This window comes from Streptomyces sp. NPDC086777 (assembly GCF_040702065.1).
Lineage (GTDB): Bacteria > Actinomycetota > Actinomycetes > Streptomycetales > Streptomycetaceae > Streptomyces.
In genome coordinates this window covers 226,384-283,603 of sequence record NZ_JBFBJI010000001.1, presented here as the reverse complement: position 1 = coordinate 283,603, position 57,220 = coordinate 226,384, and the positions used below count along the sequence as shown (strand labels likewise).

Genomic DNA, 57,220 nt, shown 5'->3' with positions numbered 1-57,220 from the left:
GCTCGCCTCCGGCCGCTCGACCGGCAGCCCGCACCCCACCGCCGCGGCGATCAGCGTGTCGACCAGTTCCACCCGCCGCGCCCCCAGCCCCACCAGCGTCTCGATGGTCGCCCGCTGGGCCAGCGGGTCGGCGTCGTGCGGGGTGCAGGCCGCCGCCCGCAGCCGGGGCTTGCGGCGCAGCGAACGGCGGATCTTGTCGCCGAGCAGCTGGCGCAGCATGCGCTGGGCCATCTCGATGTCGACGACGGTCCCGCCGGAGACGGGCCGCACCACGCGGATGTAGTCGGGGGTACGGCCGGTCATCTTCTCCGCGAACTCGCCGACGGCGATCAGGGCACCGGTACGCGTGTTCATCGCGGCGACGGAAGGCTGGTCGACGACCAGGCCCATGCCCCGCACGTACACCCGGGTGCGTGCGGCCCCCAGATCGACGGCGAAATGGCAGCGGCGCAACTGCTCCAGACTGACGGTCACGGCAGATCCTCCCGGTGCGCGGGCCGTGCGGGGTGGCACCGCCGGTCGGCGGCCTGCTTCGCATCCTCCGGGGGATCGCAGCGGCGCGCCTGCGGGGAGGGTCCGGGCGGGGCACCGCTGAATGGGGGTTTCCCGGTTACAGGGCGCGGGCGGCCTCCAGGAGGGGGCGCAGGCCGGGTTCGCCGCCGACGTGGAAGAAGGGGATGTCGGCCTGCCGGGCCGCCGTCCGCTCCGCCTCGGTGGCGCCGACCATCAGGCACTTCGAGGGGCGCACGCCGAGATGGTGCAGGGCCTGCGACACGACGTGCGGGTCGGTCGTCAGCGGCGCGTACACCCCCTCGCGCCCGTGGACGCCGCCGTGCAGGCAGTCCAGCAGTCCGCGCCGGCGCAGATACGCGGTCGCCGTGTACGGATCGCCGCCCGTGACGACCGCCAGCTGCAGGCCCATGTCGGCGAGGGTACGGACCGCGAGGTCGGCGTCGGCGAGGGGCACGGACCGCTCGGCCACCTGCGCCTCCATGGCCGTCAGTCGCGCGCGCAGCTCCGGGGAGACGTGCTGCGGGTCCAGCATGGAGGGCCGGCCGAGCGGATCCGGACCGAGCAGCCGGGCCAGCAGCGGGATCTGCCGGTTCACGTCGTCCGGGTGGAGCCGGACCAGCGTGCCGTCGAAGCCGAACATGACCGCGTCCGCCCGGCGCAGCCGGGCGTTGAGGTCGACCCGCTCCGGACGGACCGGTGGCACCGGGTAGGGGACGTGGGTCGCCGTCAGCGTGAGATCCCAGTGGATGGAGAGGCCGCGCGGTGCGCTCCGCCCCGGTCCGGTCCCGAGTTCGGCCTGTGCCTGGCCGACATAGGTGCGCGGGTAGTGGTCGGACAGGTACCGAAGCCGCCCCCGCAGGCAGTTCACCACGACGTCGGACGAGGTGGTGAGGACCCCGAGGGCGGCCACCTGGAGCAGGTCGGTGATGCGCCATCGTGCCTCGCCCACGGCACGGAAGGGCCCCTGGGAGACGTCCAGCTCCAGCCGGTGCTCCGTGAGAGCGACCTCGTAGTAGCCGGTCGCCTCGGGGATCCGGGTGAAGCTGAACCTGCCGTCGCCCCCGACCTCGTACACGACGGTCCTCGTCTCTCCCGCCGGCTCGGGCCAGAGGTCTCCGTCCGGCAGCCGGTAGGGCCCGTGCACGGGTGGTACTCCGGGCGAGCCGTCGTACGGCGGACGCGCCGCAGGGCACAGCAGGAACCAGCCTTCGGCGGTCCCGCTGCGCAGGGGCAGCAGACTCCGGCCGGCGTCGGTGTCGTCCTCCAGCTCGTCCCGCAGCAGCTGCGGTACGGCGATGATGCCCCGCCGGTCGTCGGCCGCGTCCAGCGTGCGCCGGACCGTCGACAGGGCCGGGGCCTCGGTGCGGCCGTCCTGGTGCACACAGGAGAAGACCACCAGGCATCTGGGTCCGCCGAGCCTCCGCACCTCGTCCTCGAACCGCCGCATCGTGGCGAGGACCAGCGGCAGCCCGGAGACGTCCGGCTCCGTCAGCACCGAGAAGCCGTTGCCGCGGGCGGCCAGCACGTACTCGCCCGGCGCCGGCCCGCCGTCCGCCACCAGCCGGGTGACCGCACGGCCGAGCGCCGCCACGTCGTCCGGATGCCGGGGGCCGTCGGCGAACTCGTAGGTGACGAGGGTGCGGTAGGTCGGCGGGGGCGGCCACCCGGCGTGACCCTCGGTGTCGGTGTCGGTGTCGGTGTCGGTGTCGGAGGAGGGTTCCTTCCCCACCGAGGAGTCGGCGTCGGCGGGGCCGTGCCCGGTCTCCTCGGGCGGCTCCTCCGCGCCCGGCGGGTCCTCCACCGCGAACAGGCTCTCGGGTACGACGTTCTGCGGCAGCGGCGACTCCCGGCGTGCGCTCGCCTCCTCCTCGATCGCGAAGATCGACGGCAGCGACTCCTCGGTGGGGAAGGAACCCTCCTCCGGTTCGTCGGGCGCCCGGATCTCCGGGGCCGGCGGCTCGTACTCGCCCCCGTCCCCCGGCTGCTCGAACTCGGCCCGCAACTCGTGCCCTATCGCACGGAGTTCGGGATCGGTGCCGCCGGCCAGCTCGTACTCCTCGTAGACCTCCAGCGCTTCGTCGGTACGGCCGAGGCGGTTCAGCGCGATGAGCAGCAGCCTCAGGAGGTCCTCCTGGGAGGGGTGGGCCCGCAGGAGATCGGCGAGCTGCACGGCGGCGCGCTCGTAGTCGCCGAGGTCCAGGTCGAGTTCGGCGCGTTTGCGGTGCAGGGCGAGGCGGAGCCGGAGGAGGCGGGTGCGGGCGGTGCGGGCCGCGGGGCCGGGGATGCCGGGGAGGGCCTCGCGCCCCTGCCACAGCTGCAGTGCCTGGTCGATCATGCCCCGGGCGTCGGTGAGCCGGCCCTCGGCCGCCAGTTGTGTGGCCCGGCGTTCCAGCCCCTCGCACTCGAGCAGGTCGACGTAGTCGTCGCCGACGTGCAGGGCACAGCCGTCGGGATGTCTCGCCAGAACCCCCGGCCCGAGAAGCCCGCGCAGCCGGGAAACGATCAGGGCGAGCTCGGCCGTCACGTCCCGCGGCTCCTCGCCCGCACTCCAAAGACCCCTCCCGAGCTCGTCCCGGGACACCACGCGACCGTGCTTGAGCAGCAGCATGGCGAGTACCGCGCCCGCGAGGGGGTCGACCTCCCGGCGGTCGTGGGGAAGTCCCAGGAGCGGCTGCGACAGCAGGTGGTAGAAGCGGGTCCGGTGCAGGTCGCCCGCCGCGTGCCGCAGGTGCGGCTCCGTGAGCAGGGCCAGCCCTTGCCGCTGGACGCGCAGCGACTTCGACGCCAGCATGTTCAGGGCGTTCGCGTAGACCCCCTGCACGGAGCGCGGCAGGTGTTCGAGCTCCGACGGCGCCAGGGCCGGCGCCGGTGCCGGCGCCCGGCGGCCCGGTGCGGTCAGCCGCAGCAGCAGGGTCCGCAACGCCCGCAGGTCCTGTCCCTGCCCGGCCGATCCCGAGGCCCTGCCCGGTTCGAAGCGGGTGAGCCTGACGGTTCCGTCGGGCAGCAGCATCACGCCCGGCAGGCCGATCGAGCCGTGGGCGAGGCCCGCCGCGTGCAGTGCCGTGACGGCGTCGGCCAGTTGAGCTCCGATCGACGTGATGAGCGGCGCGGACAGGCTCTCGCCGTCGGTCGGCGCGAGTCTGCTCAGGGCGATTCCGTCCAGCCATTCCGTGACGACGTAGGGCGCCCCGTCACCGAGCCCCAGGTCGAGCCCGAAGTCGAGGACGGCCACCACGTTCGGGTGGGTGAGCGACCGCAGGCGTCCGGCGTCACCGAGAAACCTCTCGCGCCGGCCCCGCTCCCGGAACGGCTCGTGCAGCCTGACCGTCACCGTCCGGTCGGTCTCGACGTCCTCGGCCAGCCACGTCGAGCCGCCCGGCGCGAGCTGCCGCACCAACCGGTACCGCGCGCCCGGCCCACGTGCCACCGGGACCGCCCCGGCCCCGCCCCCGGCCAGCCGCCGCACGCTCTCCGCCCGGACCGTCGCGAACGCCTCGCCCTCGCCCGCCGCGGACGTCCCCGCCGTCGTCGCGGCCACCGCCCGGAACTCCCCGGCCGCCGTGCCCGCCCGCTCCTCGATCAGCCCGCCCACCCGGGCCAGCAGTTCGCTCGTGCCGCCGCGCGCCGCCCGCGGCAGGCTGCGCAGCAGCAGTTCCCGTGCTCCCGGCCGGAACGCGTACGATCCCGGTGGCCCCGGCACCGCCGTCAGCACCCCGCTCAGAATCACCTCCGCCAGATGCTGCGGCCGCGGATCCGGCTCCACCGCCCGCTGCACCAGCCGCATGACCGGCAGGTCGGGCCGGCCGAGCGCGAGATGCCCCGCCAGCCGGAACGCCTCGGGGGACGCGGTGGCCCGGAACCGCAGGACCAGGTCCTCGGCGGAGAGACGGGACACGTCGGTACGGGAGTCGCCGCGGACGCCGACGGCCAACGGCGCGGCCGCGCCCGGGAACCGGACCCCGCCCGCCGACGCCACCAGCCCCGCCCAGTTCGCCAGCCACCGCGGCCCGGCCTCCAGGACCGGCAGCACCGGGCCTTCCGGGAGCTCCCCCTCGTACGGGGTGAAGGTGAGCGCGGCCGTCGGTGCCGCCGGGGACGGCGCCGACAGCAGGCCGGGGGAGGCCGGCAACGCGGTGTCGCGCCAGAGGTGTTCGGGGAGCGGCTGCAGCACCGCCAGCGGCATCTGCCGCGCCCACCGCCGCAGGGTGGCGTACCACCGCGCCCCTGCCGCGCCCGGCCGCCACTGCGGGCCCATGCAGTCGCTGATCAGGAGCGTGACCGTGCGCCCCTCCGCGGGCGGCGCCGCGCCGCGCACCGTACCGTCCGCGCCCGCCCGGTACCGGGCCACCGTCCGGAACACCCCCGACTGGGCCAGCGCCGTGTGCAGTTCGCGGAGCAACGGGTGCCAGACAGGCATCGTCGGACCGTCGTCGTACACCAGGTTCAGCCGCAGCCAGCGCTCCCGTGCGGGGCGCAGGACCGGGAGCCACCACTCGGGGGCCGCGCCGAGGCGGGCGATGCGGTCGGCGGTGGCGGGCTCGTCGAGCCGGTGGCCGGACGGGGCGTCCGTACGGCGTTTGAGGGGGCGCAGGGAACGTTGCAGGGCCAGGGGGTGGCGCAGCATGGACGGCGCGGGCGCCAGGAGGGCGGCGTACGGGCCGGAGGCCGGGGTCGGGGAGGGCAGGCGGAGCGGGATGCGGACGGGGTCCTCCGGAGTCCCCGGGACCGGGGGCCCGGCCGGGTCGGGGCGCGGCGCCGGCGGCGGGTCGGCGGCCGGGCCCGCGGACGGCGGTTCCGCCGGTACGGGAGCCTCGTCGGGCGGACGCGCAGGCTCCCCCTCCTCCCGGCTCATCCGCCCCGCCAGCCACAGCAGCTCGGCCAGTTCGCGTGGCGTCGGACGCACGCCGTCCCCCGCCTGCGCCAGCAGGCCGGCGAGGCGGGCGAGCGGAGCCGGGTGGTCAGAAGGCATCGGCCCGGGCGGCCTCACCGAGGTACGGCATCAGCTGTTCCGCCAGTTCGTCCAGCGACTCGGTGCTCAGGTCGGAGGACCGGGCCAGGTAGATCGCGTTGAGGAGCTGGTCGGTGGCGAGGTCGCCGCCGCCGACCCGGGACAGGAACCGGGTGATCAGCGACTCGGCGTAGGCGTCCGGTTCGCCGAGGTGGGCACGGACGATGCCGGCGAGCTGCCGGTCGTCGGGCTGGCGCAGCCGCAGCGTGACGCAGCGGCGCAGGAAGGCCGGCGGGAACTCGCGTTCGCCGTTGCTGGTGAGGACGACGAACGGGAAGGCCCGGCAGCGCACCCGGCCGCGCTCCACCCGCACCCGTTCGTCGGTCCCGTCGACCATCACCTCGGCGGCCGGGGAGTGCCGTGCGGCGCGGACCAGCTCCGGGATCTCGTACTGGCCCTCCTCCAGGACGTTGAGGAGGTCGTTGGGCAGGTCGAGGTCGCTCTTGTCGATCTCGTCGATGAGCAGGGCGCGGGGGCGGCCGTAGGGGAGGAGCGCGGTGCCGAGCGGGCCGAGCCGCAGATGGTCCTCGACGCCGGACTCGGGGACCGGGGCGCCGGGTTCGAGGACCGTGGCCGACTGGCGGGCCGCGTAGAGGCGGGAGAGCGGGTCGTACTGGTACAGCCCGTCGTGCAGGGTGCTGCGGCTGGTGATGTTCCAGCGCAGCACCGGGCCGAGCCGCAGCTCGCGGGCGACCGCGTAGGCGAGGGAGGACTTGCCGGTGCCGGGCGGGCCGGTGACCAGCAACGGGCGGCGCAGGTAGAGGGCCGCGTTGACGAGCTGGACCGTGCGCGAGGTCGCCTGGTAGGTCGCGGCGCGATGGGTGCGGTCCGGGGAGGTGGCCGAGGTGTCGTCGGCGTCGGCGGGTGTCGCCAGTTCCGGGCCGCCGTCGAAGGCCCGCCAGGGCGGCGGCGCGGGCAGCGCGGTGATGCCGTCGTGCGGCTCCTTCGTACCGGTGTAGACGGGCCACAGGGGCATGGGGGTCCTTCTTCGTCGGGGACGGGGACGGGGACGGGGACGGGGGCGGTGGCGGTGGCGGGGCCGCGGGGTCAGGCGACGGGGGTGTGCAGACTGGCGGGCGGTTCGGGGTAGCAGCGGGGGTCGTCCCAGAGGAGCTGCAGATCTCTCGCCCAGTGGCCGTCGGGGTCGGTGGCCGCCGCCTCCTCCCGCAGGTGCCAGATCCGGCGCGGGAGTTCGGCCGGGGGGACCCCGGCGACCTGCGGACCGAGGGCGTCGAGGAAGGCGCTGCCCGCGCACGGGCCCGCGTGGTCGGTGCTCGCGCAGCCGCTCTGCGGCCACAGCAGCACCGGGACCGGGAAGTTCACGCCGGCCTCGAAGTGGGCCGGGGCCGCGGTGGGCGGGGCGCCGAAACCCGCCAGGCCGGCCTCCGCGTCCCGCAGCCGTTTGCGCAGGCTGAGGGGGCGCTCGGCGCTGCCGCAGTCGACCCGGTGCAGTACCGCCTTCCCCGGACTCCGCTCCAGGGCCCGCCAGCGGCCGGCCAGCTGGTGGCGCAGCCGCGCACTGCGGTGCCGGGAGCGGTCGGTCACCACCAGCGGGTGCGCGCAGCCGAGCGGGGTGGAGTCCTCGGGGCCGCACTCCCACTGCGCGACCGGCTCGTTCAGCCACTCGCGGGGCAGGACGAAGGTGAGCAGCGCCTCGGCGTCCTGGGCGAGATGGCCGAAGGCGTCGTCGACGCGCTGCTGGACGTAGGCCCGCACGTCACCGCGCGGCAGCCGCGCCACGCCCACCGGCCGGCGCTGCCCCTCCCGGTACGCCGACACCCGTACCGTGACCTGGTCCTGGCCCTCGCCGCTGCGCTCCAGTTCGACGACGATGGGCGCCCAGACGGCCGGCCGCGCGGCTGCCGGCGGCCGTGGTTCGAGGAGCGCCCGCAGCCGGTCGGTGAACCTCGGCACCGCCTCCGGGTCGTCCACCTGCCACTGCACGTACGCGGCCGCCTCCCGCAGCGAGGGGAACCCGCCCGGGGGCGGATCCGGCGCGAAGGGGCCCGCCGCGTCCCGGTAGAGCTGGTCGGGACGGCAGTCCACGCCGGCCTCCTCGGCCCGCCGCACCAGCGTGTGCAGCAGCCCGGTCGCGGCCGGGGTGTCGGCCTCGGCGGCCGGGACAAGGGCACCCAGGTCGTACCAGTAGCGGGCCATGACCGCCGTCGGCAGCATCCGCCCGATCCGGACGCCCGCCTCGTCGGAGGCCTGCACGACCATCCCGACCACCCGGTCGTCCGGCAGTGCCAGGGCCGCCCCGCTGAACCCGCCCGCCAGCGGCTGCCCGTGTGCCGAGGCGGCCTCCAGCTGCAGCCACTCGTCGGCGATCAGCGTCCGGGAGACGGCACGGTAGCGGGCCTGCACGCCCTCGCCGTAGCCCTCGGGGAAGCCGTACGCGACCAGGTTCGCCCCGCCCTGCTCCGCGCCCGGCGGCGCGAACCGGGCCGGTCGTAACGGCACCTCGCGGTCCAGTTCGAGGACGGCGAGGTCGCCCGGGTCGGTCCAGCCGCCCGCCCAGCCGCCGTGCACCGCCACGGTCGCCGTCAGCCCGCCCAGGTCCCGGCGGTTCGGGAAGCTCACGGTCAGCGGCGCCCAGTCCCGGTCCTGGACGACGTGCGCGCAGGTCAGCACCGTGCGCGGGGCGACGAGGAAGCCCGCTCCGGACACCGCGCCCCCGCACTCGATCCGGGCGTGCCAGGCAGCGCCGCTCATGTCGCGTCGGCAGCCCCGGCGGCCCAGCTCAGCCGTACCACCAGCTGGCCCTCGGCCGCGCCCTTGGCGATCACGGCGCCCGCCTCGGCCGTCAGCTTCACGCCGAACTCCAGCTGCACCGTGTCGGGTTGCAGGGTGCCGTCCCGGAAGACCCGCAGCGCGGACTGGGCCGCCGCCCTTACCCCGTCCAGGGCGCCCTCGAACGAACGGGTGGCCTGCGCGGCCGGTCCCGAACCGCCGTCGCGGGACACCGGACGGCTGCCGGGCGCCGCGTCGGCCGACTCCACGACGACGACGGCGCCGTCCTCGGTCCTGAACTCCATCATCCTCGCCATGGCGCCCCCGGCTCTCCCGTGTCTTCGACCCCGTAACCGGTCCATTGTCACCGAAGGTGAGGGTCCGTGTCTGCCCGCCGCCACGGAAACCGCCCGGACGTGCCGGTTCCGCTCCGGCGCCCAACACCTGTGCCACGCGACCACCGTGACACCCTTTCGGAGCGACCGGCGAGGCCGGGCGGGCGGGCCGGGCCGGGGCAGGTGGCCGTACGGTCGAGCGGACGGGGGCGGGAGGTCAGCCCGGTGGCAGGGGTGCGGCGGAGCCGGTCGTGGAGTTGCCCACGATGCCCCGGACCACCCCCAGCTCCACCAGGTCCTGGGGCCGGATCCGCAGCTGGCCGGCGGTGGTCTCGACCTCCTCCGGGGGGCGTTTGAGGATCGCCGCCGCCAGTTCCGGTGCGATGACGGAGAAGTAGCTGTCCGGGGTGGCCCAGGTGTTGCCGGGCGCGGCCAGGGCCAGCGCGCCGCCCGAGCCGCCCTCCCCGACGACGAGGGTCGTGATCGGCGTCCGGGCCGCCGCGACCTCGCCGAAGAGCTCCGCGATGGCGGCGCCCGCGCCCTGTCGTTCCGCCTCGGCGTCGTTCGCGGCGCCCGGGGTGTCGACGAGCGTCAGCACCGGGATCCCCAGCCGGTCCGCGAGCCGTATCAGCCGGGCGGCGGTGCGGTACCCGGCGGGCCCGGTCGCCGTCCCGGTCTGCGCGGCGAAGGCGACCGTACGGCCGTCCGCCCGCTCGCCGAACCCGCACAGCATGCCGCCCGGGTCCGCCCCGCCGCACCGGTCGCCGACCAGGGCGACGCGGCGGGTGAAGTAGGCGTCCAGGTAGGCCTCGGCGCGCGGGCGGTGCGGGGCGCGGGCGCGCCGGACGGCCTCCCAGCCGGTGGCGGGCAGCGTGCTGCCGCCGAGGGCGAGCGGCGGGTCGGCGGGTATCGGGGCGGGCGCGGTCAGCAGCCGCAGCCACAGCCCGAGCGATGCCCTCAGCTCCGCCGGCGGCACCACGGCGTCGGCCGCCCCGGCCGCGAGCTGTGCCTCGGCCGTGTACGCGGCCGGGTCGGCGTCCGGCGGCCGGACCCGGGAGCCGGCGAAGCCGACCTGGGCGCCGGGCAGCGCCAGGATCACGTCGGCGCCGGCGCCCAGGGTGGCCCAGCCGCCGCCGGTCGTCGGGTCGCGCAGGACCGCGATCTGCGCCAGCCCGGCCTCCCGGGTGAGCGCCGACTGGCGGGCCACGCGCTGGAGCTGGGACAGGGCGAGCATGCCCTCCTGCATCCGGCTGCCGCCGGTGGCGACCAGCGGTACGACCGGGAGCCGGTGGGCGCGGGCATGGACGTAGGCCGCCTCCAGCCGGTCGCCGGTCCGCTCGCCGAGCGAGCCGCCGAGGAAGCCGAACTCGAACGCGATCAGCACCGCCGCCGTGCCCTCGACCCGGGCGGTGCCGACGACGACGGACTCCTCCTCGCCGGTGCGCTCGGCGGCTCGGGCCCGCGAGGCGTCGTACCCCTGCCAGCCGAGCGGGCCGTCGGCCGGCGACTGCCGGGCCGGGTGCGGGAGTTCGGCGAAGCTGCCGGGGTCGGTGACGAGGGCGAGGATCCGGCGGGCGGAGAGCCGCGCGGGCGCCGGCCCGGGGACCGGCTCAGACACCGAGGGCCCGCTTCATGATCTTCCCCATGTCGTTGCGGGGGAGGGCGTCGAGGTAGTGGACGACGCGGGGCCGCTTGTGCGGGGCGAGCCGGCCGGCGACATGGTCCGCGAGCTCCTCGGCGGCGGGCGGCGACTGCGGCTCCGCCGGGACGATCCAGGCGACGATCCGCTCGCCGAGGTCCGCGTCCGGCTCCCCGGTGACCGCGGCCTCCCGTACCCCCGGATGCTCCAGCAGCGCGTTCTCGATCTCCCCGGCGCCGATCTTGTAGCCCCCGCTCTTGATGAGGTCGGTGGCCTTGCGCCCGACGATCCGCACATAGCCGTCCGGCTCCCGCACCGCCATGTCCCCGGTGCGGAACCAGCCGTCGGCGGTGAAGGCGGCGGCGGTCGCGTCGGGCCGGTTGAGGTACTCGGTGAACAGGTTCGGGCCGCGCACCTGGATCTCCCCGACGGTCTCCCCGTCGTACGCCGCGATCGCGGTCCCGTCATCCTCCACCAGCCGCAGCTCCACGCCCGGCAGCGGCACCCCCACGGTCCCCGCGCGGGCCTCGCCGTCGGCCCTGACGCTGGTGTTCATCAGGGTCTCCGTCATGCCGTACCGCTCGACGACCCGCCGTCCGGTGGCCGCCGCGATCCGCTCGTGGTCGTGGACGGGCAGCGCGGCCGAGCCGGAGACCAGCAGCCGGGCCCGGCCGAGCGCCTGCGCCAGGCCGGGGTCGGCGGGCAGTGCCTCGGCGATGCGGTGGTACATGGTCGGCACGCCGAAGAACATGGTCGCGCCGTCGTTCAGTTCGCGGGCCACCCCGTCGGTGTCGAACCGCCCGAGGTGCCGGACCGAGCCGCCGCGCCGCAACGGGCCCAGGATCCCCAGCACGAGCCCGTGCACATGGAACAGCGGCAGCCCGTGCACCAGCACGTCGTCCCCGGTCCACTGCCAGGCGTCGGCGAGCGCGTCCAGCGTGGCGGCGAGCGCCCGGCGCGGGATGACGGCGCCCTTGGGGGGCCCGGTGGTGCCGGAGGTGTAGACGACCAGGGCCGGGTCGGACTCGCCGCTACGGTCCTCGGGCACCGGCCCCACGGCCGCCGCGTCGACGTCGATCCGCGGCAACTCACCCAGGATCGGGGGCAGGTCGGCGCCGGGCGCGGCCAGCACGGCGGCCGGCGCGCTGTCGGCGAGGATGTGCGCGAGTTCCTTCTCGCCCGACTTGGGGTTCAGCGGTACGGCCGCCCGCCCGGCGAGGAGGGTGCCGACGACGGCCACCGCCGTCTCCAGCTCCGGCGTCGCCCACACCGCGACTCGGTCGGCCTTCCCGACCCGGCCGGCGACGGCGCCGGCCGCGGCGGCGAGCTGCCCGTACGTCGACGACCGCGCCCCGAACCGCAGGGCGGCCTTCCCGCCCGGACCGTCCACCAGGGCCGGAAACAGAAACGACACGCGACGACTCCTCACCGTTGGGAACCTCGACAGCCTCTTCCTACACCAGCCGACACCGCCCGGGCGCCCCCGGCACCACGACGTTGATCACACTGCCGGGCTCCCGCCCCGCCACCGCCCGCGGCGCAGCGCGCTCCGGCCGACGCGGCCGCGCCCGACCGACCCTCCGCCCCACGTCCGCCCCGCGGCCGGCGCGCTTGCCCGGCGGTCGGCCGTCCGCCCCACGTCCGACGTGTGTGCCCGGCGGTCGATCTCCTGCCCGGGTCGCCTGCGCCCCGCGGCCGGCGCGCTTGCGCGGCGGTCGGCCGTCCGCCCCATGTCCGAGGTGTGTGCCCGGCGGTCGATCTCCTGCCCGGGTCGCCTGCGCCCCGCGGCCGGCGCGCTTGCCCGGCGGTCGGCCGTCCGCCCCATGTCCGAGGTGTGTGCCCGGCGGTCGACCTCCTGCCCGGGTCGCCTGCGCCCCACGTCCGGCACGCTTGCGCGGCGGTCGGCCGGCCGCCCCGGTCGCCTCCGCACCGCGGCCTGTCGTCGGTCGGGCCGGGCGGGTGTCCGGGGCGGAGGCCTGTCGGACCGGTCGGGGCTCGTTCTGTCCCGGCCCTCTGTCCGGCTGTCCGGGCCCTCTATCCGGCCGGGACGGGTGGGTGGGTGGCAGGCACGACGTCGGCCGCGGCCGCGCTCACGTTGTCGGTGCCGCCTGCCGCGTTGGCCGCGGCGATCAGGGCGCGCACCGCGTCCTCCGGGGCGCCCTCGGCCAGCAACTCCCGGATCCGTGCGTCGGGGAGCTCCCTGGTCAGCCCGTCCGAGCAGACCAGGTACCGGTCGCCGGGCCGGGCCTCGTGCAGCTTCAGGTCCGGGGTGTCGGCGGCGTCCCCGGGCAGCGCCTTCGCCAGCAGCATCCGCTGCGGATGGCTCTCGGCCTCCTCCGGCGTCAGCCGGCCCTCGTCGATCAGCGCCTGCACCACGCTGTGGTCGTGTGTGATCCGGAACAGCTCCCCGTCCCGCAGCAGATACGCCCGCGAGTCCCCGATGTGCACCAGGGCCAGCCGGGCCCCGGTCCACAGCAGCGCGGTGAGGGTCGTACCGACCTCCCCGCTTCCCTCCGCCACCTCCTGTACCGCCTCGGCCGCCGAACGCACCGTGTCCTCCAGGAGGTTCAGCACGTTCCCGGCCGGCAGCTCCGCCTCCTCCAGCGGCCTGAGCGCCGCCACGGCCGCGGCACTGGCCGACGCCCCGGCCGGCCCCCACCCGTCGGCGACGGCCAGCAGCCGGCGCCCCGCGTACGCGGTGTCCTGGTTGGACGGCCGGACCCGCCCCCGGTCCGAGTGGGCGGCATAACGCAGTTCCAGCATGTTCGTCGGGTCCCTTCTCGACTCGCCTGACAGATGGTCGACGAGGAACGCGGCCAGGTCCCGCCGCGCGGCGGTCTCCGCCTCGACGCGGGCCCAGTACGCCCGCACCTCCCGGGCGGCCGGTTCGGGCGGCAGCGCGCACACCTCGCGGATGCGCGCCAGCGGCATGCCCAGCCGCCGCAGCCAGGCCACCAGCCGGGCGCGTTCCAGCTGCGCGCCGGCGTAGTACCGGTAGCCGGTCTCCGGGTCGACCCGGGCGGGCTTGAGCAGGTCCAGCTCGTCGTACAGCCGCAACGCCTTCGGCGACAGCCGGCTGACCTTCGCGAAGGCCCCGATGGTCAGCCACTCCATGCCGTCTCCATACCGTCTCCATGCCGTCCTGCCGCCGTCTTGCCGCCGGTCCGAGCTCACGTTCCTCGTCGTCCGTCATCGATGCTGGGGCTTGACCGAAGGTGAAGGTCAACACCGTTGCCGGGTTAGCCTGCCGGAGGACGCAGCGCCGCCGCCGACAGCCAAGGGAGTCCCCGCCGTGCCCCGCATAGCCCTCGCCACCTACGACCCCGGCACGGAACCGAGCAAGGACCAGGATCTGCCGGTGCTGGTGGCGGCGCTGACCGCCGCGGGGGCCGAGGCCGTCGCCCGGCCGTGGGACGACCCCGAGGTGGCGTGGGGCGGCTTCGATCTGGTCGTCATCCGTTCGACCTGGGACTACGCCTGGCGGACGGACGAGTTCGTGGCGTGGGTGGAGCGGGTGGGGAAGGCGACGCGGATCGCGAACCCGGCGCAGGTCGTGCGGTGGAACACCGACAAGCGGTATCTCGGTGACCTCGCGGCGGCCGGGGTGCCCGTCGTGCCGACCCGGTACCTGGCCCCCGGCGACCCGGCCGCCGGACTGCCCGCCGACCGCGACTTCGTCGTCAAGCCCACCTTCGGCGCCGGCGCCCGGTTCGCCGCCCGCTACACCCCGGACGAGCACGAGACGGCCGTACGGCACCTGGCCCGGATGCACGAGGAGGGGCTGACCGCGATGGTCCAGCCGTACGTCTCCGGCATCGACGTCAGCGGCGAGCGGGCGCTGCAGTTCTTCGGCGGGCGGCTGCTGCACGCCAGCCGCAAGCGGGCCGTGCTCACGCCGGGCACGGCGTACGACGCGGACAAGGTCGCCCACCCGGACCTGGCGGTCTGGAGCCCGACCCCGGCCGAACTCGCGGTGGCGGAGCGCGCGTTGGCCGCCGTACCGGACGCCCCGGAGCTGCTGTACGCCCGGGTGGACCTGGTCGACGGCGCGGACGGGCGGCCGCAGGTGATGGAGCTGGAGCTGGTCGAGCCGAACCTGTTCCTGTTCCTGCACCCGGGGTCGGTGGCCGGGGTGGCGGAGGCGATCCTCACCGCTGCTCGTCGATGACCGCGGTGCGCTGCAGCAGGCCCCAGGTGAACTCGGCGACCACCTGACTGCCGTCGGGCACCCGGAAGGTGAGGCCCCAGCGGGCCGGGGCGGTGCCCTCCAGGGGGCGGGCGGGGGCGAAGGCGCGGGCGGCCTCGTCGACCGTGCAGGACCAGGGGGTGAGGTCGTCGTAGGACTCCAGTCTCGGGGCGGGGGCGTCGGGGGCGCGGACCAGCCAGGCGTTCCAGACGGCGCCGCCGGGGCCGACCATGACCTCGAAGCGCAGGGTGGGCCACAGGGGGAGCGGCCACTGCCAGGCCGCGCACTCCAGGTCGCCGACGGTGCGCCTGGTCTCCCGTTCCGGTGGGCCGAGGACGGAGCGGTAGCGGGACGCGGCCGAGCGGGACCGGGGCGAGCGGGCCATCGCCTGCCAGTGCTTGTTGGCCTCCCGCATGTCCGCGATCGACGCGCCCAGCGTGCGCCGGGCGTCCTCCACCAGGTCCGGGTTGTGGTCGGCCATGCGGCGCAGCAGCACCAGCTGGAAGTCCAGTTGCATGACACCCATGGTGCACGCGCGGCTACCCGGCTTCTTCCAGGCCATTGCCCGTGGAATCCCCGATGGCTAGCCTGTGTTCGTCATGCCGATCGCCTGTTGATATCTCGAACGGCTCCGCAGCTGAGACGCGCGCCGCACCGATATCCGGCGCCTAGACCCAAGGGAGGGGGCCGGACGTGGGACGCCTCGTGCCTGCCGTGACCCGGGCTCTCGACATTCTTGAGCTCTTCCTGGACGGGGACGGGACCCTTTCCGCCCCCGACATAGTCCGCAAACTCCAGCTGCCGCGGACCACCGTGCACGAGCTGGTGACCACGCTCTCCGCCCGGTCGTACATCGTGCCCGTACCCGGGCAGCCCGGACGTTACCGGCTCGGCGTCCGTCCGTACCAGCTCGGCAGCCGCTACGCCGAGCAGCTCGACCTCGCCGCCGAGGGCCAGCAGGTCGCCCGGTCGGTCGCCGAGACCTGCGACGAGACCGTCCACGTGGCGATCCTCGAAGGCACCGACGTCATCTACATCGCCAAGGTCGACTCCACGCACGCGGTCCGCATGGTCTCCGCCGCCGGCCGTCGGCTGCCCGCCCACTGCACCTCGGTCGGCAAGATGCTGCTGGCCTCGCTGCCGGAGCCGGAGCTGACCGCGCGCATCCCGGACGACGCCGACCTCGTCGCGATGACCCCGAACAGCATCACCGAGCCGGGTGCCCTGCGGGAGGCCCTCACCGGGATCCGCGCCCGCGGGATCGCCGTGGAGAGCCGGGAGTCCAACCCGGACGTCTCCTGCGTCGCCGCGCCGGTCCGCGACCGCACCGGGCAGGTCGTCGCGGCCCTGTCCATCTCCGTCCCGATGATCCGCTGGAGCGACGAGCGCCGGGCCGAGCTGGAGCAGCTCGCGGCCAAGGGCGCCGCCGAACTCTCCGAGCGCCTCGGCCACCGGAGCGTGGCATGACGACGGTGACGACGACGGCGTACGAGGTCGCGGTCGCCGTGGCGGCGACCCTCGGCGAGGGCCCCACCTGGGATCCGGCGACCGGCCGCCTGATATGGATCGACGTCCTCGGTTCCCGCATCCACACGTACGACCCCGAGACCGGGCGCCGCACGATCCGTACGACGGACCAGCACGTGGGCGCGGTCAAGCCGCGCGCGGGTGGCGGCCTGGTCCTCAACCTCCGGGACGGCGTCGGCCTCCTCGACCCCGACGGCACGTTCCGCTGGCTGCACCGCGAGCAGGTCCCGGGCCGCCGTGCCAACGACGCGGCCGTCGCCCCCGACGGCTCCCTGTGGGCCGGCACGATGCGCTACGACGAGGCGACCGGGGGCGGCACCCTCTCCCGGGTGGCTCCCGACGGCACGGTGACGACGCTGCTGCCGGACGTCACCGTCAGCAACGGCATCGGCTGGAGCCCGGACGGCCGGCGCGTCTACTACGTCGACACGCCGACCCGCCGCGTGGACGTCTTCGACTGCGTCGACGGACTCCCCGTCGGCCGCCGCCCGCTGGTGACGATCGAGGAGGACGCCGGTTTCCCGGACGGCCTGACGGTCGACGCGGACGGCTGTGTGTGGGTGGCGTTGTGGGGTGGGGGAGCGGTGCGGCGTTACACGCCGACGGGTGAGCTGGACCGGATCGTCGCCCTGCCCGCCACGCTGACGACCGCGTGCGCGTTCGGCGGCGCGGACCTCACCGACCTGTACGTCACGACGGCGAGAGTGGGGCTCGACCGCCCGCACCCGACGGCGGGCTCCCTCCTGGTGGTCCCGGGCGCGGGCAGGGGCCTGGCCCAGCCGGCCTTCCAAGGCTGAACGCCCCGCAAGGGGCGCGGGGAACCGCGCGACCAGCCCCCACCGGCCCGCAGGCGAGAAACGACCCTGCCGCGCCGGGCAGCAGGCCGTCCGCGGCACCGTCGTGGCTGGTCGCGCAGTTCCTCGCGCCCCTCAAGGGGCGCTGCCGAAGGGCCCCCGTCGGGCTGAGGGTGCTGGTCGCGCCCACGTGGCGGCAGCCGCAGATGCCGCACGGTCCCGCGCCCCTGACGGGGCGGGGCGCTACTGCAGGCCCGCTCTCTTCAGCTCCTCCGCGGTGAGCGGCGGTCCGGTCAGGGCCGGCTTCAACGGCCCTGCCAGCGCAGCCAGCAGCACGGACGGGGCCAGCAGCACCTCCGCTCGGCGCTCCAGGGAGGTCACGTCCGTGACGCGGCGGGCGATGCGGCCGTTGCCGGTGGCCGTGTACATGAGGCGGGACACGTAGGCGGACACGATCCGGTCCCGGGCCGTCGGCCCGTTCTCCGTGGCGCCCGGATAGAACACGTCCTGCCCGATGGCGAGATCCCAGGCCGCCCCGACCGGCCGGGCGACGGCCTTCTGGACGCGCCGGGACAGACCGGGGGTGCCGAGGCCGTACCGCCGGGTCAGGTCCCGCAGGAGCAGCGCGCTCTGCGCACCCACGGCCAGGCCGTGCCCGTAGACGGGGTTGTACGCGGCCAGGGCGTCGCCGAGGACCGTGAAGTTGTCGGGCCAGGCGGGCATCCGCTCGTAGAAGTACCGGCGGTTGACGGTGGCGCGGGTGACGGCGACGTCGGACAGCGGTTCGGCCTGCGCGAGCAGGTCCCCGATGAGCGGGTGGCGCAGCCGGTCGCGGGCGAACGGGACGAAGTCCTCGGCGGCGGAGGTCGGTTCGCCCCCGCGGGTGCCGTTGAGGGTGACGATCCAGCGGCCGTTCTCGATGGGCAGCAGGAAGCCGGCCCGGCCGGGGCCGCCGTCCCGCGGGTCCGGCTGTACGTTGACCACCGGGAAATCGGCGCGGGCCTGCTCGGGTGCGAGGTAGAGCCGGCTGGCGTAGGCGAGACCGGTGTCGACCTCGCGGCGCGCCGGGGCCGGCAGCCCGAGGGCCGCGAGCCAGCGGGGGGCGCCGGATCCCCGGCCGGTGGCGTCGACGACCAGGTCCGCCTCGACGGTCCGCTCCCGGCCGGCGCGGTCCCGCGTCCGGACGCCGGTGACCGCCGCCGCGCCGCCGGTGAGCCCGAGCACCTCCGTGCCCCCGGCCGCCTCGACGGTCCCGTCCGCGAGGACCCGCGCGCGGACGGTCGCGTCCAGCAGGTCCCGGCCGGCCAGCAGCACGTGGTGGGACTCGGGCCAGCGGCGGAACCAGCCCTGGGCCGAGAGGGCGACCATGTCCGTGGTGACCGGGGCCCGGCGCGCCCCGGCGTCCAGGAGGGCCGCGGTGATGCCCGGCAGGAGTTCCTCCATCGCCCGTACGCCGCCCGACCAGAGCATGTGGGCGTGCCGGGCCTGCGGAAGTCCCTTGCGCGGAGCGGGTGTCACGGGCAGCTCGTCGCGTTCCACGACGAGGACCCGGTCGGCGAGGCCGGCCAGGGCCCGGGCCGCGAGCATGCCGGTGTGTGATCCCCCCAGGACCACGGCGGTTCTGGCGGGGGAGGGACGTTCACTCATGCGCGGACATGCTCTCTGCCGGGACGGTCGCGCGGGTGCGTACCGCCGTGATCTCGTCGGGGTGGCGCAGGACCTCGGAGAGGGCCTGGATCTCCTGGAGCAGGTACGAGGTGTCGGTCTCGGCCGTGCCGCCGCCGTCGCCGTCCGGGGCGTGCCGTCCGCTCTCCACGGCCTCCAGGACCGTCACGGCGGCGGCGAGCGCCTGGGCCCGGCCGGGCTCGTGACCCAGGGCGAGAGCGGCGTCGTGGGCCCGGCAGCGCAGCTTCTCGTCGAGGAACCGGGAGAGCTGCAGGAGCGCGTCCCGGATGTAGGTCTCGCGGCGGATCAGGCGCATCTCGGCGGTGGCGCGCAGGGCGAGCGGTTCGCGGCCGCCCGTGACCGTCCGCATCAGCCGGACGAGCGGCTTCAGGGCGCGGTGCCGGCGGCGCAGCAGCCAGCGGTCGTGGAAGTACTGGCCGGCGTGCGGGACGATGAAGCCGATCGCGACGAACGTGGCGGCGATGCAGGCGGCCGACGGCGCGATGTTGGTGTTCAGCCAGTCCAGGTCGTGACCGGTCCAGCGGGCCACCACGGCCGTGAACTTGGCCGCGCTGAAGACCAGGTTCGTCGCGTAGCCGATGCCCAGGAACCTGAGCCCCCAGCGCAGCCAGGCGTCGAGGCCGTCGGTGCGGATCCAGTTCCACACCAGCCGGGTGGTGATCGCGCAGGCCACGGTGTGCGCGAGCAGGTAGAGCAGGATCTCCTCGCGCATGAACGGCGTACTGGCGTAGTAGGTGTCCAGGTTCCGGACCTGTTCCACGGGCACGTCGGCGAGCGCGAACAGCACCCAGAGGGCGACGACCACGGCCGCGTAGACGCTGACCACCCAGCGGGTGGCGCGCCGGGTCTGCGCCCGGCGGTCGGTGTGGCCGTTGCGCCAGTGCACGACCAGCAGCAGCCAGGACGCGGACAGCGCGGTGATCAGGGAGTACACCAGGGGCGCCGAGATGTTCGGCACGCCGGTGACCCGGTTGGTCCAGGCGATGGTGGCGGGAGCGGCGAAGGCGAACACCGCGCAGGCGAACAGCAGCAGGCCGCCGACGGCGCGCAGCAGCGGGTCCCGCCAGAGTTTGAGGATGCTGGGCAGCTTGATCACCAGGGCCGCGGTGAGCACGAGGCCCGGGAGCCAGAAGGAGACGTACAGACCGGTGAGGAACGCGGTCGGGCCCTCGGCCAGTGGGGGGTAGGTCACCGGGGTCCGCCTTCCCGTCCGGGGTAGCCGAGGGACCGCTGCACCGGGTCGGGCGGGGCCTCGGTGCCCCGGCCGGGCAGGAAGGGCCGGAGGGCGGCGGCGAGCCGGTGCCCGAAGTCGTCGGCCTCGGCCTCGTCGGCCTCCCGGGAGCCGTTGCGGGCGGCCACGGTGAGGGCGAGGGAGTCCCAGCCGGGCCGTCCGGCGAGGGCGTTCGCGGCGGCCGCGTGGTGATGCGCGTGACGCGCGTGCATGTGCCACAGCTCATGGCCCAGGATGACCAGTTGCTGTACGGCCTCGGCCCGCTCCTCGACGATCACCAGGTCGAAGTCCTGGAACTCCACCCACAGTCCGGTGACCTCGATCTCGTCGGGGAACCGTTCGAAGCGCAGCTCGACCGGCCGGCCTCCGCGTCCGAGGCTCGTCTCGTCGCACAGCGTCCGGCACAGCTCCCGTACGCCGTCCGGCCTGCGGGGCCGGGCACGGACGGCGGCGGTGAGGTCGGCGGCGAGCCGGCGCATCCGCGCGTTCGCCCGGGACCGCCGCAGCCGGCCGGCCGGCCGGGAGCGCCGCAGCCCCGCGGCGATCCGGGCCCACCGGTGCCGCGCGCCGGCCAAGTCCATCGCTCCCCCTTCGCACCGCCCGACGGCGGTCACCGCGCCGTGTCGGCCGGTCCGAGACTACGCGGCCGGGTGTGTCCGCGTCATGCCGTCCAGGGCCGCGGATCGAACGGGGGCCCACACGGCGACGACCGTCCGATGCGCGAAAGCCCCTACTGCACGGAAGTCGGCTGACCTACCCTTGGGCAAGCGCTTTCTGAAGGGATCCCATGAGCACGCGCACCGCCCGTTTCACCCTCGACCCCGCCTTCACCGTCGGCGACGTCAGCCCCCGTGTCTTCGGCTCCTTCGTCGAGCATCTGGGCCGCTGCGTCTACACCGGTATCTTCGAGCCCACCCACCCCACCGCCGACGCCGACGGCCTCCGCACGGACGTCCTCGACCTGATCCGGGAACTCGGCGTCACCACGCTGCGCTACCCCGGCGGCAACTTCGTCTCCGGCTACCGGTGGGAGGACTCCGTCGGCCCGGTCGAGGACCGTCCCCGGCGCCTGGACCTCGCCTGGCGGTCGACGGAGACCAACCGGTTCGGCCTCTCCGAGTACATCGCCTTCCTGAAGAAGGTCGGCCCGCAGGCCGAGCCGATGATGGCGATCAACCTCGGCACCCGGGGCGTGGCGGAGGCCCTGGAGCTCCAGGAGTACGCCAACCAGCCCTCCGGGACCGCCCTGTCGGACCTCCGCGCCGCCCACGGCGACAAGGACCCGTTCGGCATCAGGCTCTGGTGCCTGGGCAACGAGATGGACGGTCCCTGGCAGACCGGGCACAAGACCGCCGCGGAGTACGGCCGTGTCGCCGCCGAGACCGCCCGCGCCATGCGCCAGATGGACCCGGCCGTGGAGCTGGTCGCCTGCGGTTCCTCCAGCCAGTCCATGCCGACCTTCGCCGAGTGGGAGGCGACGGTCCTCGCGGAGACCTACGACCTGGTCGACCACATCTCCCTGCACGCCTACTACGAGCCCCAGGACGGCGATCTCGACTCCTTCCTGGCCTCCGCCGTCGACATGGAGTCCTTCATCGAGAACGTGGTCGCCACCTGCGACCACGTGGGCGCCAGGCTGAAGTCCCAGAAGAGGATCAACCTCTCCTTCGACGAGTGGAACGTCTGGTACACCTCCAGGTGGCACGAGATCGAGAACTCCGACGTGCGGGACTGGCCCGAGGCCCCCCGCCTCCTGGAGGACAACTACAGCGTCCTGGACGCCGTGGTCTTCGGTTCGCTCCTCATCGCCCTGCTCCGGCACGCCGACCGCGTCAAGGTCGCCTGCCTGGCCCAGCTCGTCAACGTCATCGCCCCGATCCTGACGGAGCCCGGCGGCCCGGCCTGGCGCCAGACGACGTTCTTCCCCTTCGCCCAGGCGTCGCGGTACGGCAGGGGCCGGGTCCTGGACGTCCGCGTGGACTCACCGACCTACGCCACGAAGAAGTACGGCGAGACGAACCTGCTGCACGCGACGGCGGTCAGGGCCGAGGACGGCACGGTCACCGTCTTCGCCGTGAACCGCGGCCGCACGGAGCCGCTGCCGCTGGAGGTGGCCCTGGGCGGCCTCGGGCTGACGTCCGTGGCGGAGCACAGCGTCCTGGCCGACGAGGACCCGGACGCCCGCAACACCCTGCAGGAACCGGAGCGGGTGGCACCGCATCCGGCCACGGGCACGACCCTGGACGACGGCACCCTCACGGCCGTCCTCGAGCCCCTGTCATGGAATGTGATCCGGCTGGTCTGAGGGCGAACGCGCCGCCTCGGGGGCGCGGGGAACCGCGCGAGCAGCCCCCACGACCCGCGGTCAACGGCCGGGGGAGTCCACCCCCACGACCTCGACCCCTCCGGCCGCACTCCCCAGCAACTCCAGCCGCACGACCCCCGGCCCGAACTCGCTCGTACCGTCCGCGAGCACGGCCAGCGCCAGCGTGTTGGCACCCCGGGTCCGCAGGATCCCGTTCGGCAGCACGAACGTGTGCTGCGGCCCCACGTCGTTGACGTACTGCCCGACGTTCCAGCCGTTGAGGAAGATCTGCACCCGGTAGGCCCGCGCCGGATCGTCCTCCAGGACCAGCCCCACCGACGCGTCCACCCCGCCCGGCACGGACAGCCGGAACCCGGTGCGGTACCAGGTGACCCCCATCCCCTCGTCGGAGCGGGGAAGCGTGACCGGCTCCCAGCCGCCGTCGGCGAACCCGGGCAGGTGCCAGCCCTCCCGCTCCCCGTACAGCCCGCCGTTGTTCTGCGGTCCCCGCACCGGATCCGGTGCGGCCGCCCCCTGGATCCGCCAACCCACCTTCGGCGCGACCCCCTTGAAGGAGACCGCGGTCAGTCCGCGCGCCACCTTGTGGGTGTCCAGCGAGCCGCCGTCCATGTCGTGCTGCATCCGCCGCACCAGCACGGACAGCACGTGCTCCGGCTTCCTGCGCTGCTTCTTGCGCAGCTTCTTGCGCAGCCCGTCGGCGGAGAACTCGGCGGTGGCCGTCCAGCTCCCCTTGCGTACCGTCTTCGCGTCCGGCACCGGCATCCGGTGCGAGCCCAGCGGCACCCCGTCCAGCCAGGCCATCAGCATGCCCTGGGTGCCGGTGCTGTAGGCGAGGGAGACCGACTCCAGGTCCTCGATGCTTCCCGCCACCCGCGCCCGGTACCAGACGTCCCCGTAGTGGAAGCCGTAGTCGTCGGCGAAGAGCACCGGCTGACCCGCCGGGACGGGCGTCGTGCTGAACGACGTCTTCCTGTCGGCGGCCTGCCAGGCCGAGTCGTCGAAGCCGATCGCGGCCTCGGGGTTCTCGGCCCTGCGGCGCCAGCCGGTCAGGGCCGGCAGGGCGGGCCGCGGCGCCGCCGGCATCTCCGCCAGGGCGACCAGGCTCTCCGAGACGGTCACCCGGGTCGGCACCGGCTGCCCGTTCCAGGTGACCGAGCTGATCCCGCGAGGCCCCCAGACCTCCACGCCGCTCGCCCCGACGATGTCCCCGGTGAGCCGGACGGCGGACCCGTCGAGCTTCGCGTGGCGCAGCAGTGCCGGGCCGTAGACCAGGAGCGTGCCGGAGGGGGTGTCGTACGGGAACAGCCGTACGGAGGTGGCGTCGTCGGCGAAGAGGAGGAGCAGCGGGGTGTCGGACTCGCCGCGCTGGACCAGGACCCGGGTGAGTCCGCCCTGCCCGAGCGGCGCGGTGACGTGCAGGACGCCCTGGTCGTAGACCCAGGCCGCCTCGGCGTCGAGGCGCTGGACGAACGGCTCGGTCGGGCACTCCAGGACGAGGTGCGCCATCTCGCCGTAGCGGCCGGTGAACAGGGCGATGTCCTGGCGGCCCGCGGTGAGCACGAACACCGGCTGGGCGGTGCAGTAACGCAGCTTCCGCTTGCCGAGGGAGAGGCCGGTGGTGACGAGCCGGGCGTCGTGGCCCGCGACGGTCAGCTCGACGTCGTCGCCCGCGGCGGTGCGCAGCGTGGAGGTGACCTCCTCGGCGCCGTCGTTGCGCAGGACGTAGACGTGTGCCTGGGTGTCGGGGTTGGTGAGGTGGTACGTCGTCAGCCCGGCCACGTGGACGTCGGCCGCGCGGTCCAGCTTCGCGAAGTCCGGGACGCGTTGCAGGAGGTGGCCGAGCTGGTGCATCGGCGCGATCTTCGGAGTGACGTTGCGGGCCTCGTCGATGGCGGCGCCGTAGTCGTACGACGTGTAGACGACCGGTGCCGGCAGCCAGCCCCAGGTGGTGCCGCCGTAGGTCATGTAGACGTTGTGGAGGGTGAGGCCGTTGGCGAGGTTGGTGAGGTAGAAGCGGCGTTCGTAGGCCGCGTCGCGGGTGCGGCGGGACTCGGCGTAGCCCTTGCCGCCGAACTCGACCCCGCCCCACGGGTCGAACCAGCCGCCCCCGTACTCCGGCACGAACCCGGGGGTGCGCGGGCTGGCGGTCGCGCCGCCCCTGAGGCCGCCGATCCCGAAGTCGCCCCAGTCCGGCGGGGGCTGGGAGGGCGACGGGTAGCCGTCGAAGCCGTACAGCCACTTGCCGCTCTCGCCGCCGGTGTCGAAGGAGCCGGGGATCCAGTAGCCGTTGCGGCCCTTGTCGTTGTGGAAGAGGGGGACGTCGATGCCGTCGGCCCGCACCTTCTTGTAGAGGTGGGACATGTAGGCGGGGCCGCTCGGGTCGGCGACGTGGCCGTCGTACTCGTTCTCGATCTGGTAGAGCAGGACGGTGCCGCCGCCGTCGGTGTACTGGTGGCGGCGGACGATGCGGTTGACGGCCGTCAGCCACTGGTCGACGTGGCCGAGGTAGGTGGGGTCGGTGCCCCGGGCCGCGCCCTCGGTCGCGGTGAGCCAGCCGGGGAAACCGCCCGCGTCGACCTCGGCGTTGATGTAGGGGCCGGGGCGCAGGATGACGTACAGCCCGGTCTCGGCGGCCGTGCGGAGGAAGAGATCGAGGTCGCGGACGCCGGTGAAGTCGTACGTCCCGGGCGCGGCGGAGTGGTAGTTCCACGCCACGTAGATGCTGACCGTGTTGTAGCCGTGCGCCCGCATCTTCTCCAGGACGTCCCGCCACAGGGACGGGCTCGGGAGGCGGAAGGGGTGCAGCTCGCCGGACCAGACCACCAGCCGCCGGCCGTCCACGACGAGGGAGTGGTGGTCGTAGCCGATGGTGTGCCGCTGTCCGTCGGGCCGCGGCGCGGCCGGTGCCGGGCCGGTCGGCACGCTGCGTGCCGCGTAGGCCGCGGGTGCCCCGGGGCCGCCGCTGCCGCCCAGGGCGAAGCCGAGCGCGGTCGAGCCGGCGAGGGCACTGAAGGTACGTCTGCTGAGCGCCAAGGGATCCTCCCGGGCGATCTTACGGGGCGCGGGTGCGGCCATTGTCCACGGGAGGACACCCCACAATGGACGCATGAGGATCTCGGCACGAGCGGATTACGCGGTACGGGCGGTTCTGGAGCTCGCCGTACGGCAGGGTGGGGGCCCCGTGAAGGCGGAGGAGATCGCCGGGGCCCAGGACATCCCGCACAAGTTCCTCGAGGGAATCCTGGGTGACCTCCGGCGTGCCGGGATCGTCGACAGCCGGCGGGGCGGGGGCGGCGGCTACCGGCTGGCGCGGGAGGCGTCGGCGATCACCGTGGCCGACCTGATCCGCGCGGTGGACGGCCCGATCGTCTCGGTGCGCGGCGAGCGCCCGACGGGACTCGCGTACACCGGCACGGCCCAGCCGCTGCTGCCGCTGTGGATCGCCCTGCGTGCCAACGTCCGCAGGATCCTCGAAGGCGTCACGGTGGCGGACATCGCGGCGGACGCCCTGCCCGAGCCGGTCCGGGCGCTGGCGGCGGAACCGGCGGCCTGGGAGAACCCCTGAGCCTGCGGCGAGGTGTGAAATCCGGCGGTGTGAATGGCCGGAGTTCGACCTGACCGGTTCATGCCATGGTTCCTACGATTCGAGCGCCCCGGTCTTCACAGGAAACTCACAGTTTCTTCAAAAGTGAACTCTCCAAAAGTGAACTACGGACGGCCGCGGGTGCAACCCCCCACTCGATCACCGAACCGGAGAAACCATGGGACTCAGGAGACACCGACTCCTGTTCGGCGGAGCGCTGGCCGCGCTGCTCACCGCCGGGCTGCCCGCTCAGGCCCAGGCCTCGTCGTCGCCGGTCTTCGACGACCCGCCGCCGGACAAGATCGTCATCACCGTCGCCACGGTGAACGGCTCCGGCTGTCCGCAGGGAACCACCGCGGTCGCCGTGTCCGAGGACAACGAGGCCTTCACCGTCACCTACAGCGCCTACCTCGCCCAGGCCGGCGGCAACTCCGACCCCACCGCCTTCCGGCGCAACTGCCAGCTCAACCTGGTCGTCCACGTGCCGGGCGGCTTCACCTACGCCATCGCCAGCGCCGACTACCGCGGCTTCGCCTCCCTCCAGCCGGGCGCCACCGGCACCCAGCGTGCCTCGTACTACTTCCAGGGCTCCTCCAACACCGCGTTCGCCAGCCACCCCTTCACCGGGCCCTACAACGACAACTGGCAGGCCACCGACACCACCGACTGGGCCCAGCTGGTCTGGGCGCCCTGCGGGGTCCAGCGCAACTTCAACATCAACACCGAGCTGCGGGTGGCCGCCGGCAGCGCGAACCCCGGCAAGGTCAGCTTCATGACCATGGACTCCACCGACGGCGAGATCAGCACCGTCTACCACCTCGCCTGGAAGCAGTGCCCGGGCAAGTAGCCGGGCCGGTCACAGGCTCCCGGGCCGGACCAGGCCGGTCCGCTTGACCCCGGTCAGGATGGGCGTGACCTCCATCGCGGAGACGTGTTCCAGGGCGCCGACCGTGTCGCTCAGGAAGACGTAGAGCGCGTCGAGGTCGGCCGCCGCGACGGCCACGAGCAGGTTGGCCGAGCCGGTGGTGGCCGAGGCGAACCGCACCTGTGGATGACGGCTCAGCCGCCGCCCGGTCTCCTCCAGGCGGCCGGGGGCCACCGTCATCCACAACAACGCCTCGGTACGGATGCCCAGCCGGGCGAGATCGACCTCGGTCGCGAGCCGGAGGACCAGGCCGCCCGTCAGCGCCGCCAGGCGCCGGCGGGCGGTCAGGGCGCTGATCCCGGCGCGGCCGGCGAGGTCCGTGTAGGAGGCCCGCCCGTCCTCGACCAGCCCGGCGACCAGCCGGTGGTCGACGGGGGTGAGCGCGGGGTGCGGGGCGCCCTCCGGCGGGTGAGGGCGCAGACGGGCCAGCTCCTCCTGTGACAGCAGCCCGCCGCTCCAGTCGAAACCGGCCGGGAAGACGCGCAGCAGCGCGTGCGAGGTCCACGACCGGACCGCCGCGGTGGCCGGAAGGTCGCGCAGCAGCAGGTTGTTGCGGGCGTCCGGTCCGTCCAGGAACAGGATCGTGCAGATCTCGTCGCCGCCGCCGAGGACGTCCACCCAGATCGTGTCGGGACGGCGGGCCAGGGTGGCCGCGACCGCGCTGATCCGGTTGGGCCTGCAGCGGATGCGCAGGGCCAGCGGGACCAGATCGGGGAAGCACACCGGGTTGCGGACGGCCGTGGCCCGCAGCGTGCCGTCGTGGTAGAGCGGCGCCGCCCGCCGCACCACGGTCCGCTCCGAGACGCCGAGGACGCGGCCGACCGTGCGCCAGGAGGCGCGCGGGGAGGCCAGCAGCGCGGCGGCGATCCGGCTGTCGGTCTCGTCCAGCCGATGGCGTGCTTTCTCCATATCCACGGATGATATGACGCACATTGTCGATTTCAGGCCTGCTTTCTGGCTCGTCTCCGCACCCGCGGTGAGGATCGCTGACGTCGCATCGGTGACATCGCAACCGAACCGAGAGAGGTGAGCACCATGGCGGACATCGAGCACCCGGTCGTGGCCACGGAGCAGGGCAGGGTCCAGGGCGTCGCGGAAGACGGGGCGGTCTCCTTCCGCGGCATCCCGTACGCCGCGTCGCCGGTCGGCGGGCTGCGGTTCGCCGCGCCGCGGCCGCACGAGGGCTGGACGGGGGTGCGGGAGGCGGTCGAGGCCGGACCGTCGGTCCCGCAGGGCCCGTCCCGCCTGGAGCGGGTGATGGGGCACCGGGTGCCGGACTGGGACGAGGACGGCAGTCTCACCGTCAACGTCTTCGCGCCGCGCGGGGCCCTGACGGACGGCACGCCCCGCCCGGTCCTGCTCTGGTGGCACGGCGGCGGCTTCACCAGCGGTTCCGGCGGCTGGGACTGGTACGACGGCGGCCGCCTCGCCGCCCTCGGCGACATCGTGGTCGTCACCGCCAACTACCGGGTGGGGCCGCTGGGTTACCTCTACCTCCCGGAGATCGGCGCCGCCAACCTCGGCCCCCAGGACCAGGCCGCCGTGCTGCGCTGGGTGCGGGACAACATCGCCTCCTTCGGCGGCGACCCGCGCGAGGTGACGGTCGGCGGTCAGTCGGCCGGCGCCTACTCCACGCTGTCCCTGGCGCTCGACCCGGCGACCTCCGGCCTCGTCACCCGGGTGCTCGTGCAGAGCGGCCCGTTCGGCCTGGCCCCGCAGGACCCGGAGGACGCGGCCGCGAACGCCGAGGCCTACCTGGAACTGCTCGGCGTCCCGGCCGGCGCCGGCACCGCGCAGGCCCTGCGCGCCCTGCCCGCCGGGCAGCTGCTGTCCGCCTACGGGCAGCTGGCGGCCCGGATCGCCCGCCCCGGCAACGCCGCCCCGCCCATGTACCCGGTGCTCGGCGCCCCCGGCCTGCCCCGCACCTGGCAGCGGGCGCTCGCCGACGGGGCCCTGGAGGGCAAGCCGCTGCTCATCGGCACCACCGCCGACGAGGCCACGTCCTTCTTCGCCTTCGACCCGGCCGTCCAGAACCTCACCGCCGCCGGTGCCCAGGACCTGCTGTCCGTCCAGGCCGGCGACCGGGCCCGGGAGCTCTACGACGCGTACGCCGCCCGGCTCCCGCAGGGCACCCCCGCGCAGATCTTCACCGCGATCGGCACCGACACCCTCTTCCGCGACGGTTCGCTGGAGATCGCCGACCACCACGCGGCCGGCGGCAACGCGACCCACGTCTACGAGTTCGACTACCGCCCGGCCGAGGACCCGCACGCCCTCGGGGCCGCACACTGCGCCGAACTGCCCTTCCTCTTCAACACGTTCGACGCCTACCCGGACAGCCCGATGCTCGGTGAGGTCGGGGACGCCCAGCGCGCCCTCGGGCACGGGTTCGCCGCCGCCGTCGCCGAGTTCGTCAGGACCGGCTCGGTGCGGGACTGGCTCCCGTACGCCCCCGGGACGCCCGCCCGGGTCCGCCACTTCGGCTGAACCGGCCGAACCGGCCGAACCGGCTGAACCGGCCGAACCGGCTGAACCGGCTGAACCGGCTGAACCGGCTGAACCGGCAGAACCGGCAGAACCGGCCGAACCGGCCGAACCGGGACGGCGGTGGCCCGCTCAGACCCTGCCCGCCGCCGTGGCCCGGAACGTGTTCCGGTAGGCCTGCGGGGAGACGCCGATCGCCGCGTGCAGGTGCTGGCGCAGCGAGGTTCCGGTGGCGAAGCCGACCTCGGCGGCGATGCGGTCGACCGACAGCTCGCTGGTCTCCAGGAGGTCGCGGGCGCGCCGCACCCGCTGCTGGATCAGCCAGCGCCCGGGGCTCGTCCCCGTCTCCTCCTGGAAGCGGCGGGCGAAGGTGCGTCGGCTCATCCGGGCGTGCTCGGCCAACTCCTGCAGCGCCAGCGGCCGTTCCAGGTTCTCCAGGGCCCACGCCCGGGTGGCCGCGGTCCCCGTGGCGCCCTCGTCCGGCACCGGCAGCTCGATGTACTGCGCCTGGCCGCCGTCCCGCCACGGCGGTACGACGCACTGCCGGGCCACGCTGTTGGCGACCGCGCTGCCGTGGTCGGAGCGCACGACGTGCAGGCACACGTCCACGCCGGAGGCCGCCCCGGCCGAGGTCAGGACGTCCCCGTCGTCGATGAACAGCACGTCCGGATCCAGCGCCACCTGCGGGAACATCCGGCGGAACCGCGGCGCCAGCGCCCAGTGCGTCGTCGCCGGCCGCCCGTCGAGCATCCCGGCCGCCGCGAGCGCGAACGCCCCCGTGCAGATGGAGACGATGCGGGTCCCGGGCCGGATCCGCGCCAGTGCGGCGGCGTCGGGACCGGACAGCTCCTGCGCGATCCGCGCCATGTCGTACGGCGGCACGACCACGGTGTCCGCGCTCTCCAGCGCCTCCGGTCCGTGCCCGACGGTGATGGTGAAGTCGGCGTTGGTCGCCACCGTACGGTCCTCGCTCGCCGCGCAGGTCACCACGTCGTAGGCGCCGGGAACGCAGGGAAAGACCCGGTTCGGGATCCCCAGCTCGAAGGGGTAGACCCCGTCGAGAGCGAGCACGACGACCCGGTGCGGGCGGGCGGGCAGAAACTCGATGTCGGCGGCCATGGCACGATCCTATCGCTCTCGGCCTATCCTGCCATCGAACGGCGACCTACCCAGCGGGGGCTTGATGAAGCTGCTCCTCACCGACTCCGGTGTCAGGAACGAGAGCATCCGGGCGGCGCTGGTCGACCTGCTCGGCAAACCGATCGCCGAGGCGGACGCCCTCTGCGTCCCCACTGCCGGGTACGGGGGCCCGTACGGGGATCCGGGCGGCCCGTGGCGTTTCCTCAGCGGCCGGTCCCCCAGCCCCATGACCGGGCTCGGCTGGAAGTCGGTGGGCGTGCTGGAGCTCACCGCACTGCCCGGCATCGACCGGGAGCGCTGGGTCTCCTGGGTACGGGACGCGGACGTCCTGCTGGTGAACGGCGGCGACGCGCTGTACCTGTGCCACTGGATGCGCGAGTCCGGACTCGCCGACCTCCTCCCGACCCTGCGCGACACGGTCTACGTGGGCCTCAGCGCCGGCAGCATGGCGCTCACGCCCCGCGTCGGGAACTTCTTCGTCGGCTGGGAGCCCCCCACCGGCGGCGACGCCGCACTGGGACTCGTCGACTTCTCCCTCTTCCCGCACCTGGGCAGCCCGGAGCACACCATGGCCGAGGCGGAGCGCTGGGCGGCCGGGCTGGCCGGCCCGGCCTACGCCATCGACGCCCAGACCGCCGTCAAGGTGACCGACGCCGGCGTCGAGGTCGTCTCCGAGGGGAGCTGGCGGTTGTTCGGGGCGGCGGGGTGAACGCCGGCGCGGGTTCGGGTCGTGGGCTATCCGCTCATCGCGCGCAGCAGTGCCGCCGTGTGTGCGTCCGCCGGGAAGAACGTCTCGATGGCGATCTCGTCCAGGGTGACGTCCCGTGGGGAGCCGAAGACGGTGGTGGTGTAGAGGAGGGCGAGGTCGCCGTGGTCGGAGGACAGACGCAGGGGGACCACGAGGTCGTCGTAGGGGGATCCGCCGTCCGGTGGCTCGGCCGTGTCGGGTGCCGGGTAGCTCTCCAGTTCCGCAAGGAGTTCGGCGAGGCCGGCGGCGGAGGTCCGGTCCAGCTGGCGGCGGACCCGGCGCAGGACGTGCGCCCGCCACTGGGCGAGGTTGCGGATGCGTGCGGACAGGCCGTCGGGGTGCAGGGTCGCCCGCAGGACGTTCAGGGGCGGCCCGGTGACGGTCGCCGGGACGTCACCGAGGAACAGTCCCATGGCGCGGTTGGCGGCCAGCAGCTCCCACCGGACGTCGACGGCGAGCGCCGGGTTCGGCTCGTGTCCGGCGAGCACGGCCTCGACCGCCTCGCGCGCGGCGCCGAGATCGGCGTAGGCGCGTTCGCGGTGCACCGGGGCGAACCCGGCCGCCAGATAGAGGGCGTTGCGCTCCCGCAACGGCACGTCGAGCTCGTCGCACAGCCGCCGGACCATGTCCCGGCTCGGGTTGGCCCGCCCGGTCTCGATGCAGCTCAGGTGCCGGGTCGACAACTCGGCGGCGAGCGACACGTCCAGCTGGGAACGCCGCCGCCGCTCCCGCCAGCGCCGCACCAGCACCCCGACCGGCTCGGTGGTGGTCGTCGTCATGCACCCCAGGCTGCCCGGCGGCCCGGCCCGGGGCAATGACCTCGCAGGTCATCGACAGCGCGCACCGCACTCCCGCAGAGTCGGTGGCCGACAAGGCACTTCACCGCGAAGGGACGGCCACCATGACCGAGATCGCCGAACGGCTCGACGCATACGTACGGTTCTGGAACACCGGCACCGAGCACGAGCAGCGCGCCTGCGCCGAGGCCGCCTTCACCGACGGCGTCGAGTACCGCGCCCAGATCGGAGTCCTCGGCGGGGCGCAGGCGCTGATCGACTTCCGCAACGAGTTCGCCGCCCACATGGGCCCGGTCGCCCTCCGCCTGCGCGAGGAGCCCCAGATCCACCACGGCCGCGCCCGGCTCCGCTGGGAGATCCTGACCGGCGACGGCGCGGAGACCTCCTTCGCCACCGGAACCGACGTCCTGCACCTGGAGGAGGACGGCCGGATCAGCTCCGTCACGGTCTTCCTGGACCGGGCACCCGAGGGGTTCGACCCCGCGGCGCACGACTAGGGCCCGTCTGACAGTTCCCGCCTGCCTCGCGACGCCGTGCACGCTCCCCCAGAGGGGGTACCCCCACTCGCCGCACCGGGCACAGGCCCGAGTGCGTCCCGTACGAGGGCCTGCGCCCGGCACGCCGAGAGCACGCACCTGACGCCGCGAGGCCGCCCTCCGGCGACGACGGGAAGGGTCAGACAGGCCCCGGGACGGTCTCCCGCGCGGCCCGCCGGGCCGGCGGTCGCGGGTGAGGGCCGGGCAGGTCTGCCCCTGGGCCTGCCCCTCCGCCCCTTCCCGGCGGACCGCCAGGGGTGCAGGATCCTCGATCTCTGCCCTGGCGGACATGAAGGAGAAGTGGCGTGCGCGCGCAGACACGGCCCGGTGCGGTCGAGGAGACCGGGGCCGGGCGGCAGCGGTCCGAAGCGGCGGTCGCGCGGCCGCCCGTGCGGGACCTCGGCCCTGCGGGCGTCCGGGACCTCCAGCGGACCGCCGGCAACGACGCGGTGGCCCGGTCGGTCCAGCGGCTCCGGGACCCCGTCGCCACGGTGCAGCGGACCAGGACGGCCGACCCGGAGATCCAGCCCGTCGTCGACGCGGCGGAGGAGCTGCTGGGGACCGCCCGGTCCCTGATCGCCACGGCACAGGGGTTCGGGTTCCGGCTGCGGGGCAGGGAGAGCCAGCAGAAGCACTGCGACGACCTCGGCATGTCCCTGGACACCGCCGAGCACATGGTCTACGGCCAGTTCCGCGCCGACGGCCCGGCCGGCCGGACGGCCAACCCGCGCACCACCGCGCTGAAGGCCCTGCTCGACGACATCCAGCAGCGGCACATCGAGTACGTGGGCATCCTGCGCCGGTTCGGCCTGCGTCCCGTCGGCGCCGACATCGGTCCCCAGGACACCGAGGGCCTCACGCAGCTGTCGAGCACCTGGTCGCGGGTGGTCCGCGGGCAGGGCATCAGGACCTCGTCGACCCCGCGGCCGTTCGGCGAGGACCGTACGCCCGCGCCGGTGGCGGGCTTCGAGGACCAGATGCTGTCCCACCACGCCCGGCTGCTCTCCCGGCAGCACGGCCGGGACCTGGTCGGCGGTCTCACCGCCGGGGTCGTGGGTGCCGGCGCGCCCATGGTGGGCGTGGTGCCCTTCCACCCCGAGCAGATCGAGTTCATGGGCGGCAACAGCGCGGTCGGCGCGGAGGCGGCCGTCGACACGCCCGAAGGACTCGCGTCCGCCCCCGACGCCCCCGGCCGGGGCAGCACCAGCCTCGTCGCCGTGCCGCACGGCCTGCGCGACAGCGAGGGCGCGCAGGAGGGCGAGGCCGTCTCGCCCGCCTTCCTGGTCTACGGGCACGAACTGATCCACGCGCAGCACAACATGCACGGCATCAACATCCGGAACATCGGCGACGAGGAGGCGGCGACCGTCACCGGCAACGAGACCTCCACCGCGCTGCACGAGCAGCGGCGGGTGCCGGTCACCACGGAGGAGATGCTGCGCGACGAACACGGCCTGCCGCGCCGCGGCGGCTACACGTAGCCCACGGCCGCCGGCCCCACGCCTCGCGCCCTGGTCCCGCCGCCGGATGTGGCCGGACGCGTCACGTCATAGCCTCGCCGCACGGCATCGGTCGGCTCTCGCCCCGGCGGACCCCGAAGCCGGCGACAGCGCAAGCGCGAGGCCCTGGAGCGGCTCGCGCGGGACACCGACGTGTGGGTCGCCACGGCCGACGGCACGGGCGAGCCGTGCCTCGTGCCGCTCGCCTTCTGGTGGGACGGCGCGAGCGGGTGGCCGGCCACCCGCGACACCAACCCGACCGGGCGCAACCTCATCGCCTCCGGCCGGGTCCGGCTCTCCTTCGGCCACACCCTGGACGTCGTCCTGGTCCACGGCACCGCGCGCACGCTGACCCGGGAGGAGCTCCCGGCCACCGTGGGCGACGCCTTCGCCGCCAAGGACGGCCGGGACCCCCGCGAGGACCACCCGTCGTACGTCTTCTTCCAGGTCGCCCCACAGGTGCTGCAGGCCTGGGGAACCGTTCCCGAGCTGACCGGGCGGACCCTGATGCGCGACGGGAAGTGGCTGGTCCAGAGCTTCAGCCGCTCAGGGGCTTGCCGAGGCGGATCCGGGTGTCGCAGCCGATGTCCTGGTGGTACGTGGTGGAGCCCTGCCGGTACTCGTAGCGGCAGGTGGTCAGGTCCCCGTGCACGGCGCCGGTCACCTTGACCCGGGCCTCGTAGTACAGGTCCGACAGGGCGTGCGCCTTGATCCGGATCGAACTGCCCTTGTGATCACCGGCACGGTCGACGTCTTCCGCGGCACCGACGGCCGTCGCCCCTATGGGGTGACCGCCGATGCCGGCGGAGCTGTTGACCCGGTACCCCGTGATCCGCAGCCCGGCCGGCACATGGACGATCTTCCCGCTGAGGACGGTGAGCGGCTTCCCCGACTTGTTCTCCATCTGCAGCATGCTCACCCAGTACTCCTTGCCGACCTGGGCGTGCTCGTACCCGGAGGTGCCGTAGGCCTGCAGGCTGCCCTCCAGGGCCGTACCCCCGCCGTCGGAGCACGAGGTGAGGGCGGTGGCGCTCAGCGCCAGGAACACGGCGAAAAGCCGTCTGGACATGGCTGGATCCCCCCGGCGGGCTCGCGGTACCGGGATCACATCACACCGTTCACGGCATGTGTAGATCAGGTGGAGGAGGAGTGCGCGAGTGAGGTCGGACCGGGATCCGACGGTCCTCACTTCAGCAGCGCCGCGAAGACCAGATCCACGCCGATCCACAGCCAGAAGAGGCCCCCGACGACGTGCCACGCGACTCTGGCCGCCACGAACGGCAGCCAGTCCGCGTGCGCGGCGCCGACGGACCCCTCCGGGTCGTAGGCGAGCTGGATGCGCTGGAGCTTGCGCTTGCAGACGTATCCGTGCGCCCCGCCGTCGGCGTCGGTGTACCGGTAAGCCGTCTTCTTGCCCTCCTTGCCCACGGCCACGGCGAGGACGGTGATACCGCGTCGGCTCAGGACGACCCTGCGCACGACCTCCGTCACGCCCGAGACCGGCAGTACGATGCCGGCGGTCAGCGGGACGGTGCCGAGGACCGCGATGACGACGCCGCCCACGCCGTATCCGGACCCCACCCAGACCAGGTATCCGAGGTAGGCGAGTACGACGAGCGCGCCGAGGGCCACGAGCCAGTACAGGACCCGTTCCCGCGGTGAGCTCGTGATCCTGGCTCTGGCCGCGGGGTCGCGTTCCTCCGGCAGCGCGGCGGTCAGGGCGGTGATGAAGGCGGTGGTGGTCACCCGGTTGCGGCCCGCCATGCGGTGCATGGTGCCGTCGGTCAGCACGACCTCGGCCACCCGGGGCTCGGCGCTGCGCACCTCCCGGATCGCCGAGAGCGGGATGTCGACCTTGCGGCCGGAGTGGGTGATGTGAACGCCGTCAGCGTCGAACCGCGCGGAGCCGCCTCGGCCGTTGAGAATGATCGACATGATCACATGACAGTCGGGGGTGGCCGAGAGTTGCCCCGCGCACGGTCACTTTCCGGCGTCCGTGAGGAAGTTGGCCCAGGCGTCGGGGGAGACGGTGAGCTGGGGGCCCTGCCGGTCCTTCGAGTCGCGGACGTGGATGGTGGCGGGGCGGGTGGCGACGTCGACGCAGTCACCGGAACCGCTGATGCTGTAGACGGACTTGCGCCAGGAGAGGGACACCTCGACGCAGTCGCCGTCGCCGCTGCTGCTGTAGCTGCTCTTGAACCAGGCCAGTTCGGTGCTGCTCATAAGTCCCCTCGCATCCGCTGCAACAAGCTCCGGGAGTCTTCCAGCGTAAGAGCCTGTGAGCGCATCCTGGCATAGCGGCGTTGAAGGATGCTGACCTCTTTCGGGTCGGGGACCAGCAGGCCGCCTCGCTGCCCTTCGCAGTAGGCGAACCACTTGTTCTCGGGGGATTCGAGGAGCTGGATCGGGCCTGCGAGCCCCGCGTGTGACTCCTGGACCGTCGGCATGATCTGGATCTCCACATTGCGTAGCTCGGTGATCTCCAGCACGTGATCGACGAGTTCGCGTGTGACGTCGACGCCGCCTGTGCGCCGACGGAACAGGTGTTCCTCCAGGATGAAGCCGAATGCCGTGTTCGGCATGCTCCGGAGCAACTCCTGCCGTTCGGCGCGCGCTGCCCATCGGGCTTCGATCTGCTCGTCGTCCAGAGGCGGCAACTGTCCGGTGAACAGGGTCCGTGCGTAGGCTTCTGTCTGCAGCAGGCCAGGAACCATCCGGCACTCGTAGGTGTACAGAGCGATGGCCGCCTGCTCGAGTTGGGCCCACCGCCGAAACCAGGCCGCCAACCCCGGCTGCCGAGCCACATGCCCCGCCGCCCTCCGCAGCGCACCGGTATTGCCCAGGGCCTCCTCCGCCGCCTCCACGAACGACTCGTCCGGCATCCTCCTCCCCAGCTCCACCGACGCCACCGTGTGTTTCGAGAACCGAACCCGCTCCCCGAACTCCTCCCTGCTCAGCCCCGCGTGTTCGCGCAACGCCTGGACCACCGCCCCGAAGGTCCGCAGACTGTCCGACGACTCCGGCTCGACTCCATCGCCCACCTAGGCCACCTCCAGCTCCCATGGTGACGGCGAGTCACCGGTACGGTCCAGTCCGTGACCGTGTACGCGGGCCCGGCGTACGTGGCTCTCACCTGGAGAACTGCCTGCGCCAGCCGCCAGATTGGGGGCATGGACGCACCCTCCACCCTCGTCACCGTCAGTCGAACACTCGCCCAGCGGCTCAGCGGCACCCCGCGTGGTGCGCGGCTCGCGCGGCATCTCGCGGTCGCCCAACTTCACGCGTGGGGAGGCCGGTTCGCATCGGCGGAAGTGATCGACAAGGTGTCGGTGATCGTCGCGGAGCTGGCCGCGAACGCCGTGACGCACGGCCGGGTGCCCGGGCGGGACTTCGAGCTGCGGCTCTCGCTGGTGACGGGGAGCGTGCGGATCGAGGTCACCGACACCCGGGCCGAACGGCGGCCGCCCGGCCCCAGGGACGTACGGCCGTCGGGGCCGCTGGACGCCGGTGGGCGCGGACTCGTGCTCGTGGACGCGCTGGCCGATCGGTGGGAGGTGCTGGAGCGGGACTGCGACGGCGCACCGGGCAAGACCGTACGGGCCGAGGTCGACCTGCCGTTCCGCCTCCACCGCTGCGCGGCACCTCGCCCGTGACGTGGGGCGTCGCCCCCCGAAGCTCTGGGTAGGACCCGTTCGGGGGAGGACTCCGGTGGCCGCCTTCGGTGTGACCGAGAGAGTGGTACGTGTCATGGAAAAGGCCGGGGAGACGACGCGGCTGCGGAAGTGGAGCGTGCGGACGCTGTGGACCGTACTGGCCGTCCCCGCGAGTGCTCTGGTGACCGCCGGCTCGTTCGGCATCGCGTACGGCGTGGCCGGCACGCCCGACTGGTGGTCGTCGCTCCTGATCTTCGTAGGCGTCGTCGTCGCGACCGGCTGTCTGATCGGGCTGGTCGGTCTCCTTCTCCACCCGCACCGGGAGTTCGGGAAGCTGGATGTCGTGGCCGCGGTGTGCGTCGCACTGACGACGGCCATGTTCACCTACACGCTGGAGCAGCAGGCGCTGCACGACCGCGGTCGGGTCGAGAAGGCGGTCGTGACCTCGGTCGACTACTCCGACGGCGCTGGAGGTCTGAGCGACGGAGGGCCGGTGGCCCGGCTGGCCGATCTGTCCGGTCACCGACTGGTCGGCACGGTGGGCGCCGGAGGCCTCGCCGCGGGCGACCGTCTCACCGTCACCGTGGACCCCGAGGGCAGGTTCGCGGTGCACCGGGGTCCCCGGCCCGGGACGCCCCGTCTCGAGTGGGAGGCCACTGCTCTGGTGGCCGCCTTCCAGGCACTGATCAGCTCCGTGATCGGATTCTCCACGGCTGTGCAGAACGAGTGGTACTGGCGGATACGGCGCAGGAACGCGACCCGGGACTCCGCGGGAGGGGCCCAGGGGGACGGGCGCACCTCGTCGTCCCCCGGGGGCCCGGGCGTCACTGGCCGGTGCAGGCGGAGTTGACGACGGTGAGGGCGAGCCTGAGCGCGATGCCCGCCTTGCCCTCGGTGATGTCGGTGCGGACCGGCGCGCCGTCGAGGTAGTAGGGGCCTTCGGTCATCTCCTCCGTGAGGGTGCGGACCGCCGCGGCAACCGCCGCCCCCGGCCGGAGGCCGGGGGCGGCGGTTGCCGCGGGGCCTCGGTCGAGACCCCGTGCCCATGACAGACACCAGATGGCGCCCGCTCCGTCGGCCGCCGTACCGTACTCGTCGCCACCGGGACGACCGCCGCCGCCCTGGCCGTGGGCGCAGCGGCCGTGGGTTGGGACAACCGGATGGGCGGCCGGTCCCCGGCGTCGCGGACTACGGCCGGGCAAAGGGGCCATTGGGGTAGTTCGCCGCGACGGTGGCACCCCCTGACCGGCGAGGGCGCGCGGAATCCGGTGCGGGATCCGGGTCTAATCGCGCCGGAGAACCCAGACACCGCACGGACAGTGCCCGGGTGGTGAGGGGCTTCGACGTCACCACCCTGTCCCGCAGTGCTGGAGGAGGATTTCCATGGCGGCCAACCCGCTCCTGCCGACGCCGTCCGGACCCTACCTGGGCGAAGGGCTGCTTCCCGCCGACTTCTACTCCTTCGAGGAACTGCTGGCGGACGGCGAGCGGGAGACGATCGAGCGGGTCCGCGCCTTCCTCGACACGCAGGCCGCCCCTCTCGTGGACGACTACTGGGCACGGGCCGAGTTCCCCTTCCAGCTGGTGCCGGGATTCGGCGGGCTCGGGCTCGTGGACTGGGCGGACCCGGACTCCGCGGAGTCGAGGCCGAGCAATCTCCTCTCGGGATTTCTCGCGCTGGAACTCGCGCACGCCGACGCGTCCCTGGCGACCTTCTGCGGCGTGCACACGGGGCTAGCCATGGGCTCGGTCCTCGCCTGCGGCTCCGAGGAGCAGAAGCGGCGGTGGCTGCCCGCGATGAGCCGCTTCGAGAAGATCGGGGCCTTCGGGCTGACCGAGCCGCACGGCGGCTCCGACGTGGCCGGCGGCCTGCGGACGACCGCGCGCCGCGACGGTGACGAGTGGGTCCTCGACGGCGCCAAGCGGTGGATCGGCAACGCGACCTTCGCCGACCTGGTCGTCATCTGGGCGCGGGACACCGCGACGAACCACGTGCTGGGCTTCGTCGTGGAGAAGGGCACCCCCGGGTTCACCGCGACGAAGATCGAGAACAAGATGGCGCTGCGGATCGTGCAGAACGCCGACATCGTGCTCGAGGGCTGCCGCGTTCCGGAGGCCGACCGGCTGCAGAACGCGAACTCGTTCAAGGACACGGCCGACATCCTGCGCCAGACGCGCAGCGGGGTGGCCTGGCAGGCCGTCGGCGTGATGTTCGGCGCGTACGAGATCGCGTTGCGGTACGCGAAGGAACGCGAGCAGTTCGGGCGCCCGATCGGCGGCTTCCAGCTCGTCCAGGACCTGCTGGTGAAGATGCTCGGCAACGCCACGGCCTCGTGCGGGATGGTGACGCGCCTCGCCCAGCTGCAGGACGCCGGGATCTACCGGGACGAGCACTCCGCCCTGGCGAAGGCGTACTGCACCGTGCGGATGCGGGAGAACGTCGGGTGGGCCCGGGAGCTGCTGGCCGGCAACGGCATCATCCTCGACTACAAGGTCGGCCGCTTCGTCGCCGACGCCGAGGCCCTCTACTCCTACGAGGGCACGCGGGAGATCCAGACCCTGATCGTGGGACGCGCCGTCACCGACGGCCTGAGCGCCTTCGTGAGGTGACGGCGCCCCCCCGAATCCGAGCCCCCCGAATCCGTCCTCACCGGCGCCCGGCCTGGGTGAGCACAGCCCCGGGATCCACGCCGAGCGGGGATTCGGCCCCGCCGGGATCGCCGGACCGCGCGTCGCGGGAGCGGTCCCCGGCACACCGCCGCAGGAGCCGCCGCACTGAACTCTTCATCCCGGCTTCGCCCGGAAATCGTCTGGACGCAGGGGGCCGGACGATCGGTGTTCCCTGGTGGGACAGGGTCCGTTGGTACCGTCCCCGTACCCCGTGCCGCTCGACCGAGAGAGACCTGATGTCGCCGACGATCCGCAGGGCCGTGATCCCCGCCGCCGGACTGGGCTCCCGCCTGCTGCCCCTGACCAAGGCCACGCCGAAGGAGATGCTCCCCGTCGGCGACAAACCGGTGATCGAGCACACCGTGCGGGAACTGGTGGACTCCGGGATCACCGACATCACCATCGTCGTCTCGGGCGGCAAGAGCCTGATCCAGGACCACTTCCGACCCAATCCGGCGCTCGTGGAACAGCTGCGCGCGGACGGCAAGACCGCCTACGCGGACGCCGTCGAGGAGGTCGCCGAGCTGGCCCGCAAGGGACACATCACCTACCTCGACCAGTACGGGCCGTACGGCAACGGCACGCCCGTGCTGAACGCCGCCCGCTCCTTCGGCGACGAACCCGTCCTGGTGCTCTGGCCCGACGACGTGTTCGTCGCCGAGGTGCCCCGCGCCCAGCAGCTGATACGCGCCTACGAGCAGACCGGCTGCCCCGTCCTCGCCCTGCTGCCGATGGACCCCGCCGACTCCCAGCGCTACGGGGTGCCCATCGTCAAGGAGGACCTCGGCGACGGGCAGCTGCGCATCACCGGCCTGGTCGAGAAGCCCGCCCCGGCCGACGCGCCGTCGCCGTACGCGGCCATCGGCGGGTACGTCGTCACCCCCGGCATCATCGACGAGCTGCGCGAGCAGACCCGCCGCTGGTACGAGCACCGCACCGGCGAGGTGTACCTCACCGACGCCATCAACGCCTACGCCGGCAACCGGGCCGTGTACGGGCAGGTCATCCAGGGCCGTTGGTACGACACCGGCAACCCGGCCGACTACCTCGTCGCGCAGATGGCCTTCGCCCTCGCCCACCCCGAGTACGGGCCCGTGCTGCGCGGTCTGGTCAGCAAGCTCGACGAGGGCGACGTGCGGGGCGAGTTGCAGGGGGACGCGCGGCGTACGGTATGATCGTTTCAGAGCTGGTCGCCGCAACTCGCGGTGGCTGGTGCTGCGTTGGTGGTCCAAGGAAAGACGCCCCGCTTCCTGCGGGGAAATGCAGGTGCAAGGCCTGCCCGGCGCTCGATCCGGTGCCCGTTCGCATTCGATGCGGACGGGCACCGCGCCGTTTCCGCCCTCGTTCGCGCCGATCCCGGCAGCTCTCGTCACCTCAGGCAACCCTTTAGGGGTAATTGGTCCGCTTCCTCCCTTTATGTAAGGGGTGCGGCTGATATGAACCTTCTGGACAGCGAGTAACTCCAGGGGTGGGGCATGGCAACAGCACAGGTCGGTGTAGTGATCCTCGGCGCCGGCCCGGCCGGGCTCGTCCTGGGGAACCTGCTGCTGGACCGCGGCGTCGACTGCGTGATCCTGGAGCGGCGCGACCGTACCGCGGTGGAGGGCCGGGCCCGCGCCGGATTCCTCGCCGCCCACTCCGTGCGCGTGCTGACGGAACACGGTCTGGCGGGCGGCCTGTCGGCCCGCGGGAAGACCCACACCACCTGCCTGTTCCGCAGCGACCGCGGCGAGTTCACCCTGGACTACGGCAAGTTGGGCCTCGGCGAGCCGCACACCGTCTACCCGCAGCAGGAACTCGTACGGGACCTGATCGCCGAATACCTGCGGCGCGGCGGGGAGATCCGGTTCGGCGCCGACGCCGGCGAAGTGACCGAGGAGGGTGCGGCGGCCCGGGTGCGGGTGCGTGGCGGTGCCGACGTCACCGGGCGGTTCGTCGCCGGCTGCGACGGGCACCGGGGGACCGGCCGCGCCGCGCTGACGGCCCGCGGCACCCGGACCGCCCGCCACGACCACGGGGTCTCCTGGCTGGCCGTCCTGGTCGCGGCCCCGCCCAGCCTGGAGGCCGTCGGATACGCCCTGCACGAGCGCGGGTTCGCCGGCCACATGGCACGCACGGACACCGTCACCCGGTACTACCTCCAGTGCCCGCGCGGCACCGACCCCGCCGACTGGAGCGCGGACCGGATCTGGACGGAGCTGGCCACCCGGCTGCGGACCGCCGAGTTCGGGCCGTTGCGCCACGGACCCGTCCTGGAGAAGGCCGTCGTCGACCTGCGCTCCGACGTCCTGGACTCGCCGGGCGCCGGACGGCTGTGGCTGGCCGGCGACGCCGCCGGACTCATCAGCCCCTCGGCCGCCAAGGGCGCCAACCTCGCCGTCCTGCAGGCCGGGTTGCTGGCCCGCGCCCTGGAAGCGGCACTGGCCCACGGCGACGGAACCGGCCTCGCCCGCTACGCCGCCGACTGCCTGCCCCGCGTCTGGCGGGCCCACGAGTTCTCGCACTGGATGAGCGGCCTGCTGCACGCCCCGGCCGGCGCGGACGACGAGGCCCGCTACGGCCGCCGGTTGCAGTACGCCCGGCTGGAGAGCCTGCGCACCTCCCGCGCCCACCAGGACTTCTTCGCCGAGAACTACACCGGCATCTGACCACCGGGACCGGCTCCGCCGCCCCCGGTTCTTCCTGCCCCACGATCATCGGGAACCCTTCATGAACCTCTCCGTCGTACAGGCATGTCTGACGGAAACCGACCTGGACCGGATCCGGCACGCCGCCGACCACGTCCGCGACCACGACACGGACCAGGTCCTCGCCGGGCTGCTGCCCGGCCTGACGGCCGACGAGCGGGCCGACGTCGCCCGCCACCTCGGCTACGACCACACCGCCGTACTGGTCTTCCCCGCCTCCCTCGACGGGCTCCGCGACGACCTGCGGAGCGCCGGCCTCGACCCGGGCCCCGTCACCCCGAGCGTGGTGGTGCGCGGGCGGCTGGCCCGCCGCTACGGCGCCGCCCTCGGCGACAGCCCGGTCGGGATCGTGCACGTGCCGGTGGCCGGGCGGACCGTGGAGATCTTCGCGCTGCCCGTGCCGCCCGGCTCCCCGCTGGAGACGGTCGCCGCCGACGAGCGGGCGGCCGGCCACGAGTCGCACCACGCCTTCGCGGTGACCGCACCGGGCCGGGTCGTCCCCGCCGGACTGCGCACCCTGCTGACCGAGCGCGGCGGCGCGGTCCCCGACGGCGGCGGCTACAACAACCACGAGAACGTCACCGTCCTCTACTTCCGCACCGCCGGCCACCGGCGCTTCGAACTCCGCCTCCCCGGCCGCCAGGAACCCCTGCCCGACCCCACCCTCGCCCTCCTCGGCGTCATGACCGGCGCCTGGGCCACCCAGGCCGTCCGCACCATGGCCGAACTGGGCATCGCCGACCACCTCGCCGCCCGCCCCGCCCTGGACACCGCCACCCTCGCCACCCTCACCGGCACCGACCCCGACGCCCTGCACCGCCTCCTGCGCTACCTGGCCACCCTGGGCCTGCTGACGTCGTCCCCCGACGGCACCCACCACCTCACCGCCCTCGGCGAGCCCCTCCGCGCCCGCACCGAGCACTCCCTGCACCCGCTCGCACTGCTCTACGGCGGCCCGTTCTACGACTCCTTCGCCGGGCTCCCGTACGCCGTCAGCACTGGGAAGGAAGCTTTCGCCCACCGCTACGGCAAGCACCATTTCCGCTACTTCGCCGAGCACCCCGAACTCGGCGGCCTCTTCCACCGGTCGATGGCCGCGAGCGCCGAGATGTTCACGCCGGTACCGGACCTCGTCGACTTCTCCGGCGTACGACGCGTCGTCGACGTCGGCGGCGGCAACGGCGCCCTGCTCGGCCGGATCCTCCGCGCCCACGGCCACCTGGAGGGCGTCCTGCTGGAACGCGCCGACGCCCTGGCGGCCGCCCGGTCGGAACTGGCCGACCTGTCCGGCCGCTGCACGTTCGCCGAGGGCGACTTCACGGAGGCCGTCCCGTCCGGCGGCGACGTCTACCTCCTGTCCCGCGTCCTGCACGACTGGGACGACGACCGCTGCCGCACCATCCTGCGCCGCTGCGCCGAGGCGATGCGGCCGGGCGCCGAACTCCTCGTCGTGGAACGCCTGCTGCCCGGCCGTGCGGCGGCGGCCTGGGACATCCACATGCTGTGCAACGTGGGCGGCAGGGAACGGGACGAGGCCGGCTACGGCCGGCTGCTGGAGGAGACCGGCTTCACGCAGGCGGCCCGCCACGCACTGCCCCTCGGCGCCTCGCTGCTGCAGGCCGTGCGCGGGTAGCGCCCCGCGGGGGGCCGCGGGCCCGGGCACCGGCATACCGGTTGCGAACCGTTCGCAAGCCGTTTCCGAAGCGGCCCTCCCCAGCATGGGAGAGGTCAGCGGAACACGCTGACGTCGACCGAGACTGGAGAACCGTCATGGCCAAGAACACCGAATCCGTCGAGGCGGAATTCGTCCTGTCACTGCAGAGCATGGAGGTCGAGACCCCGACCAGCTCCATCGTCTTCAGCTGCAGCTCCTGCGCCATCACGAGCTGCTGACAGGTACCTCAACACGGCGGTCCCGACGGAATCGGCCCAGTGCGCCGACCCGTCCGGGACCGCCCGCGGGATCGAGTTCACGAGGGCGGAGAAGGGGCGGGCCGAGATGCAATTGCCGTGGGAGAACGTGCTGTCGTACATGAACCACGATCCGCGGTGGTTCGAGGACTTCGGCCGACGCGCGCCGGGCAGCGAGCACCTGAGCGTCTACTGGGCGGCCGTGCCCGGCGACTGGCGCACCTGGCGGCGCGGCTACTGGCTGATCGCCGAACCGCCGGCCGCGCCCGTGACCGGCGAGGGCTGGAAGCTGCACGTCTCGGCGACCTCCCGCACCAGCACCGAGACGCTGCGGCGGGCACTGCCCGTGCTGCGCGACGCGGGGGTGCGCTTCAAGTTCCTGATGGATCCCCTCGCGGTGCGCGAGGCCAACGGAAAGTCCTTCCCGCGCGCGTCGAGCGGGAAGTTCATCACCGTCTACCCCGCCGACGACAGCCAGTTCCTCGCCGTCGCGGCGGAACTCACCGAGGCACTGCGGGACTTCGACGGGCCGTACGTCCTGTCCGACCGGCGCTGCCCGGGCTCGAAGGTGGTGTCGTACCGCTACGGCGGCTTCGTCAGCCGCTTCGCGCTCGGGCCGCTGGGCCTGCGGAACCTGATGATGCAGGCGCCGGACGGCTCCCTGGTCCCCGACGTGCGCACTCCCTTCTGGACCGCGCCGAGCTGGGCGCGGGACCCGTACGCCGGCCCGGAGCAGGCCGCCCGTACCGCCGCCGACGGCTCCTCGGGCGGCGGCCGGGGCCTGCTGAACGGCCGGTTCAGGGTGGAGAGCGCACTGGCCTTCAGCAACCGCGGCGGCATCTACCGCGGCGTGGACACCGAGACGGGCGCGGACGTCGTCCTGCGCGAGGCCCGGCCCGGGGTCGAGGTGGGCCCCGAAGGCATCGACGCCGTGGAACTGCTGCGCCACGAACACGAGTTGCTGACAGAACTGGCCGGCACCGGCCTGTTCGTGCGGCCGGTCGCGTTCTTCGAGCAGTGGGAGCACGCGTTCATCGCCGAGGAGCACGTCGAGGGCGACCACCTGGGCCACCTGAGCGTCGCCCACAACCCGCTGTACGGGCTGGACCTCACGCCGGCCGCGCTGACCGACTACTACGACCGGTTCCGGCTGCTGTGGCTCCAGGTCGCGGACGCGATCGCCGCCTGCCACGAACGGGGCATCGTGCTCGGCGACCTGTCGCCGACCAACATCATGGTCACCGCGGACGACCGGATCCGGGTCATCGACCTGGAGTCCGCCTTCCACGAGGACCGCGGCGGCGGCGCGGGCCTCGGCACCCCCGGGACGGTCACCCGGCGCGCGGTGGCCGCCGGCCGCGGCGACCGGCGCTCCGACTACTACGCGCTCGGCGGGATCATGCTGTGCTGCGTCCTGACCTGCCAGCAGAACGACCTCGTCGACCACGCCGTACCGCTGCGCCTGCTCGACGCGGTGGCCGCCGACCTCGCGCTCCCCGCCGAACTCGTCGCACTCGTCAAGGACCTCTACGACGAGGACGCCCCGCTGCCCGACCCGGCCGCCCTGCGCCGCCGGCTGACCGACCTGCCCCTCACCACCGCCTGGCACCGGCCCCCGCCGCTGGCCCACCGCGTCACCCCGGACGAGGAGAACTCGGCCGACCTGCACCGGCGGATCGCGGCCACGCTCGACGGCGTGACCGAATACCTCCACCGCACCGCCGACCCGCACCGCGAGGACCGGCTCTTCCCGGCGGACATGCTGGTCTTCGAGACCAACCCGCTCTCCGTCGCGCACGGCGCCTACGGCTGCCTCCACGCCCTGCACGCCACCGGCCGCGAGGTGCCCGACACCTTCCTGGCCTGGGCCCTACGCAGGCCGACCGGTCACACGGCACTGCCCCCCGGCCTCTACTACGGCTCGGCGGGCGTCGCCTGGGTGCTCTCGGCGCTGGGCCACCGCGAGACGGCCGCCCGCGTCCTGCACGACGCCGCCGGGCACCCGCTGATGTACGCGGAGCCGGGCGTGCTGACCGGCGCCGCCGGACACGGCATGGCGTGCCTGCGGCTGTGGCGCGACACCGGCGACGCCGGGTTCCTCGACCGGGCCCGCGAGATCGGCGCCCACCTCGCGCGCACCGCCCGGCACGACAACGGCCGCGCCCACTGGCCCGGCTCCGGCCGGCACGTCCCCGTCGGCTACGGCGAGGGCGCGTCGGGCGTGGCCATGTTCCTGCTCGCCCTGCACGCGGCGACCGGCGACCCGGCCGTGCTGGAACTGGGGCGCGCCGGGCTGGAGTTCGACCTGGCCTGCGGCATCTACTCGCCCACCGGCCTGCTGTCCTTCCCGGCCGTCGCCGCCGACGGCGAACCGGCCACCGTACTGCGCCACTACTGGGACGAGGGCACCGCCGGCATCCTGACCGCCCTGCTCCGCTACCACCACGTGACCGGCGACGAAGCCCTGGGCAAGCGCGTCGCGGAGCTGCTGCCGGACGTACGGCGCACGTACACGACGTTCCCGCAGCTGTTCCACGGGCTCAGCGGCCTCGGCAACGTCCTCCTCGACGCGTACGAGTTCCTGGGCGACCCCGAACTGCTGGGCGACGCCGAGCGGGCCGCGGAGGCGGTGCTGTGCAGCGCCGTGCGGCGGCCGGAGGGCGTGGTGTTCCCGGGCGAGCAGACGGTCCGGGAGAGCTGCGACCTGGCGACCGGCTCGGCCGGGGTCGCGCTCTTCCTCGACCGGCTGCACCGGGCCGGCCCCGGCGCGCGCACCAACACCAACTTCCTGCTGGACGACCTGCTCCCGGCGCCGGGGACCGGCGCATGACCGCCACCGTGCCCCTGGACACGGTCGAGACGCCCCGGCTGGGCCGCAACCGGGCGTTCCGGCTGCTGTGGATCGGGCAGGCGCTGTCGGACTTCGGGTCGTCGATGACGTTCGTCGTGCTGCCGCTGGTGCTGCTGGCCGCGGGCTGCTCGCCCACGGCCGCCGCGACCATCGGCACGGCCTCCCTGGTCGTCGCGCTCGTGACCCGGATCCCGGCCGGCTACCTGAGCGACCGCTGCGACCAGCGCACCCTGATGCTCCTGTGCGACCTGGTCCGCATGACCGCCGTCGGGGTGCTGGCCGGGTGGGTGCTGCTGCGCCCCCTGCCGATCACGGCGGCCCTGGCGGCCGTGATCGTGTCGGACGCGGCGCTGGAGGTGTTCCGTCCGGCCCAGAACACGGTCCTCCGACGCGTCGTACCGGCCGGGCAGCTGGGCACGGCGATGTCGCTGAACCAGGCCCGGGCCTACGGCGCCGACATCGCCGCACCGGCCGCGGCCGGGCTGCTGCTGTCGCTCTCCCCGTCCGTGCCCTTCGCGGTGGACGCGCTGACCTTCGGCGTCTCCGCCCTGTGCGTGGCCGTGGCGGTCCGCGCCCGGCGCGACGGCAGGCGCTCCACCCGCCCCGAAACGGGGGCGGCGCGGCCGGGCGGACCGCGGCTCCGCACCGAACTCGCCGCGGGGTGGCGGTACCTGGTCGGGGACCGGTTCATGCGCTGCTCCGCCGGGTACTTCGCCGGCCTGAACGTGGCGTTCTCCGCGCTGGCGTTCGCCCTGATCCTCGGCGTGGGCCGGCTGCCCGGCGGCGCGGTCATGGTGGGAACGGCCATGAGCGCGGCCGCCGTCGTCGGCCTGGCCGGCTCCCTGCTCACCCCGCTCTTCCAGCGCCACGTCCCGCTGAAGGCGACCCTGGCGGCGGCGCCCGCGCTCGGCGCCGCCCTGCTGGCCCTCGCCTGGAGCAGCGGCAGCACCGTCGCGTTCGTCGGCGGCTTCTGCGCGCTGTGCCTGCTCACCCCGGTCGGCACGGCGACGTTCGCCACGATCATGGCGGTCGCCGTGCCGGAGGAGATCTACGGCCGGGTCAGCACCACCAGCAGCCTGCTCGCCCAGCTCCTGCAGCCCTTCGGGCCGCTGGCCGCCGGACTGCTGCTGGCCCGCCTGTCGCTGCCCGCGACCGCCGCGCTGTTCGCGGTGGCGCTCGCCCTGCTGGCCGGTGTCCCCCTGGTCCTGCCCGTGCCGCCCCGGCCCGGCACCCCGGCACAGGACCCCGCACAGAACGGGAGTCCCTCGTGAGCACGCCACAGAACCGGCGCACCACCGGCACCGCACGTCCCCCGGTCCTCCTGTCCGTGCTGGAGGTCGGCGCGACGGACGGCACGGTTCCGGCCGACCGGGTCGTCCGGGAGATCGCCGATCTCGCCCGGGTCGCCGAGGAGTGCGGTCTGCACCGCTTCTGGGTCGCCGAGCACCATGGCTCGCCCGACGTCGTCAGCAGCGCCCCGGCGGTCCTCGTCGCGCACATCGCCGCCCGCACCCGCCGGATCCGGGTCGGTTCGGGCGGGGTGATGCTCCCCAACCACGCCCCCTACGTCGTGGCCGAACAGTTCGCCACCCTGTCCGCCCTGCACCCCGGCCGCATCGACCTGGGCGTCGGCCGCTCCTCCAGCACCGCTGGAACCCCGGCCTACCGCGCGCTCCTGGAGACCGCGCTGCGCCGCGATCCGAGGGCGACGGCCGACTTCCCCGCCCTGCTCGACGAACTGACCGGCTTCCTGAACTTGCCGGCCCCCGCGACCCCGCCGCCGGACAGCCCGGCCCTGTTCCTGTCCCCCCGGGTCGCGGCACCGGCCGAGGTCCACGTCCTGGGCGCCGGCGAGGGGTCGGCCCGCACCGCCGCCCAGCGCTCACTGCCGTTCGTCTACGGCCACCACCTGGGCCGCTCCAAGTGCCGCCCCGCGGCCGTGGAACGCTACCGGACGGCCTTCGACCCCGGCCCGCACGGTGCCCGCCCCTACGTCATCGCCTCGCTCAACGTGCTGTGCGCGGAGAGCGACGACGAGGCCGAGCGGCTGGCCCTGCACGCCGCGTCCCGGACCGTGCGGCAGCGCACCGGGTCCGCCCCGGACGAGCCCGTGCCGCGGGCCCGTAAGGAGTACCTCGCCCGCGGGTTCCTGGCGGACCAGCAGGTGGTCCACGGCGGCCCGGCCACGGTCGCCGGGGCCGTCGACCGGGTGGCGGGCGCGCTGGGCGCCGACGAGGTCATGCTGGTCCCCTTCGACCTCACGGGGGCGGAGCGCGGCCGGACCCTGCGCATGCTCACGGGTCGGCGGGCGCCGGCCCCGGCGTCCGCCGCGGCGCGGTGACCAGGCTTTGGCCGCCGGACAGCATGGACCGGTACCGGGCTTCGAGCACCGGACTCGGCCCGAGCCCGAACTCCCCGGCGAGGAACTGCCGGTACTCGTCGTAGACGGCGAACGCCTCGCTCTGCCGCCCCAGCTGGAACAGCGTGTCCATGTGCGCGGCCCGCAGCCGTTCGCGCTGCGGGTGCCGTCCCGTCAGCTCGCCGATGGTGCCCGCGACGGCCCGGGCGTTGCCCAGCGCCAGCTCGGCCTCCGCCCAGTCCTCGTAGACCTGGAGGTAGCGCATCCCGAGGTGCTCGGCCTCGTCGGACAGGTCCCGCGAGCACCGGAGTTCCGGCAGCGCCGGTCCGTGCCACAGGCGCAGCGCCCGGTTCAGCAGCCCGGCCGCGGAGCGGAGATCGCCCCCGTCCGCGGCCAGCCGTCCGGCCTCGGCGAGCTGCCGGAACCACAGGGAGTCCAGCTCCTGCTCGCCCACCGACAGCAGATAACCGCCGGCACCGCGGACCAGCCGTCCGCCGGCGCCGAGCTCCTCCAGGAGCCTGCGCAGCGCCCAGACGTACACCTGGATGTTCTTCCGCGACGTCCGCGGCGGCCCGCCGTCCCACAGCGCGTCCGTCAGCACCTCGACGGAGACGTGGGTGTTGGGACGGCACAACAGCATCGCGAGGAGCACCCGCTGCTTGAGCGGACCGAGCGACCGGGGCCCGCCGTCCCCGGCGACGGACAACGGCCCCAGCACGCAGAACCGGACGGTGCCCGGCCGCGAAGCGGCCACCCCCTGCTGCATCTGTCCCCCCGACGCCGGACGCGCCCCGGCCCCTCGGCCGGACCGCAGGAGGAAAGAGTGATCCGCCACCGACCGCCTGTCGCCTCGGGTTCCGTTCAACGGAACCCGACGACCACGGTCCGGCGGCGCCCCGCAAGGGGCGCTGGGGGTGCCCCCGGCCGAAGGCCGGGGGAGGAACCGCGCGAGCAGCCCCGACGCAGCCGCACCCGGCGACGTACGGCACGGCCCACGCTGCCCACGGCGACTAGCCGGTCTGTCCCATGCCCGCCGCGTTCGGCCAGCTCTGGGCGTTCGGCCACCCGGTGGCCGGCGCCGGGGCCAGGTTCGGCACCGGTGGCGCGGGCGCCGTCATCCCCCGTACCTGCGCCGCCGTCAGCCCACCCCGCGCCGGCACCCCGGGCGGCGTGGGCCCCGCCGGAACGGGAGCCGGGGCCGGAACCGGGGCGGGTGCCTGCATCTGCATGGGCATCGGGGCCGGGGCGGGCGCGGGCGCCATCGGCGTCACCGGTGCCATCATCGGCGGCTGCTGGGGCTGCTGCATCTGCATGGCTGCCGCCGGCATCGGCATCCCGGCGCCACCCTGCTGCGCGGCGACGGGGAGCGGCATGCCGACGCCGGCGGCGGGAGCGGCGGCGAGCCCCGGGACGGGCCCCGCGCCGACGGCCTGCGCGAGCTGGATACCGGCCCCGTTGGTCTCGCTCACCAGCCGGTCCACCGCCGCCGTACCCGAGCTGTAGCTGGTCCCGGTGCCCAGCTCGGGTACGGCGGCTCCCCTCCTGGTCCCGTAGAGCACCTGTTCCATGGCGGACACCAGGCGACGCACGTCCACCTCGGGGCGCACCACGAGACGCAGGAAGCGGCTGGAAGACCCGATCTTGTTGCCGCACTCGCGGACCAGGATCCGGTGCTCGGTGAGCATCCGGTCCCGCACCACGGTGCCCTCGGCGCCGACGGGAAGGCGCACGAAGAGGAAGTTGCCCTGCGAGGGGTAGACCGTCAGGCCCGGCAGCGTGGCGAGCTGGCTGGCCATCTCCAGGCGGTCCTTGCGCACCTGCAGCAGACTCTGCGCGTACTCGGTGCCGTGCTCCTTGAGCATGAAGACGACGTACTCGGCGAACGCGTTGAGGTTCCACTTCGGCAGCATCGAGCGGACCTTGCCGGCCAGCGAGGGGTTGGCCACCATGTAGCCGAACCGGACGCCGTGCAGGCCGAAGTTCTTGCCGAGGCTGCGCAGCACGATGACGTTCGGCCGCAGCATCGCCTCCTGGACGACGCTGGGCTCGGCCTCGGCGTCCGCGAACTCCAGGAACGACTCGTCGACGACGATCAGGTCCAGGTCGGCCATCGCGTCCATGAACTGCACGAGGGCCTGCTTGTGGAGGAAGCCGCCGTCGGGGTTGTTGGGGTTGCAGACGACCGCGACCCTGGTGCCCCGCTTGCGGATGAACTCGGCGTACTGCGCGAGGTCGAGCGCGAAGCCGTTGGACTCCTGGAGCGGGAACATGTCGACGCGTTTGCCGGTCTCCATCGGCTGGTCGGTCCAGCGGCCGAAGGTGGGGACGGGGACGGCGAGGGACTCGCGGACCAGCAGGTGGTCGATCCAGGTGATCAGCTCGGTGGACCCGTTGCCCATGGCCACGGCCTGCGGGGGGAGCTGGAGGAGCTGGCACAGCTCGGCGGTGATGGTGTCGGCACTGCTCGGGTAGAAGGTGATGATGTCCTTCAGCCGGGCCGCCATCGTTTCCATCATGGCCGGGGTGGGGAAGTAGGGGTTGCAGGGAATGCAGAAGTCGACCGGGCCGGTGCCGTCGCCCCCCTCGCGTGCCAGCGCCGCCATCGACGGGCTGTGTGCGCCGCTGCGGAACAACGAGGTGACGTTGCCGGCCATTTAACCTCCGTATGAGGCGGGCCCGGTGGGGACGTCCGGGCCCGTCGTCTTGGGCGGCCCGCGCGGGGGAGCACGGGCCGCCCTTGAGTACGGGGGTGGCTGTGGCGCTGTTCAACCCGTGTGAAAAAAGTGTGAGTTTACGTTTCTTCTTGGAACCGAACGCGCGCGTGGGCGCGACCGGCCCCTTACCGGCCGCGCCCACGCCGTCTCACCTCAGGACCCGAACGAATGAACCGTCCGCGTCCTGTACACCTGCCCCGGCCGCAGCACCGTCGACGGGAAGCCCGGGTGGTTCGGCGAGTCCGGGAAGTGCTGGGTCTCCAGGCACAGCCCGTCGCCCTGCCGGTAGGTGCGGCCGGAGGTCCCGACGAGGGTGCCGTCGAGGAAGTTGCCGGAGTAGAACTGCAGGCCCGGCTGGTCCGTGGCGATCTTCAGGGTGCGGCCGGAGCGCGGGTCGCGCAGCGTCGCGATGTGCTCCGGCCGTGCCGTGACGCCCTTGTCCAGGACCCAGTTGTGGTCGAAGCCCTTGGCCTGCACCTGCTGGGGGTGGCCCGCCCGGATGTCCCGGCCGACCGGCTTGCCCTTGCGGAAGTCGAAGGGGGTGCCGGAGACCTTGGCCAGCTCGCCCGTGGGGATCAGGCCCGAGTCGGTGGGCGTGTAGCGGCCGGCGGCGATCGTCAGCTCGTGGTCCTCGATCGTGCCGTTGCCCTCACCGGCGAGGTTCCAGTAGGTGTGGTTGGTGAGGTTGACCACGGTCGGCTTGTCGGTGGTGGCCTCGTAGTCGATGGTCCAGTCGCCGTGCCGGTCCAGGGTGAAGGTCACCCTGGTCCTCAGGGTGCCCGGGTAGCCCATCTCGCCGTCGACGCTCGTGTAGTGCAGGTGCAGGCCGACGTCGGAGCCGGAGGTGAAGCCCTCGATGTCCCAGACCTTCGTGTTGAAGCCCTTGGCGCCGCCGTGCAGGCTGTTGACCCCGTCGTTGACGGAGAGCTGGTAGCTCTTGCCGTCGAGGGTGAACTGGCCCTTGGCGATCCGGTTCCCGTACCGGCCGATGGTCGCGCCGAAGAAGGTGGTCCCGGCGACGTACGCGGCCAGGTTGTCGTACCCGAGCGACACGTTGGCGTACCGGCCGTGCCGGTCCGGGATCTCCAGGGACTGGATGATGCCGCCGTAGGAGAGGACCTTCAGGCGGGTGCCGCCGTTCTCCAGGGACCAGCGGTGGACCTTGGTCCCGTCGGCGAGGGTGCCGAAGAGCTCCTTCACCGGCTTCCTGCCTGCCGAGGCGGCCTCGGCCGTGCCGCTGCCGAGGGTGGTGGCGGCGATGCCCGCGGCCGCGGCTCCCGCGATGACCGTGCGTCTGTTCAGTTCCATGTGCGGCTCCTGCATGTAGGAGGGGCCCCGCCTTGCGGCGGGGCCCTTGCTGACTACGAACCGGACTTGCGCTTGTTCCACACGTCGAAGCCGACCGCCGCGAGGAGGGCGAGGCCCTTGATGACCTGTTGCCAGTCGGTGCCGACGCTGAGGAGGTTCATGCCGTTGTTCAGCACGCCGAGGACGAGACCGCCGATGATGGCACCGAGGATGGTGCCGACACCGCCGCTCATGGAGGCGCCGCCGATGAACGAGGAGGCGATCGCCTCCAGTTCGAAGCCGTCGCCCGCCTTCGGCGAGGCCGCGTTCAGCCGGGCCGCCACCACCAGCCCGGCCAGGGCCGCGAGCACGCCCATGTTCAGGAAGACGTAGAAGGAGACCTTCTTGTCCTTGACGCCGGACAGCTTGGCCGCCGGCAGGTTGCCGCCGATGGCGTAGATGTGCCGGCCGAAGACCGCGTTGCGCATCACGTAGCCGTAGCCGACCACCAGCGCGCCCAGGACGATGAGGATGATCGGGGCGCCCTTGTAGCTGGCGAGCAGCATGGTGAGGACGAGGATCGCGGCGACCAGCGCGGTCAGCTTCAGCAGGAACAGCCGGGTGGGCGGCACCTCCAGAGCGAACTCCTGCTGGCGGCGACGGTCCCGGAACTCCTGCCAGACCACGGCGGCGATCAGCACGATGCCCAGCAGCAGCGTGATGTTGTGGTAGTTGGTGTCCGGGCCCACCTCGGGGAGGAAGCCGTTGCCCAGGTTCTGCAGCCCGTTGGGGAACGGGCCGATGGTCTGGCCCTGGAGCAGGATCTCGGTGAGACCGCGGAAGAGCAGCATCCCGGCGAGGGTGACGATGAACGACGGTATGCCGAGGTAGGCGATCAGGAACCCCTGCAGCGAACCGGCCACGGCGCCCATCACCAGGCACAGGATCAGCGCGAGCGGCCACGCCACCCCGTGGTTGACCGTCAGGACGGCCGCGAAGGCGCCCACGAACGCGGTCAGCGAGCCGACCGACAGGTCGATGTGCCCGGCGATGATCACCATCATCATGCCGATGGCCAGGATCAGGATGTAGCTGTTCTGCAGGACCAGGTTGGAGACGTTGCGCGGCAGCAGCAGGTCGCCGTTCGTCCAGACCGCGAACAGGGCGACGATCAGACCGAGCGCGATCAGCATGCCGTACTGGCGCATGTTGCGGCGCAGCCCGTCCAGGACCATCCGGAGCAGGTTCCCGTCGGCGGCCGACCCGCTCCCGCCCGGCGGCGCGGGTGCCGGGCTCTTGGCGGTGACATCCGTGCTCATCGCGTTACCTCTTTGTCCTTCGCCTTGTCTTTCGTCATATGGCGCATCAGCACTTCCTGCGTGGCCTCGGCCCTGGGCACCTCACCGGTCAGGCGGCCCGCGGCCATGGTGTAGATGCGGTCGCACATGCCCAGCAGTTCGGGCAGCTCGGAGGAGATGAAGACGACCGCCTTGCCCTGGGCGGCGAGCTGGTCGATGACCGTGTAGATCTCGTACTTGGCGCCGACGTCGATGCCGCGGGTCGGCTCGTCGAGGATCAGCACGTCCGGGCCCGCGAAGATCCACTTGCTGAGGACGACCTTCTGCTGGTTGCCGCCCGACAGCTTGCCGACCGGCTCGAAGACCGTCGGCGCCTTGATGTTCATGGACGTGCGGTAGCCCTCGGAGACCTGCCGCTCCTCGTGCTCGTCCACGATCCCGCGCCGGGCGACCTTGTTCAGCGCGGTCAGCGAGATGTTGCGGTTGATCGTGTCGATGAGGTTGAGGCCGTAGTGCTTGCGGTCCTCGGTGACGTACGCGATGCCGTGCCCGACCGCCTCCGCGACCGACTTGGTACGGATCTCCGTGCCGTCCTTGAGGACCGTGCCGCCGTCGTAGCGGCCGTAGGTCCGCCCGAAGACGTTCATCGCGAGTTCGGTGCGGCCGGCGCCCATCAGGCCCGCGATGCCGACGATCTCGCCGCGCCGGACGTGGATCGACACGTCGTCGACGACCTTGCGCTCCTGGTCGATCGGGTGCCGCACGGTCCAGTCGCGGATCTCCAGGGCCGGCGCCGCGTCCGCCTCGCCCTCGTACGCGGTCCGCTCCGGGAAGCGGTGGTCCAGGTCGCGGCCGACCATGCCCGCGATGATCCGCTCCTCCGTCGTCTGCGCCGACTTCACGTCGAGGGTCTCGATGGAGTGGCCGTCCCGGATGATCGTCACCGAGTCGGCGACCTTGCGGATCTCGTTGAGCTTGTGGGAGATGATGATCGAGGTGATGCCCTGGTTCTTCAGCTCCAGGATCAGGTCGAGGAGTTTGCCGCTGTCCTCGTCGTTCAGGGCCGCGGTCGGCTCGTCGAGGATGAGCAGCTTCACCTTCTTCGACAGCGCCTTCGCGATCTCCACCAGCTGCTGCTTGCCCACCCCGATGTCGGTGACGCGGGTCTCCGGGTGGTCGTCGAGACCGACCCGGCGCAGCAGTTCGGTGGCGTGCCGCAGGGTCTCCCGCCAGTCGATGAACCCGCCCTTGGCGTGTTCGTTGCCGAGGAAGATGTTCTCCGCCAGCGAGAGGTACGGCGACAGCGCCAGCTCCTGGTGGATGATGACGATGCCGCGCTGCTCGCTCGCCCGGATGTCCCCGAACCTGCAGAGCTCACCCTCGAAGAGGATGTCCCCCTCGTAGCTGCCGTGCGGGTGGACGCCGGAGAGGACCTTCATCAGGGTCGACTTGCCGGCGCCGTTCTCCCCGCAGATGGCGTGGACCTCGCCCTGGCGGACGGTCAGCGTGACGTCCGACAGCGCCTTGACGCCGGGAAAGGTCTTGACGATCGAGCGCATTTCCAGGACGGGTCCCGCCATGGTCGTGCCTTCCAATCAGTAGGACAACTAGTGGGGGACAGGTCTCACTTGAGCTGGGCGTCGGTGTAGTAGCCGCCCTTGACGAGGACTTCCTCGTAGTTGGACTTGTCGACGCTCACCGGCTGCAGCAGGTAGGCGGGCACGACCTTGGTGCCGTTGTCGTACGTCTTGGTGTCGTTGACCTGCGGGGTCTTCTTGTTGAGGGCGTCGTCGACCATGGTGGCGGCGACCTCGGCGAGCTTGCGGAGGTCCTTGTAGACGGTCTGCGTCTGGTCCCCCGCGATGATCGACTTCACCGAGGCCAGCTCGGCGTCCTGGCCGGTGATGACGGGCAGCGGCTGGCTGCCGGAGCCGTAGCCGTCCGACTTCAGGGCGGCGATGATGCCGATGGAGATGCCGTCGTACGGCGAGAGCACCGCGTCGACCTTGGCGGACTTGTAGGAGGAGGTGAGGATGTCCTCCATGCGGGACTGCGCGGTCGCACCGTCCCAGCGCAGGGTGGTGACCTTGTTCAGCGCGGTCT

General features: G+C 73.4%; 46 protein-coding genes and 2 pseudogenes (2 of these 48 running past the window's edge). 21 read left to right on the top strand and 27 right to left on the bottom strand.

What is annotated here, in order from left to right; all coding sequences use genetic code 11:
• From AB0472_RS01300 to AB0472_RS01265, 8 genes are all read right to left on the bottom strand, one after another.
• Positions 1-474: the 5' portion of a rod shape-determining protein gene (locus tag AB0472_RS01300; RefSeq protein ID WP_366352301.1), read on the bottom strand. 564 nt of this gene lie to the left of the window's left edge; the window shows 474 of its 1,038 coding nt (coding positions 1-474); the start codon lies at positions 472-474; the stop codon falls past the left edge of the window.
• Positions 475-610: 136 nt separating this feature from the next.
• Complete coding sequence (locus AB0472_RS01295) at positions 611-5,482, bottom strand: SAV_2336 N-terminal domain-related protein (protein ID WP_366352299.1); 4,872 nt, start codon at positions 5,480-5,482, stop codon at positions 611-613.
• Entirely contained in the window at positions 5,472-6,497 is a 1,026-nt protein-coding gene (locus tag AB0472_RS01290; RefSeq protein WP_366352297.1) for a MoxR family ATPase, read from the bottom strand. Before AB0472_RS01290 ends, AB0472_RS01295 begins: the two co-directional genes overlap by 11 nt.
• Positions 6,498-6,568: 71 nt before the next feature.
• On the bottom strand, positions 6,569-8,233 hold the full coding sequence (locus AB0472_RS01285; protein ID WP_366352295.1) for a trypsin-like peptidase domain-containing protein: 1,665 nt from the start codon (positions 8,231-8,233) through the stop codon (positions 6,569-6,571).
• Positions 8,230-8,568, bottom strand: a complete 339-nt coding sequence (locus AB0472_RS01280; protein ID WP_366352294.1) for a CU044_2847 family protein — start codon at positions 8,566-8,568, stop codon at positions 8,230-8,232. The genes AB0472_RS01285 and AB0472_RS01280 overlap by 4 nt, the downstream gene beginning before the upstream one ends.
• A gap of 235 nt (positions 8,569-8,803) precedes the next feature.
• Complete coding sequence (locus AB0472_RS01275; protein ID WP_366352292.1) at positions 8,804-10,204, bottom strand: carboxyl transferase domain-containing protein; 1,401 nt, start codon at positions 10,202-10,204, stop codon at positions 8,804-8,806.
• The gene (locus tag AB0472_RS01270) at positions 10,197-11,639 is read right to left on the bottom strand and encodes an acyl-CoA synthetase (RefSeq protein ID WP_366352290.1); all 1,443 of its coding nucleotides are present in this window, start codon (positions 11,637-11,639) and stop codon (positions 10,197-10,199) included. The genes AB0472_RS01275 and AB0472_RS01270 overlap by 8 nt, the downstream gene beginning before the upstream one ends.
• Before the next feature lie 620 nt (positions 11,640-12,259).
• A complete protein-coding gene (locus AB0472_RS01265) occupies positions 12,260-13,339 on the bottom strand; it encodes a MerR family transcriptional regulator (protein WP_366352289.1) in 1,080 nt (359 codons plus the stop codon).
• 178 nt (positions 13,340-13,517) lie between these two features.
• On the opposite strand from AB0472_RS01265, the gene AB0472_RS01260 reads away from it, so the two are divergent.
• Positions 13,518-14,393, top strand: coding sequence for a hypothetical protein (locus AB0472_RS01260; RefSeq protein WP_366352287.1), 876 nt, complete (start codon positions 13,518-13,520; stop codon positions 14,391-14,393).
• On the opposite strand, the gene AB0472_RS01255 is transcribed toward AB0472_RS01260, so the two are convergent.
• On the bottom strand, positions 14,374-14,928 hold the full coding sequence (locus tag AB0472_RS01255) for a hypothetical protein (RefSeq protein ID WP_366352285.1): 555 nt from the start codon (positions 14,926-14,928) through the stop codon (positions 14,374-14,376). The two genes, AB0472_RS01260 and AB0472_RS01255, sit on opposite strands and share 20 nt — an antisense overlap.
• Before the next feature lie 176 nt (positions 14,929-15,104).
• Between AB0472_RS01255 and AB0472_RS01250 the strand changes: the two genes are divergently transcribed.
• A complete protein-coding gene (locus tag AB0472_RS01250; protein ID WP_366352284.1) occupies positions 15,105-15,878 on the top strand; it encodes an IclR family transcriptional regulator in 774 nt (257 codons plus the stop codon).
• A complete protein-coding gene (locus tag AB0472_RS01245; RefSeq protein WP_366352282.1) occupies positions 15,875-16,735 on the top strand; it encodes an SMP-30/gluconolactonase/LRE family protein in 861 nt (286 codons plus the stop codon). Before AB0472_RS01250 ends, AB0472_RS01245 begins: the two co-directional genes overlap by 4 nt.
• 240 nt (positions 16,736-16,975) lie before the next feature.
• Here the strand turns inward: AB0472_RS01245 and AB0472_RS01240 are convergent, their stop codons facing one another.
• From AB0472_RS01240 to AB0472_RS01230, 3 genes are read right to left on the bottom strand one after another with little or no spacing between them, the layout of a single operon-like run.
• Positions 16,976-18,379 (bottom strand): FAD-dependent monooxygenase, encoded by a 1,404-nt coding sequence (locus tag AB0472_RS01240; protein ID WP_366352280.1) that lies wholly within the window; start codon positions 18,377-18,379, stop codon positions 16,976-16,978.
• On the bottom strand, positions 18,372-19,610 hold the full coding sequence (locus AB0472_RS01235) for an MAB_1171c family putative transporter (RefSeq protein ID WP_366352278.1): 1,239 nt from the start codon (positions 19,608-19,610) through the stop codon (positions 18,372-18,374). The genes AB0472_RS01240 and AB0472_RS01235 overlap by 8 nt, the downstream gene beginning before the upstream one ends.
• Positions 19,607-20,230: a toxin-antitoxin system, toxin component family protein gene (locus AB0472_RS01230; RefSeq protein WP_366352276.1), complete on the bottom strand. Its 624-nt coding sequence runs from the start codon at positions 20,228-20,230 to the stop codon at positions 19,607-19,609. Before AB0472_RS01230 ends, AB0472_RS01235 begins: the two co-directional genes overlap by 4 nt.
• A 206-nt stretch (positions 20,231-20,436) precedes the next feature.
• Between AB0472_RS01230 and AB0472_RS01225 the strand changes: the two genes are divergently transcribed.
• Positions 20,437-21,954, top strand: coding sequence for an alpha-N-arabinofuranosidase (locus AB0472_RS01225; RefSeq protein WP_366352275.1), 1,518 nt, complete (start codon positions 20,437-20,439; stop codon positions 21,952-21,954).
• A 60-nt stretch (positions 21,955-22,014) separates the two neighbouring features.
• On the opposite strand, the gene AB0472_RS01220 is transcribed toward AB0472_RS01225, so the two are convergent.
• The gene (locus tag AB0472_RS01220) at positions 22,015-25,008 is read right to left on the bottom strand and encodes a beta-galactosidase (protein ID WP_366352274.1); all 2,994 of its coding nucleotides are present in this window, start codon (positions 25,006-25,008) and stop codon (positions 22,015-22,017) included.
• A gap of 73 nt (positions 25,009-25,081) precedes the next feature.
• On the opposite strand from AB0472_RS01220, the gene AB0472_RS01215 reads away from it, so the two are divergent.
• Positions 25,082-25,540: an Rrf2 family transcriptional regulator gene (locus tag AB0472_RS01215; RefSeq protein WP_366352273.1), complete on the top strand. Its 459-nt coding sequence runs from the start codon at positions 25,082-25,084 to the stop codon at positions 25,538-25,540.
• A 196-nt stretch (positions 25,541-25,736) separates the two neighbouring features.
• The gene (locus AB0472_RS01210; RefSeq protein ID WP_366352272.1) at positions 25,737-26,405 is read left to right on the top strand and encodes a DUF4360 domain-containing protein; all 669 of its coding nucleotides are present in this window, start codon (positions 25,737-25,739) and stop codon (positions 26,403-26,405) included.
• Positions 26,406-26,414: 9 nt separating this feature from the next.
• Here the strand turns inward: AB0472_RS01210 and AB0472_RS01205 are convergent, their stop codons facing one another.
• Positions 26,415-27,392: an AsnC family transcriptional regulator gene (locus AB0472_RS01205; protein ID WP_366352270.1), complete on the bottom strand. Its 978-nt coding sequence runs from the start codon at positions 27,390-27,392 to the stop codon at positions 26,415-26,417.
• A 126-nt stretch (positions 27,393-27,518) separates the two neighbouring features.
• Between AB0472_RS01205 and AB0472_RS01200 the strand changes: the two genes are divergently transcribed.
• Complete coding sequence (locus tag AB0472_RS01200) at positions 27,519-28,970, top strand: carboxylesterase family protein (protein ID WP_366352269.1); 1,452 nt, start codon at positions 27,519-27,521, stop codon at positions 28,968-28,970.
• A 129-nt stretch (positions 28,971-29,099) separates the two neighbouring features.
• Here the strand turns inward: AB0472_RS01200 and AB0472_RS01195 are convergent, their stop codons facing one another.
• A complete protein-coding gene (locus AB0472_RS01195; protein WP_366352267.1) occupies positions 29,100-30,086 on the bottom strand; it encodes a helix-turn-helix domain-containing protein in 987 nt (328 codons plus the stop codon).
• A 64-nt stretch (positions 30,087-30,150) separates the two neighbouring features.
• Here AB0472_RS01195 and AB0472_RS01190 point away from each other — a divergent pair, with 64 nt between their 5' ends.
• Entirely contained in the window at positions 30,151-30,816 is a 666-nt protein-coding gene (locus AB0472_RS01190) for a Type 1 glutamine amidotransferase-like domain-containing protein (protein ID WP_366352690.1), read from the top strand.
• Positions 30,817-30,842: 26 nt separating this feature from the next.
• Here the strand turns inward: AB0472_RS01190 and AB0472_RS01185 are convergent, their stop codons facing one another.
• Positions 30,843-31,634, bottom strand: coding sequence for a helix-turn-helix transcriptional regulator (locus AB0472_RS01185; protein WP_366352266.1), 792 nt, complete (start codon positions 31,632-31,634; stop codon positions 30,843-30,845).
• 122 nt (positions 31,635-31,756) lie between these two features.
• On the opposite strand from AB0472_RS01185, the gene AB0472_RS01180 reads away from it, so the two are divergent.
• The 3 genes and pseudogenes from AB0472_RS01180 to AB0472_RS01170 all read left to right on the top strand — a co-directional run.
• Positions 31,757-32,149, top strand: a complete 393-nt coding sequence (locus AB0472_RS01180; protein ID WP_366352264.1) for an isomerase — start codon at positions 31,757-31,759, stop codon at positions 32,147-32,149.
• A 344-nt stretch (positions 32,150-32,493) separates the two neighbouring features.
• A complete protein-coding gene (locus tag AB0472_RS01175; protein WP_366352263.1) occupies positions 32,494-33,669 on the top strand; it encodes a M91 family zinc metallopeptidase in 1,176 nt (391 codons plus the stop codon).
• A 144-nt stretch (positions 33,670-33,813) separates the two neighbouring features.
• Positions 33,814-34,038, top strand: a pseudogene (locus AB0472_RS01170) (pyridoxamine 5'-phosphate oxidase family protein); the annotation flags it as partial.
• 187 nt (positions 34,039-34,225) lie between these two features.
• Here the strand turns inward: AB0472_RS01170 and AB0472_RS01165 are convergent.
• From AB0472_RS01165 to AB0472_RS01150, 4 genes are all read right to left on the bottom strand, one after another.
• The gene (locus AB0472_RS01165; protein ID WP_366352261.1) at positions 34,226-34,756 is read right to left on the bottom strand and encodes a hypothetical protein; all 531 of its coding nucleotides are present in this window, start codon (positions 34,754-34,756) and stop codon (positions 34,226-34,228) included.
• Positions 34,757-34,872: 116 nt separating this feature from the next.
• The gene (locus AB0472_RS01160; RefSeq protein WP_366352259.1) at positions 34,873-35,622 is read right to left on the bottom strand and encodes a hypothetical protein; all 750 of its coding nucleotides are present in this window, start codon (positions 35,620-35,622) and stop codon (positions 34,873-34,875) included.
• Positions 35,623-35,667: 45 nt separating this feature from the next.
• Positions 35,668-35,910: a DUF397 domain-containing protein gene (locus AB0472_RS01155; RefSeq protein WP_366352257.1), complete on the bottom strand. Its 243-nt coding sequence runs from the start codon at positions 35,908-35,910 to the stop codon at positions 35,668-35,670.
• Complete coding sequence (locus tag AB0472_RS01150) at positions 35,907-36,728, bottom strand: helix-turn-helix transcriptional regulator (protein WP_366352255.1); 822 nt, start codon at positions 36,726-36,728, stop codon at positions 35,907-35,909. The genes AB0472_RS01155 and AB0472_RS01150 overlap by 4 nt, the downstream gene beginning before the upstream one ends.
• Positions 36,729-36,857: 129 nt before the next feature.
• On the opposite strand from AB0472_RS01150, the gene AB0472_RS01145 reads away from it, so the two are divergent.
• Positions 36,858-37,340, top strand: a complete 483-nt coding sequence (locus AB0472_RS01145) for an ATP-binding protein (RefSeq protein ID WP_366352253.1) — start codon at positions 36,858-36,860, stop codon at positions 37,338-37,340.
• Positions 37,341-37,434: 94 nt separating this feature from the next.
• Positions 37,435-38,190: a hypothetical protein gene (locus AB0472_RS01140; protein WP_366352252.1), complete on the top strand. Its 756-nt coding sequence runs from the start codon at positions 37,435-37,437 to the stop codon at positions 38,188-38,190.
• Here the strand turns inward: AB0472_RS01140 and AB0472_RS01135 are convergent.
• A pseudogene (locus AB0472_RS01135) lies at positions 38,186-38,392 on the bottom strand (protocatechuate dioxygenase); the annotation flags it as partial. The gene AB0472_RS01140 and the pseudogene AB0472_RS01135 overlap by 5 nt on opposite strands.
• Positions 38,393-38,723: 331 nt before the next feature.
• Here AB0472_RS01135 and AB0472_RS01130 point away from each other — a divergent pair.
• The 8 genes from AB0472_RS01130 to AB0472_RS01095 all read left to right on the top strand — a co-directional run bounded on the left by AB0472_RS01130 (position 38,724) and on the right by AB0472_RS01095 (position 49,800).
• Entirely contained in the window at positions 38,724-39,950 is a 1,227-nt protein-coding gene (locus tag AB0472_RS01130) for an acyl-CoA dehydrogenase family protein (protein WP_366352250.1), read from the top strand.
• Between the two features lie 296 nt (positions 39,951-40,246).
• Positions 40,247-41,185 (top strand): UTP--glucose-1-phosphate uridylyltransferase, encoded by a 939-nt coding sequence (locus tag AB0472_RS01125; RefSeq protein ID WP_366352249.1) that lies wholly within the window; start codon positions 40,247-40,249, stop codon positions 41,183-41,185.
• Positions 41,186-41,485: 300 nt separating this feature from the next.
• Positions 41,486-42,658, top strand: coding sequence for a 4-hydroxybenzoate 3-monooxygenase (locus AB0472_RS01120; protein WP_366352247.1), 1,173 nt, complete (start codon positions 41,486-41,488; stop codon positions 42,656-42,658).
• A 61-nt stretch (positions 42,659-42,719) separates the two neighbouring features.
• Entirely contained in the window at positions 42,720-44,330 is a 1,611-nt protein-coding gene (locus AB0472_RS01115) for a methyltransferase (protein WP_366352246.1), read from the top strand.
• A gap of 137 nt (positions 44,331-44,467) precedes the next feature.
• A complete protein-coding gene (locus tag AB0472_RS01110) occupies positions 44,468-44,590 on the top strand; it encodes a hypothetical protein (protein WP_366352245.1) in 123 nt (40 codons plus the stop codon).
• Positions 44,591-44,696: 106 nt separating this feature from the next.
• Positions 44,697-47,438: a class III lanthionine synthetase LanKC gene (gene lanKC / locus AB0472_RS01105; RefSeq protein WP_366352244.1), complete on the top strand. Its 2,742-nt coding sequence runs from the start codon at positions 44,697-44,699 to the stop codon at positions 47,436-47,438.
• Complete coding sequence (locus AB0472_RS01100) at positions 47,435-48,730, top strand: MFS transporter (protein WP_366352243.1); 1,296 nt, start codon at positions 47,435-47,437, stop codon at positions 48,728-48,730. The genes lanKC and AB0472_RS01100 overlap by 4 nt, the downstream gene beginning before the upstream one ends.
• The gene (locus tag AB0472_RS01095) at positions 48,727-49,800 is read left to right on the top strand and encodes an MsnO8 family LLM class oxidoreductase (protein WP_366352241.1); all 1,074 of its coding nucleotides are present in this window, start codon (positions 48,727-48,729) and stop codon (positions 49,798-49,800) included. The genes AB0472_RS01100 and AB0472_RS01095 overlap by 4 nt, the downstream gene beginning before the upstream one ends.
• Here AB0472_RS01095 and AB0472_RS01090 read toward each other — a convergent pair.
• The 6 genes from AB0472_RS01090 to chvE all read right to left on the bottom strand — a co-directional run.
• On the bottom strand, positions 49,754-50,572 hold the full coding sequence (locus tag AB0472_RS01090) for a BTAD domain-containing putative transcriptional regulator (protein ID WP_366352239.1): 819 nt from the start codon (positions 50,570-50,572) through the stop codon (positions 49,754-49,756). The two genes, AB0472_RS01095 and AB0472_RS01090, sit on opposite strands and share 47 nt — an antisense overlap.
• Positions 50,573-50,828: 256 nt before the next feature.
• Positions 50,829-52,472: a histidinol-phosphate transaminase gene (locus AB0472_RS01085; RefSeq protein ID WP_366352237.1), complete on the bottom strand. Its 1,644-nt coding sequence runs from the start codon at positions 52,470-52,472 to the stop codon at positions 50,829-50,831.
• Positions 52,473-52,685: 213 nt separating this feature from the next.
• Positions 52,686-53,840: an aldose epimerase family protein gene (locus AB0472_RS01080; protein WP_366352236.1), complete on the bottom strand. Its 1,155-nt coding sequence runs from the start codon at positions 53,838-53,840 to the stop codon at positions 52,686-52,688.
• 53 nt (positions 53,841-53,893) lie between these two features.
• Positions 53,894-55,138 (bottom strand): multiple monosaccharide ABC transporter permease, encoded by a 1,245-nt coding sequence (gene mmsB / locus AB0472_RS01075; protein WP_366352234.1) that lies wholly within the window; start codon positions 55,136-55,138, stop codon positions 53,894-53,896.
• Positions 55,135-56,697 carry a multiple monosaccharide ABC transporter ATP-binding protein gene (gene mmsA / locus AB0472_RS01070; RefSeq protein WP_366352232.1) on the bottom strand — a complete coding sequence of 521 codons (1,563 nt, stop codon included), beginning with the start codon at positions 56,695-56,697 and terminating at the stop codon, positions 55,135-55,137. The genes mmsB and mmsA overlap by 4 nt, the downstream gene beginning before the upstream one ends.
• Positions 56,698-56,741: 44 nt before the next feature.
• On the bottom strand, positions 56,742-57,220 hold the 3' portion of the coding sequence (gene chvE / locus AB0472_RS01065; protein WP_366352230.1) for a multiple monosaccharide ABC transporter substrate-binding protein. 631 nt of this gene lie beyond the right edge of the window; only the last 479 of its 1,110 coding nucleotides appear in the window; its start codon lies off the right edge, out of view; its stop codon occupies positions 56,742-56,744.

Excerpts from the sequence above, each read along its gene's own strand:
- AB0472_RS01215 (WP_366352273.1), top strand. The coding sequence starts at position 25,082 with ATGAGGATCTCGGCACGAGCGGATTACGCGGTACGGGCGGTTCTGGAG.
- AB0472_RS01085 (WP_366352237.1), bottom strand. The coding sequence starts at position 52,472 with ATGGCCGGCAACGTCACCTCGTTGTTCCGCAGCGGCGCACACAGCCCG.
- mmsA (WP_366352232.1), bottom strand. The coding sequence starts at position 56,697 with ATGGCGGGACCCGTCCTGGAAATGCGCTCGATCGTCAAGACCTTTCCC.
- AB0472_RS01110 (WP_366352245.1), top strand. The coding sequence starts at position 44,468 with ATGGCCAAGAACACCGAATCCGTCGAGGCGGAATTCGTCCTGTCACTG.
- AB0472_RS01225 (WP_366352275.1), top strand. The coding sequence starts at position 20,437 with ATGAGCACGCGCACCGCCCGTTTCACCCTCGACCCCGCCTTCACCGTC.
- AB0472_RS01290 (WP_366352297.1), bottom strand. The coding sequence starts at position 6,497 with ATGCCCCTGTGGCCCGTCTACACCGGTACGAAGGAGCCGCACGACGGC.
- AB0472_RS01190 (WP_366352690.1), top strand. The coding sequence starts at position 30,151 with ATGAAGCTGCTCCTCACCGACTCCGGTGTCAGGAACGAGAGCATCCGG.
- AB0472_RS01245 (WP_366352282.1), top strand. The coding sequence starts at position 15,875 with ATGACGACGGTGACGACGACGGCGTACGAGGTCGCGGTCGCCGTGGCG.
- AB0472_RS01295 (WP_366352299.1), bottom strand. The coding sequence starts at position 5,482 with ATGCCTTCTGACCACCCGGCTCCGCTCGCCCGCCTCGCCGGCCTGCTG.
- AB0472_RS01120 (WP_366352247.1), top strand. The coding sequence starts at position 41,486 with ATGGCAACAGCACAGGTCGGTGTAGTGATCCTCGGCGCCGGCCCGGCC.
- AB0472_RS01230 (WP_366352276.1), bottom strand. The coding sequence starts at position 20,230 with ATGGACTTGGCCGGCGCGCGGCACCGGTGGGCCCGGATCGCCGCGGGG.
- AB0472_RS01165 (WP_366352261.1), bottom strand. The coding sequence starts at position 34,756 with ATGTCCAGACGGCTTTTCGCCGTGTTCCTGGCGCTGAGCGCCACCGCC.
- AB0472_RS01130 (WP_366352250.1), top strand. The coding sequence starts at position 38,724 with ATGGCGGCCAACCCGCTCCTGCCGACGCCGTCCGGACCCTACCTGGGC.
- AB0472_RS01080 (WP_366352236.1), bottom strand. The coding sequence starts at position 53,840 with ATGGAACTGAACAGACGCACGGTCATCGCGGGAGCCGCGGCCGCGGGC.
- AB0472_RS01140 (WP_366352252.1), top strand. The coding sequence starts at position 37,435 with ATGGAAAAGGCCGGGGAGACGACGCGGCTGCGGAAGTGGAGCGTGCGG.
- AB0472_RS01155 (WP_366352257.1), bottom strand. The coding sequence starts at position 35,910 with ATGAGCAGCACCGAACTGGCCTGGTTCAAGAGCAGCTACAGCAGCAGC.
- AB0472_RS01195 (WP_366352267.1), bottom strand. The coding sequence starts at position 30,086 with ATGGCCGCCGACATCGAGTTTCTGCCCGCCCGCCCGCACCGGGTCGTC.
- AB0472_RS01255 (WP_366352285.1), bottom strand. The coding sequence starts at position 14,928 with ATGCAACTGGACTTCCAGCTGGTGCTGCTGCGCCGCATGGCCGACCAC.
- AB0472_RS01145 (WP_366352253.1), top strand. The coding sequence starts at position 36,858 with ATGGACGCACCCTCCACCCTCGTCACCGTCAGTCGAACACTCGCCCAG.
- AB0472_RS01115 (WP_366352246.1), top strand. The coding sequence starts at position 42,720 with ATGAACCTCTCCGTCGTACAGGCATGTCTGACGGAAACCGACCTGGAC.
- AB0472_RS01160 (WP_366352259.1), bottom strand. The coding sequence starts at position 35,622 with ATGTCGATCATTCTCAACGGCCGAGGCGGCTCCGCGCGGTTCGACGCT.
- AB0472_RS01125 (WP_366352249.1), top strand. The coding sequence starts at position 40,247 with ATGTCGCCGACGATCCGCAGGGCCGTGATCCCCGCCGCCGGACTGGGC.
- AB0472_RS01180 (WP_366352264.1), top strand. The coding sequence starts at position 31,757 with ATGACCGAGATCGCCGAACGGCTCGACGCATACGTACGGTTCTGGAAC.
- AB0472_RS01100 (WP_366352243.1), top strand. The coding sequence starts at position 47,435 with ATGACCGCCACCGTGCCCCTGGACACGGTCGAGACGCCCCGGCTGGGC.
- mmsB (WP_366352234.1), bottom strand. The coding sequence starts at position 55,138 with ATGAGCACGGATGTCACCGCCAAGAGCCCGGCACCCGCGCCGCCGGGC.
- AB0472_RS01205 (WP_366352270.1), bottom strand. The coding sequence starts at position 27,392 with ATGGAGAAAGCACGCCATCGGCTGGACGAGACCGACAGCCGGATCGCC.
- AB0472_RS01210 (WP_366352272.1), top strand. The coding sequence starts at position 25,737 with ATGGGACTCAGGAGACACCGACTCCTGTTCGGCGGAGCGCTGGCCGCG.
- AB0472_RS01200 (WP_366352269.1), top strand. The coding sequence starts at position 27,519 with ATGGCGGACATCGAGCACCCGGTCGTGGCCACGGAGCAGGGCAGGGTC.
- AB0472_RS01185 (WP_366352266.1), bottom strand. The coding sequence starts at position 31,634 with ATGACGACGACCACCACCGAGCCGGTCGGGGTGCTGGTGCGGCGCTGG.
- AB0472_RS01285 (WP_366352295.1), bottom strand. The coding sequence starts at position 8,233 with ATGAGCGGCGCTGCCTGGCACGCCCGGATCGAGTGCGGGGGCGCGGTG.
- AB0472_RS01265 (WP_366352289.1), bottom strand. The coding sequence starts at position 13,339 with ATGGAGTGGCTGACCATCGGGGCCTTCGCGAAGGTCAGCCGGCTGTCG.
- AB0472_RS01240 (WP_366352280.1), bottom strand. The coding sequence starts at position 18,379 with ATGAGTGAACGTCCCTCCCCCGCCAGAACCGCCGTGGTCCTGGGGGGA.
- AB0472_RS01280 (WP_366352294.1), bottom strand. The coding sequence starts at position 8,568 with ATGGCGAGGATGATGGAGTTCAGGACCGAGGACGGCGCCGTCGTCGTC.
- lanKC (WP_366352244.1), top strand. The coding sequence starts at position 44,697 with ATGCAATTGCCGTGGGAGAACGTGCTGTCGTACATGAACCACGATCCG.